The sequence below is a fragment of the Arcicella aquatica genome (genome assembly GCF_034928825.1).
Classification (GTDB): Bacteria; Bacteroidota; Bacteroidia; order Cytophagales; family Spirosomataceae; genus Arcicella; species Arcicella aquatica.
This window is the reverse complement of sequence record NZ_JAYFUL010000042.1, coordinates 1-49,462: the sequence shown is the minus strand read 5'-3', so window position 1 is coordinate 49,462 and position 49,462 is coordinate 1. Positions and strand designations below refer to the sequence as shown.

35 protein-coding genes and 1 pseudogene are annotated in these 49,462 nt (G+C 36.0%); 23 read left to right on the top strand and 13 right to left on the bottom strand.

Annotated elements, in window-relative coordinates; all coding sequences use genetic code 11:
• Positions 1 to 515: 515 nt before the first annotated feature.
• Together VB264_RS19665 and VB264_RS19660 are read left to right on the top strand one after the other, a co-directional pair.
• Positions 516 to 1,460 (top strand): sensor histidine kinase, encoded by a 945-nt coding sequence (locus VB264_RS19665; protein ID WP_323252156.1) that lies wholly within the window; start codon positions 516 to 518, stop codon positions 1,458 to 1,460.
• Positions 1,457 to 2,188, top strand: a complete 732-nt coding sequence (locus VB264_RS19660; protein WP_323252154.1) for a LytR/AlgR family response regulator transcription factor — start codon at positions 1,457 to 1,459, stop codon at positions 2,186 to 2,188. Before VB264_RS19665 ends, VB264_RS19660 begins: the two co-directional genes overlap by 4 nt.
• Positions 2,189 to 2,529: 341 nt before the next feature.
• On the opposite strand, the gene VB264_RS19655 is transcribed toward VB264_RS19660, so the two are convergent.
• From VB264_RS19655 to VB264_RS19630, 6 genes are all read right to left on the bottom strand, one after another.
• Positions 2,530 to 2,961, bottom strand: coding sequence for a hypothetical protein (locus VB264_RS19655; RefSeq protein WP_323252153.1), 432 nt, complete (start codon positions 2,959 to 2,961; stop codon positions 2,530 to 2,532).
• A gap of 47 nt (positions 2,962 to 3,008) precedes the next feature.
• Positions 3,009 to 4,217, bottom strand: coding sequence for a C10 family peptidase (locus tag VB264_RS19650; protein ID WP_323252150.1), 1,209 nt, complete (start codon positions 4,215 to 4,217; stop codon positions 3,009 to 3,011).
• A 172-nt stretch (positions 4,218 to 4,389) separates the two neighbouring features.
• Positions 4,390 to 5,502: an ISAs1 family transposase gene (locus VB264_RS19645; protein WP_323252148.1), complete on the bottom strand. Its 1,113-nt coding sequence runs from the start codon at positions 5,500 to 5,502 to the stop codon at positions 4,390 to 4,392.
• A 647-nt stretch (positions 5,503 to 6,149) separates the two neighbouring features.
• Positions 6,150 to 7,346, bottom strand: a complete 1,197-nt coding sequence (locus tag VB264_RS19640) for a DUF418 domain-containing protein (RefSeq protein ID WP_323252146.1) — start codon at positions 7,344 to 7,346, stop codon at positions 6,150 to 6,152.
• A 362-nt stretch (positions 7,347 to 7,708) separates the two neighbouring features.
• Positions 7,709 to 8,899, bottom strand: coding sequence for a DUF418 domain-containing protein (locus tag VB264_RS19635; protein ID WP_323252144.1), 1,191 nt, complete (start codon positions 8,897 to 8,899; stop codon positions 7,709 to 7,711).
• 539 nt (positions 8,900 to 9,438) lie between these two features.
• A complete protein-coding gene (locus VB264_RS19630; protein WP_323252142.1) occupies positions 9,439 to 10,698 on the bottom strand; it encodes a DUF418 domain-containing protein in 1,260 nt (419 codons plus the stop codon).
• A gap of 405 nt (positions 10,699 to 11,103) precedes the next feature.
• Between VB264_RS19630 and VB264_RS19625 the strand changes: the two genes are divergently transcribed.
• Positions 11,104 to 14,961, top strand: a complete 3,858-nt coding sequence (locus VB264_RS19625; protein ID WP_323252140.1) for a pyruvate carboxylase — start codon at positions 11,104 to 11,106, stop codon at positions 14,959 to 14,961.
• A gap of 274 nt (positions 14,962 to 15,235) precedes the next feature.
• Positions 15,236 to 15,685, top strand: a complete 450-nt coding sequence (locus VB264_RS19620) for a copper resistance protein NlpE N-terminal domain-containing protein (protein ID WP_323252138.1) — start codon at positions 15,236 to 15,238, stop codon at positions 15,683 to 15,685.
• Positions 15,686 to 15,770: 85 nt separating this feature from the next.
• Here VB264_RS19620 and VB264_RS19615 read toward each other — a convergent pair whose 3' ends face one another.
• Positions 15,771 to 16,154: a hypothetical protein gene (locus tag VB264_RS19615; RefSeq protein WP_323252136.1), complete on the bottom strand. Its 384-nt coding sequence runs from the start codon at positions 16,152 to 16,154 to the stop codon at positions 15,771 to 15,773.
• Positions 16,151 to 16,543 carry a HEPN domain-containing protein gene (locus VB264_RS19610; RefSeq protein ID WP_309923518.1) on the bottom strand — a complete coding sequence of 131 codons (393 nt, stop codon included), beginning with the start codon at positions 16,541 to 16,543 and terminating at the stop codon, positions 16,151 to 16,153. The genes VB264_RS19615 and VB264_RS19610 overlap by 4 nt, the downstream gene beginning before the upstream one ends.
• Positions 16,544 to 17,389: 846 nt before the next feature.
• Here VB264_RS19610 and VB264_RS19605 point away from each other — a divergent pair.
• The 3 genes from VB264_RS19605 (at position 17,390) to VB264_RS19595 (ending at position 22,265) form a co-directional block, all read left to right on the top strand.
• Positions 17,390 to 17,779 (top strand): BlaI/MecI/CopY family transcriptional regulator, encoded by a 390-nt coding sequence (locus tag VB264_RS19605; RefSeq protein ID WP_309923508.1) that lies wholly within the window; start codon positions 17,390 to 17,392, stop codon positions 17,777 to 17,779.
• 1 nt (position 17,780) lies between these two features.
• On the top strand, positions 17,781 to 19,421 hold the full coding sequence (locus tag VB264_RS19600) for a M56 family metallopeptidase (RefSeq protein WP_323252132.1): 1,641 nt from the start codon (positions 17,781 to 17,783) through the stop codon (positions 19,419 to 19,421).
• A gap of 429 nt (positions 19,422 to 19,850) precedes the next feature.
• Positions 19,851 to 22,265 (top strand): outer membrane beta-barrel family protein, encoded by a 2,415-nt coding sequence (locus VB264_RS19595; protein ID WP_323252129.1) that lies wholly within the window; start codon positions 19,851 to 19,853, stop codon positions 22,263 to 22,265.
• Between the two features lie 388 nt (positions 22,266 to 22,653).
• Here the strand turns inward: VB264_RS19595 and VB264_RS19590 are convergent, their stop codons facing one another.
• The 3 genes from VB264_RS19590 to VB264_RS19580 all read right to left on the bottom strand — a co-directional run bounded on the left by VB264_RS19590 (position 22,654) and on the right by VB264_RS19580 (position 25,274).
• Entirely contained in the window at positions 22,654 to 23,556 is a 903-nt protein-coding gene (locus VB264_RS19590; protein WP_323252127.1) for a hypothetical protein, read from the bottom strand.
• 421 nt (positions 23,557 to 23,977) lie between these two features.
• Complete coding sequence (locus VB264_RS19585; RefSeq protein WP_323252125.1) at positions 23,978 to 24,313, bottom strand: hypothetical protein; 336 nt, start codon at positions 24,311 to 24,313, stop codon at positions 23,978 to 23,980.
• A gap of 103 nt (positions 24,314 to 24,416) precedes the next feature.
• A complete protein-coding gene (locus VB264_RS19580) occupies positions 24,417 to 25,274 on the bottom strand; it encodes an alpha/beta hydrolase (RefSeq protein ID WP_323252123.1) in 858 nt (285 codons plus the stop codon).
• Positions 25,275 to 25,872: 598 nt separating this feature from the next.
• On the opposite strand from VB264_RS19580, the gene VB264_RS19575 reads away from it, so the two are divergent.
• The 4 genes from VB264_RS19575 (at position 25,873) to VB264_RS19560 (ending at position 28,449) form a co-directional block, all read left to right on the top strand.
• The gene (locus VB264_RS19575; protein ID WP_309923496.1) at positions 25,873 to 26,256 is read left to right on the top strand and encodes a hypothetical protein; all 384 of its coding nucleotides are present in this window, start codon (positions 25,873 to 25,875) and stop codon (positions 26,254 to 26,256) included.
• A gap of 100 nt (positions 26,257 to 26,356) precedes the next feature.
• Complete coding sequence (locus VB264_RS19570) at positions 26,357 to 26,698, top strand: hypothetical protein (protein WP_309923494.1); 342 nt, start codon at positions 26,357 to 26,359, stop codon at positions 26,696 to 26,698.
• A 210-nt stretch (positions 26,699 to 26,908) separates the two neighbouring features.
• Complete coding sequence (locus VB264_RS19565; protein ID WP_323252121.1) at positions 26,909 to 27,919, top strand: threonine aldolase family protein; 1,011 nt, start codon at positions 26,909 to 26,911, stop codon at positions 27,917 to 27,919.
• Between the two features lie 74 nt (positions 27,920 to 27,993).
• Positions 27,994 to 28,449 carry a DUF1801 domain-containing protein gene (locus tag VB264_RS19560; RefSeq protein WP_323252119.1) on the top strand — a complete coding sequence of 152 codons (456 nt, stop codon included), beginning with the start codon at positions 27,994 to 27,996 and terminating at the stop codon, positions 28,447 to 28,449.
• A 124-nt stretch (positions 28,450 to 28,573) separates the two neighbouring features.
• Here the strand turns inward: VB264_RS19560 and VB264_RS19555 are convergent, their stop codons facing one another.
• On the bottom strand, positions 28,574 to 28,999 hold the full coding sequence (locus VB264_RS19555; protein ID WP_323252117.1) for a lipocalin family protein: 426 nt from the start codon (positions 28,997 to 28,999) through the stop codon (positions 28,574 to 28,576).
• An 816-nt stretch (positions 29,000 to 29,815) separates the two neighbouring features.
• Between VB264_RS19555 and VB264_RS19550 the strand changes: the two genes are divergently transcribed.
• The 12 genes and pseudogenes from VB264_RS19550 to VB264_RS19495 all read left to right on the top strand — a co-directional run bounded on the left by VB264_RS19550 (position 29,816) and on the right by VB264_RS19495 (position 48,234).
• Positions 29,816 to 33,898 carry a hybrid sensor histidine kinase/response regulator gene (locus tag VB264_RS19550; RefSeq protein ID WP_323252115.1) on the top strand — a complete coding sequence of 1,361 codons (4,083 nt, stop codon included), beginning with the start codon at positions 29,816 to 29,818 and terminating at the stop codon, positions 33,896 to 33,898.
• Between the two features lie 570 nt (positions 33,899 to 34,468).
• Positions 34,469 to 35,278: a helix-turn-helix domain-containing protein gene (locus VB264_RS19545; protein ID WP_323252113.1), complete on the top strand. Its 810-nt coding sequence runs from the start codon at positions 34,469 to 34,471 to the stop codon at positions 35,276 to 35,278.
• A 74-nt stretch (positions 35,279 to 35,352) separates the two neighbouring features.
• Positions 35,353 to 37,026 carry a serine hydrolase domain-containing protein gene (locus VB264_RS19540; RefSeq protein ID WP_323252111.1) on the top strand — a complete coding sequence of 558 codons (1,674 nt, stop codon included), beginning with the start codon at positions 35,353 to 35,355 and terminating at the stop codon, positions 37,024 to 37,026.
• 208 nt (positions 37,027 to 37,234) lie between these two features.
• Positions 37,235 to 38,638, top strand: a complete 1,404-nt coding sequence (fumC, locus tag VB264_RS19535) for a class II fumarate hydratase (protein WP_323252109.1) — start codon at positions 37,235 to 37,237, stop codon at positions 38,636 to 38,638.
• Positions 38,639 to 39,031: 393 nt separating this feature from the next.
• A pseudogene (locus VB264_RS19530) lies at positions 39,032 to 40,234 on the top strand (IS4 family transposase); the annotation flags it as partial.
• A gap of 390 nt (positions 40,235 to 40,624) precedes the next feature.
• Positions 40,625 to 41,155, top strand: a complete 531-nt coding sequence (locus tag VB264_RS19525; protein ID WP_309923472.1) for a transposase — start codon at positions 40,625 to 40,627, stop codon at positions 41,153 to 41,155.
• A gap of 381 nt (positions 41,156 to 41,536) precedes the next feature.
• Positions 41,537 to 43,306 carry a serine hydrolase domain-containing protein gene (locus VB264_RS19520; RefSeq protein ID WP_323252107.1) on the top strand — a complete coding sequence of 590 codons (1,770 nt, stop codon included), beginning with the start codon at positions 41,537 to 41,539 and terminating at the stop codon, positions 43,304 to 43,306.
• Positions 43,307 to 43,606: 300 nt separating this feature from the next.
• Positions 43,607 to 44,029, top strand: a complete 423-nt coding sequence (locus tag VB264_RS19515; protein ID WP_323252105.1) for a hypothetical protein — start codon at positions 43,607 to 43,609, stop codon at positions 44,027 to 44,029.
• A 424-nt stretch (positions 44,030 to 44,453) separates the two neighbouring features.
• Positions 44,454 to 45,284, top strand: a complete 831-nt coding sequence (locus VB264_RS19510) for a hypothetical protein (protein WP_323252104.1) — start codon at positions 44,454 to 44,456, stop codon at positions 45,282 to 45,284.
• Between the two features lie 456 nt (positions 45,285 to 45,740).
• Positions 45,741 to 46,388 carry a DUF5343 domain-containing protein gene (locus VB264_RS19505; RefSeq protein WP_323252102.1) on the top strand — a complete coding sequence of 216 codons (648 nt, stop codon included), beginning with the start codon at positions 45,741 to 45,743 and terminating at the stop codon, positions 46,386 to 46,388.
• Positions 46,385 to 46,966, top strand: coding sequence for a Swt1 family HEPN domain-containing protein (locus VB264_RS19500; RefSeq protein ID WP_323252100.1), 582 nt, complete (start codon positions 46,385 to 46,387; stop codon positions 46,964 to 46,966). The genes VB264_RS19505 and VB264_RS19500 overlap by 4 nt, the downstream gene beginning before the upstream one ends.
• A gap of 179 nt (positions 46,967 to 47,145) precedes the next feature.
• Positions 47,146 to 48,234, top strand: a complete 1,089-nt coding sequence (locus VB264_RS19495; RefSeq protein ID WP_323252097.1) for a putative phage abortive infection protein — start codon at positions 47,146 to 47,148, stop codon at positions 48,232 to 48,234.
• Positions 48,235 to 48,424: 190 nt separating this feature from the next.
• Here the strand turns inward: VB264_RS19495 and VB264_RS19490 are convergent, their stop codons facing one another.
• Positions 48,425 to 49,186, bottom strand: coding sequence for a LytR/AlgR family response regulator transcription factor (locus VB264_RS19490; RefSeq protein ID WP_323252095.1), 762 nt, complete (start codon positions 49,184 to 49,186; stop codon positions 48,425 to 48,427).
• Positions 49,187 to 49,462: the final 276 nt, after the last annotated feature.

Here is a 49,462-nt window from a genome sequence, read left to right as displayed (position 1 = left end):
TAATCTCCCAAATTGTGAACAGATATTTTTTTTCTATACCTAAAAACATTTCCATGCTACAAGTTCTTAATTTTTTTTATCTTATCTAAAAGATGTGGGTAATCAGTAGGACTTAAGTCACCCGCTAATAGAAATAGGTTTTAACCGCTACATCTTCAAAGTAACGCATCAACCAGTTGATGAATAAACGAGTGTAGAATACTAGATTACTTGTGTAGATAAAAGCCCAAATTGAAGGCATTTTCAATCAAAATATGCACAATGAATGTATTGATAGACACTTGTAACGACCTCAAAACTATATCAGTAAATAAAAGCGTAACTTGACACCAAATTTTTGATAAACTTCACGTTGTATTCATGCTATGAAGTATTTAGAGCGATATTCTTTTTTAATACATATTTTGGGGTGGTTGGTGTTTATTTTAGCCCCCTTTTCTTTCTTCCCATTCTCTATAAAGGAAAGCCTGAAGTTTTACCCCTTTCTGGTCTCCAACCTTATCAACAACTTTTTGTTGATAGGACTATTTTATTTCAACCTACATTGGCTTACACCTAATACCCTCCAAAAAGGCACCTGGGGTACATTCATAGGTTTATTGCTAGGGGCATTCTTGATTACGTTTGTAATTGATAAGGTGATTTTTGACCTTACCTTTGATGATATGCCAAGACCAAGGCATGATGGTCCGCCCACATTACACGGCGAGGGGCGTCCGCGACCATTTTACGCAGGACCACCCATGATGCTCAATTCACCTCATTTTTTGGGAATATCTGTCTCGTTTATATTGGTGGTAGCACTCAGCAGTGTAATTGCCCTCTGGAGGGAACGCACCGAAAATAAGGCTATCCAACAGCAAATTATTTATGAAAAAATAGCCGCAGAATTGGCGGTGTTGAAATTGCAAGTAAGTCCTCATTTTCTGTTTAATACCCTTAATAATATCCGTTGGTTGGCACGACAAAAATCTGAACAAACAGAAGGGTATATCCTTAAGCTTTCAGATTTGCTACGGTATATGATTTACCATGCCAACCATGACAAAGTAGCTTTTTCGCAAGAAATAAAGTACCTCAACGATTATATCGACTTGCAACGCATGAGGCTGATTGACCCTTCAAAGGTAATATTTGAGGTAGAGGGCGATACAGAAACCTTGATGATAGAGCCTATGTTGTTTATTCCATTTGTAGAAAATGCCTTTAAATATGGAGTACATAGCCAGCAAGATACGCCCATTGAATTTCGTTTGTCCATCAAAGACAAAGTATTACACTTTTATAGTAAAAATGATATTTTTACGGGAAACTCTCCTTTGTTGGAAGAAGAGTCTGGTATTGGGATTCCGAATGTAAAGAAGCGATTAGCCTTGCATTATCCCGACAAACACCAGCTTAGTATTAACACTGAATGGGGACAGTTTGAAGTAAACTTATTGATAAACCTGAGCGCATGAAAATCCGTTGTTTGGCTGTAGACGATGAGCCATTTGCCCTGAATATCTTGGTAGATGACTTACAAAAAATACCCTATCTTGATTTAGTAAAGTCAACGACTAATCCTTTAGAGGTATTTGAAATATTGAAAAAGGAAACGATAGACTTACTTTTTATTGATATTCAAATGCCTAGTCTGACGGGCATACAGTTGCTTAAAAGCCTTTCAGAATCGCCTATGGTGATTTTTACGACGGCTTTTGAGCAATACGCCTTACAGAGCTATGACCTGAATGTGGTAGATTATTTATTAAAGCCCATCGCCTTTGAGCGCCTGCTGAAAGCAACTAACAAAGCCAACGAATTATTTATTTTAAGGCAATTGTCTAAAACTGTTCCCTTGCCAGTAAGTGAAGAAAATGAGCCTGATTGTTGTTTTGTCTATTCGGAATACAAGGAAATTAAAATCATGTATGACGAAATTCTATACATAGAAGGACTGAAAGACTATGTGAAGATTTATACCGTAAAAGCCCCACAGAAGCCCATCTTGACGCGATTAAACCTAAAGGCAATGGAGGTGAAATTATCTGAAAAGGTATTTTGCCGAATACACAATTCCTATATCGTCAATTTAAAAAAGATAGACAGTTTTCAGAAAACCAAAATCAATATCGGACCTATAGAAATCCCGATTGGCAGTCGTTTTTTTGATTTTTTTGAAGAAAGGTATCGGGGGAAGCGGTGAGAGATAATGAAAGTAGGGCTGAATTGCATTCAGCCTATATCGGAAACGGCTGAATGCAATTCAGCCCTACTTTTTGTTCCCTTGGCTGGTCTCCCGACCAGCCAAGGAGGTAGTATGTGTACCAAAATATTGTTAACACTACTGCCGTCTAAAACAAAACCGCCTGTATGTTTGGAGTATTCCCCAAAATACAGGCGGTGGTTTTACTTAAAGTAATTTCTACAATTTAAAAAATGTGTTGATTACGTATAAATAATTGATTTTTAATTATGTACCCACTAGCCCAAGGGCTAAACAATCAAATTTATCAATCACAACTTTGTAACCTCGTTACAAAAGCCCTATTTAGTGATTACTATATTTTTTTCAACTTTAGCATCAACATTCCACACTTCTTTGTTATTTATTAAAATGCTTTTAGTTAAATAATTTGAAGAAGACTGATATAAATTTAAATGTACTAAATCAACTGAATTATCAGACCAAACAATTTTGATATTTTGCTTGTCTATAAAACGTGATTTCTGTAAATCAGCCCCAGCAAATATCCTTAGATAATACACTGAACCCTTAACCTCGTATAATAAGGGTGCGGTACTGATAGCCATACTATTGCCTAAATCATCAGTATAAGCCAGTTTAATAGAAGCTAAATCGTAACCTCCCACGGTAGTTGGATTGAGCATATCTTTGCCATTTTTCATGACACTTACATTCACATAAGTATCTACTACAACTGACTCCACAGCAACATCTTTTTTACATTGAAACATTAAAGTAGTTATGAGGAGAGCTACTATTTTTTTCATCTCTAGAAGCATTAATAAAGGTTATAAATCATCTTACGAGAATCATTAAATGTATAACTACCAGGATTAAAGTTATTAAATCCATAATAACCATTGTCTGTTCCACCCCAGCCCCAATTCATATTAAGAAACAAATAAGTTGTACCTGTTTCACAATAAAAGCTCTCTCTGTAGCCATCACACACCCATGCATGACCATTTGTATATGAGCCAAAAATCCACCAACCAGTGTTAGTTCCACCAGATAACATTACTGGATGCCCACTATTTAATTGACTTTGAACTACATTATAGTTGTAATTGGCTAAGGTAGCACTACTATATCCATAATAGTTTACAAAAGCATATTTAGCGTCTTCCATTGTGGCGGAAGAACCAGAACATCCGTAACTCATATTTACTTTGCAACCTATATCTTTCATCAACGCTGCTGTGGTACTGGTGCCATAGCTCAATGGCATATTCGACCAACTAAAACTACTTGGCTTTTGTTTGTTTTTCATAATCTGAGCCATAGCTGTGGCTATACAACCAGTAAAAGGATTGCCACAAGCTCCTCCAGATGAACAGACTTGATTGGTATTATTACATGATAGATTCAGATAATCGTTGTAACCACAGCCTTGATCCCAAGTTGTAGAGGTTAATGGCCCAACCACAGTAACGTAGTCTGAACAACCGCCATCTCCTGGGTCTATGTAACTCATCCTTGAGTTTGATTTAGCGTTGGAATCAAACCCTATTGCTTTTTTGGTTTCTTCTAAATCCCAGGCTTTTGTTCTACTGCTATTATCTTTCCTGATGTTTTTTACAGTTTCTTTAGTAGTTGCTAACCAATAGACTAAACCTGAAGGAATGCTTTTAGTATCTAAACTAAAATCTCCAACCTCTGAAAACGCTAAAACAGGATCCAATTTTTTATCGGCAGACAATATAATAAATCCACCTTCTGAATAGGTAATAATATAATATACCGTTAAACCATTTTCATCTGGTACAGAAACCACTTTTTTTATAGACTTAAGATTATTTATGGTTAGTTCTGAACCTACCCCATTATTTTTTGATGAATTCGGATTCACCAAATCTGTAGCAAACTTTTTGGCAACATCCAAACTTACAAAAGTAGAAGGTGTAAGAATTGTGGAATTTTCTTTTTCTACAGAACAAGATGCCAAGAAAATAGAAAAAACTAGAAGAAATAGGTATTTTTTTTTCATTTCAGTTAATGTTTAAAAATTGTGTAAAAGTTATTTATATATATTTATGATAGATTATTAGTATTTACATGATAAATGTAGAAATATTAATTTGAAAAAAAAATATTTTGAAAAGATAATGAAAAAAAACTTTAAAATATGGAGTAACATTACTCATATAGGTTAAACGCATTTAAATGTTAGAAAGCATCTTAATTAGATATTGGTCATTCCAACCTGCTAATTTTCTTCGACTTTTAATGCTTTCTTTATCGGTTACTTTATTAAGTAATTGCAGGGATAATTTACGAACAATAGCTAAATTCTCAGGAGCATTTCCAGTTTGAGTTCTCTGTAAATCTTCTCGAAAGGTTACATCTAATTGCCAATGCAAACTATTTTCTATACTCCAATGATTACGAATGTATTGATTAAAATCTTTGGGTTTCAGTGCTAAATCACTAAGATAAAAGCGAGTTTCAACACTAATTTTATTGTTCATTTCTCTTTTAGACTCTATGATAATAATACTTTTAAGGTGCTTCCAAGGAGCTAAGTCGTCATAAAGAGTAAGGTCATTTTCAACATAACAGGTTCTGGTTTCGATTCTTCCACTACCAAAGTCAACATTTTCATTCTTAGGTAGTTGAGATTTTACTTGAGTGAATCGTTCACTAACTTGCTGATAGATATGCTTGTTGTTATTGCGGTTCGCCGCCCGCTTTAATGCTAATATATAATGACCCTGTTTAGAAGTAATTATATCAGCATTTTTAACGTCACAAGCAATGGCATCAATGGTCACGATACTGTCCTTTAAATCAAGACTATTAAGTAAATCTGGGACTGCTGTTTTTTCATTGGATTTTGAAGCTACTTTTTGTTGTCCTAAGATTAATTTATGGTCAGAAACCCAAGCACTTAATAAACAAAGTCCAGATTTTTTATGCCCAGATTTAGCCGTTGCACGAAGAGTTTTACCATCAATATTAATTTGAGTATATTCTTCACTGAGTGTTGATAAAATTTCTTTTGACCAGCGATAGAGACTATCGGCAAAAGCATCTTTATCTAAAAATTTTAAGACCCTGTTAAATGTATCATGAGAAGGTACACCATTCGGTAATTCCAAAAATGTCCGCAGGAAAGACTCTTTTTGAGTTCCATATAAGGCTATATCTTCAAAATCGTCTGCTCCACAAATTGAAGCGCACACAGATATTACTAAAATGTCTAATAAATTATGCTTTTTACGTCGATTTATACGAAAATCTGGAACGTCTTGAAAGAATTTTTGCCAGTTCATCTGACAAAGTTCATAATTTTATAAATAATTCACATTTTTAAATGCGTTCAACCTGTTACTCATATCAATCTTAGCATTTCTATCCTCACTCCTCGAAGTCTCTGACTTCGTGGGTTAGATAAATGGCAATCTCTGATTGTCAAGCGGAGAAATATAAAACAAACAGTAGTAGTACGAGTTTTCAACTCGTACATTATTTCACGAGTTGAAAACTCGTGCTACATCCTTGACCTTATTAGATTTCTAATCTTTTCCACGCAGCTTATAAAACTGCTTCCGTGGCTGGTCTCCCGACCAGTCCACATTGCTTTTTAGCTATCACACTAATATATAAATTTACATTTTGTACTGACGAATGTGGACTGGTCAGGAGACCAGCCACGGAGGTAAATGTGGACTGGTCAGGAGACCAGCCACGGAGGTAAATGTGGACTGGTCAGGAGACCAGCCACGGAGGTAAATGTGGACTGGTCGGGAGACCAGCCACGGAGGTAAATGTGGACTGGTCGGGAGACCAGCCACGGAGGTAAATGTGGACTGGTCGGGAGACCAGCCACGGAGGTAAATGTGGACTGGTCAGGAGACCAGCCACGGAGGGATATAATCACTCAATCACCATTCACTCAATCACAACTAAAAACTCACAACTAAACTTGCCACCTCAAATAAGTAGCCGAACGCCAAAGCCATTCCATTGGTCCATATTTAAACTTACTCAGCCACCATTTACTGAACACTATCTGAAGGCTAAAAATCACAATACCTATTACATAGCACCAAGCAGGACTAATCTCGCCAGCCAACCCAAAACCTATTCCATAAAACAACAAGATACCAATAGCACTTTGTAGCAAATAATTGGTCAAGGCCATTTTACCGATAGCAGCAAAATTCAACATTACTTTTTCCATGTAGTTTTTACTAAACCACAGCGATAGTCCTGCAATGTAAAAAATCGTCATGAGTAATGAGTGGAGCGAAAACAAGAAATTGCCAATCATCCCAAACCATTTTGGCATTTTGTCCCAAAGCTGGGCAATATCAATCGTTAAAAAGAAAGCAATAATAAATACGTTCACCCCGATAGACCACCACATGATTTTTTTTATCAACCGTTGACGGTCTGACAAATGTTCAAAAATCTTACGTTTTCCAACCCAAAGTCCCAATAGAAAAAAGCCGAAAGTCACAAAGATTCGTCCTGATTCCCATTGAAATCTAGCTTTAAAGGCAAAGTCTTTAAAATTCTGAACGATTACTTCGGCATACGTACCTTTCTTTAAGGTGTAATAACTTTGGGCTGTTTCTTTTTCAGATTTAGTCTGTTCAGCCTTTTGTTCCTTCTCTGATTTTGGTTTTTCTGGTGGTTGGTTATAGGCAATCACCTCACGAACAAAACTCGGGACATTCAGCGTAAAAAATAGGATGGCTACCAACAGTACCTTTTCACTAGCGTTTCTGAACAGTATCATAAAAAAACCAAGGAAGGCGTAAATGCCTAGAATGTCTCCTCGCCAGTGAATGTGATGAATAAACCCAATAATAAACAAAATGATGAGCCTCCACATAAATCTGGGCAAAAACCGTTGGTCGTCTTCTTTGCGTTGTAACAACTGTAATGCAAAACTTACCCCAAAAAAGAACGAGAAAAAAGTATAGAACTTTCCAGAAATAAAAATAGCATCAATATAATTCACGATTGTGCTGGCTGTATCCGTCTGGTATTTTTGCCAAACTTCACTTGGCATGCTTCCCGCAATAAACCAGCCCCCTATATGGGCCAAGATAATACCTAATAAAGCGAAGCCCCTCAAGGCATCTACAAGCAGAATTCTTTTTTTCATAGTATAATTTTCGGTTGTTAGATAGTATTTTTCTCAGACCATAAGATGATAATATGATGGAAAAGGTTGCAGGAAGGAGACTTTTTTAGGATTTTTTTGGATTTAAGGACTTTGGGGCTTTAGGACTTTGGGACTTGAAGACTTTAGGACTGAAAGACATAAGACGCTAGACATAAGATTTTTTTGTTTCCGTGGCTGGTCTCCCGACCAGCCACGGAGGTAGTGTGGACTGGTCAGGAGACCAGCCACGGAGGTAGGTAGGGCATATAATATATAATCACTAAATCACCATTCACTAAATCACAACTCACTAACTCACTCAATCACTAACTCACAACTCACTAAATCACTCAATCACAACGCTACTGCCACTTAAAGTAAGTACCTGAACGCCAAAGCCATTCGGCGGGGCCGTATTTGAACCTACTCAGCCAAAGTCGGCTACAGATGATTTGTATTAGAAAAATCCCGATACCAATGACATAGCACCACGCTGGACTACATTCACCTGCCAAGCCAAAGCCTATACCGTAAAATAATAATATGCCAAAGGTACTTTGTAGTAGATAATTAGTAAGAGACGTTTTACCAATGGCAGATAGGTTGACTAAGACGATATCCATATACGTTTTTTCTAGCCATAACGAGCATGCCGTTATATAAAAAATAGTCATAGATAGTGCCTGATACGAAAACATAAATTTCTCTACAATAACAAACCAACTAGGCATCTTATGCACTACTTCGGGAGCATTCACGATGGCGATGATACTGAGCAAAAATAAATTGATGGTGATAGAAACCCACATGATATTCCTTATCAAACTTTTATTTTCTTTCAAATGCTCGAATACCTTTTTCTTACCAACCCAAAGACCTAATAAGAAAAACCCAAATGTGATAAATATCCTACCTGAATATAATTGATAATAAGCGGTAAGTTTCAGACTTTTAAAATTCTGGATGATTACTTCAGTATAGGTTCCTGTTTTCAAAGTATTGTAGCTTTGGGTGAGGTGGTCTGAGTTATGGCTTTTTACTTTTTGTTTTAATGCAACCATAGAATTTACGGGTGTACGGTTAAATATCACGATTTCCCTCAATAATACAGGCACATTCAAGATAAAAAACAAAATGACAATCCATAAAACTTTGTCAGAAGCATTTCTAAACAACATCATAAAAAAACCGAGGATGGCATAAATCGCAAGGATGTCTCCTTTCCAATGGATATGATGTACAAAACCAATACAAAGCAAAATAACCAAACGCCACATAAATCGGGGAATAAAGTAAACGTCGGAATCTTTTTTATGCACGAATTGTAAGGCAAAGCCTACCCCAAAAAGGAAAGAGAAAATGGCGTAAAATTTACGAGCAACAAAAAAAGTATCGAAATAAAAAACCATGTTACTAGCAAAATCTGACTGGTATTTTTCTAAAACTTCCGTGGACAACGTGCCTCCATAAAACCAGCCACTAATGTGCGTAAGAATAATCCCCAACAGAGCGAATCCTCTGAGGGCATCAATCAATAAAATTCTTTGTTTCATTCTCTCTTTATTGTGTGTGTGTTAGCAAATATTTAAAAGTATAGCAATTTGTAATTCAGTATATTCAGCATAGCGTAATTACTCCATACATTATCTGGTTGGTATAGTCATGCTATTCGGGATGTTAAAACACACAGAAATACAGCGTTTTAAGTCCTAAAACGAGCAATTATTAAATAAATTGAGAAGAATATCTAAACCTAAACAAAGGATTAATTAAAACCGAAAACTATGTAGGTAGTAGTTCAGCATTAACCTAATACCAACAGCAAGTTATTCAGTATATTTTAAAAGCACGCACAAAGTTTAAACAAAGTTTTTAATAGTTGTGTATTGTTATTGAGTACAAAAATTTCATTTTTTAAAAATATGGCACTTAACCCTTTTTCAATACGGTGAGCCTTTTTTTCTTTCAGAAAAGTATTTTCATAGCAAACCCTTATATCCATACGTTAGAAAACGGACATAAATCAATAGCCTGCAACTTTTTCTGAAACAGAAACAGCTACAGGCTAAATATGGTGTATTAGTGAATATTATTATTTAGCTACTACTGATTTAGTAATATTTTTTGGTGATGAAATTCGTAATGTTTGCCAACTCATATAGGTAGCCGAACGCCATAGCCATTCCATGGGGCCATAATTGTATTTACTTAGCCACCATTTGCTGTACATTACTTGGAAAACAAAAACAAGTATCGCTATCAAGTAGCACCACGCTGGGCTAATGTCACCAGCCCAACCTAAGCCAATACTATAGAAAAGTAAAACGCCTATCAAACTCTGCATCAGATAATTGGTCATCGCCATTTTGCCTACTATTGCCAACGAATCTGCTACAAATTCCATTTGTTTTAAATTCAATAGATAAAATAAAGCAGAAATATAGACAATCGTAGTTAAGAGGGCTTTTAGTAACATCAAAAAGTTGTGGACAATAGTAGGGATAACATTCCATCCTTCTACGCTTTGTTCAAAACTCATTGTTTTCAATAGCCAATAACATACGCCTACCATCAGCATAGCTCCAAACATTATCTTGGTAGCATAAGGTCTAAATGATAAAAGGTTTTTTAAATAGCCTCCTCTACCTACTAAAAAGCCAAATAACATCAAACCGAAAGTGACAAATACCCTACTGGTATTCCATTGATAGTCTAGTTTACTTTTCAGCCCATTAGCATTTTGTAAGATTATTTCGGTATAGCTTCCACGCTTCAAGGTTTCAAAGCTTTTTAGATAATCATCATTGATATGTACATTACCAAGCATCGTGTTGTTGCCCATTATGCTTTTGGGTTCATCCTCAAACAAGGGTGCTAGCTCATGAATAAAGCTTGGCAAAATTAGGCTTAAAAACAACCCTCCTATTATTAGATACCTGTTAGTGGCTTTACGGAACAAAATCAGGAACAAACCCAGAAAGGCATAAACGCCCAGTACATCGCCGTTCCAATGAAGATGATGAATCAAACCAATGATAAATAATAACACTAATCGCCAAACAAACATTGGTATAAATTTATTATCAGCTAACACTTTCTCTGATAACTGAATACCAAAACTTACTCCAAACAAAAACGAGAAGATAGTATAGAATTTTCCGACAATAAAAAAACTGTTAAACATACCCACCAATATACTAGCGGTGTCGTGGTTGTATTTTTGCATGACTGTTTCTGGAATAATACTCAATACAAACCAAGTACGAGTATGCGTTAGTAACATACCCAACAAGGCAAAACCCCTAAGTGTATCAACATACTGAATCCTTTTTTTGGCGGCGTCTAATTTCATCAACAAAAAATTATAGTTTTTCCAAAATATTTAACAAACATAATTATTTTTTTAAAAGGTTAACTATAATTTTATGATAAAGGTATCTGTAGCCAAAAAAGCAGTAGATGGCAACTATTTTATCAGAAAATGACTTTTATCATGTTTATTTTAAAAGAATATTATTGGCGAGTCTTTTTCAAAATAGTACCTAAACGCAACAAAATTGTAACTTTCTAATATACGCCAAATTTTCTTGTGCATATGTAAGAAAATACCCAATTTATTTTTGATTTTTGTATGATTTAATATGTTTTTGTTTCGTAGATTATAATTTCTTAATAATTATCAATAAGTTATGATTTCTACAAGACAGTGACGATTCAATTAAGCAATTACCAGTAACCGACAACCAATCTCTGAAATATGGCTCAGCCTTACGTCCAAAAAATCAACAGTCTCTTGGTAGCCAATCGTGGTGAGATAGCTATCCGTATTATGCGTGCTGCCTCTGAACTAGGTATTCGCACCGTTGCCGTTTATACGTTCGAAGACCGTTATTCTCTTCACCGATACAAAGCCGACGAGGCTTATCAAATCGGGAAAGATGACGAACCATTAAAGCCTTATTTGGATATTGAGGGAATCATTCAGCTTTGTAAGGAAAAGAATGTGGACGCAATTCACCCGGGATATGGCTTTCTTTCTGAAAACGTTACGCTGGCACGTCGTTGCCGTGAAGAAGGTATCAAATTTATTGGTCCCTCGCCCGAAGCCATGGATGCCCTTGGTGACAAAGTAGCTGCTAAAGTGGCTGCCAAGAAAGCGCAGGTGCCGATGATTGAAGATTCGAAGGAGGATTTAATCAATTATGATATCGCCCTTTCGGAAGCACGTAAAATTGGATTCCCCGTAATGGTAAAAGCGGCTGCTGGTGGTGGCGGACGAGGAATGCGTGTAGTACGTGAAGAAGAATCTTTAGAAAAAGCATTCAGCGAAGCAAAAAACGAAGCAAAAAATGCATTTGGTGACGATACTATTTTTATCGAAAAATTTATCGACCAACCAAAACACATTGAAGTACAATTGTTGGGCGACCAACACGGAAACCTTGTTCACCTTTACGAACGTGATTGTTCGGTTCAACGTCGTTTCCAAAAGGTGGTTGAAGTAGCCCCTTCTTTTGGTTTGAAAGAAGAAACTCGTCAGAAATTATACCAATATGCTTTATCGATCGGTAAAGCCGTCAACTATTATAATGCTGGTACCGTAGAATTCTTGGTGGATAAAGACGAAAACATATTCTTTATCGAAGTGAACCCACGTATTCAGGTAGAGCATACTATTACAGAAGAAGTAACGGGGATTGATATCGTAAGAACGCAAATCTTGATTGCCCAAAACTACAAGCTTTCAGATAGCAATATCTTTATCTTGAAACAAGAAGATATTCCGTTGAATGGTTATGCTATTCAATGTCGTATCACTACGGAAGACCCTGCTAATGGTTTCAAACCAGACTTCGGGACGATTATCGCTTACCGTAATGCGGCAGGTTTTGGTATTCGTTTGGATGAAGGGTCGTCGTATCCAGGGGTAAAAATTTCACCTTACTTCGACTCGATGTTGGTGAAAGTATCTGCCCGTGGTAGAACCCTAAAAGGAGCGTCAGAACGTCTTTCTCGTGCTTTGACTGAGTTCCGTATCCGTGGGGTAAAGACCAATATTCCATTCCTTAAAAACGTAATTACGCACCCTGTTTTCCAAAAAGGAAAATGCGTAGTACAGTTTATCGACTCGCATCCTGAATTATTTGACTTTAAGACTTCAAGAGACCGCTCAACGAAAGTATTGCGTTACCTTGGTGATGTAGTAGTAAATGGTAATCCAGATGTAAAAGTTAAAAACGAACGTACTTTCCGTACGCCAGTAGTACCATCGTTCAATCCTTTCTCTGAATACCCAGCAGGCAACAAGCAATTGTTGGATTCGATGGGTGCTGACAAATTCAGCCAGTATATCAAAGAACAAAAGCAGATTTTATATACCGATACTACTTTCAGAGACGGTCACCAATCGTTATTAGCGACCCGTGTACGTACCAAAGATATGGTAGCGGTGGCAGAAAGCTATGCTAAAAGCTTCCCTCAATTGTTTTCAATGGAAGTTTGGGGTGGAGCTACTTTCGATGTTGCGATGCGTTTCTTGAACGAATCTCCTTGGAAACGTCTTGAAGAGTTCCGCGAAGCTATGCCGAATATGCTTTTGCAAATGCTTTTCCGTGGTTCAAATGCAGTAGGGTACTCTGCATATCCAGATAATTTGATTGAGAAATTCGTAGAAAAATCTGCTGCAACGGGTATTGATGTCTTCCGTATTTTCGACTCACTGAACTGGGTAGAGGCCATGAAGGTTTCTATCAAAGCCGTTCGCGAGCGTACTAATGCCATTGCCGAAGCGTCTATCTGTTATACAGGCGATGTATTTACCAACGAAAAATATTCATTACAGTATTACCTAGATATGGCTCGTCAGTTAGAAGACGAAGGTGCGCATATCTTGGCGATTAAAGACATGGCTGGTTTGTTAAGACCTTACCAAGCACAGCTATTGGTAACGGAATTAAAGAAAGCCCTTTCGATTCCAGTTCATTTACACACACACGATACTGCATCAATTCAGGCGGCTACTTATTTAAAAGCCATTGAAGCAGGTGTGGATATTGTTGACTGTTCTTTAGGTTCAATGTCGGGCTTAACGGCACAACCGAACTTCAACTCTATCGTGGCGATGATGCAGGGCAACGAGCGTGAATGCCCAATCAACTTGCCTTTATTGAACCAATATTCTAATTATTGGGAAGATATTCGTCAGCTATACTATCCATTTGAGTCTGAACTAAAAGCAGGTACTGCGGAGGTTTATGACAATGAGATTCCAGGTGGACAGTACACCAACTTGCGTGGTCAGGCCATTGCGCTGGGTGTGGGCGATAAGTTTGAATTGATGAAGAGCAATTATATTGAAGCCAACAAATTGTTTGGTGATATTGTAAAAGTAACGCCTTCATCAAAAGTAGTAGGCGATATGGCTATCTTTATGACAGCCAATTCATTAACTGCTGAAGACGTATATGCTAAAGGTGCAACGCTTTCTTTCCCTGAGTCTGTCAAAGATTTCTTCAAAGGTGGGTTAGGTCAGCCTTATTTAGGCTTCCCGAAACAATTACAGGAGATTATCTTAAAAGGCGAAGTACCATTGACTTCTCGTCCGAATGATACCATCCCTCCTATCGACTTCGGTAAGGATATGGAAGATTTCAAGGCTAAATTCCCTGAAAGCGAGCAAATAGAATTGGATTATCTTTCATACAAAATGTATCCGAAAGTATATGAAGACTACTATAAAGCACAGCAAATTTATGGTGAAGTATCGTTGATACCAACGCCTGCATTCTTGTATGGTTTAAAACCTGACGAAGAGATTTTGATTAACATCGATGAAGGGAAAACCATCATTGTAAAATACTTGTACCAATCTGAACCAGATGAATCTGGACTTCGTGCTGTTACGTTTGAATTGAACGGACAAGCTCGTAGAATTAAGGTGCTAGACAAGAATATCAAAGTAGTACGTCCACAGCACATCAAGGCTACTAGTAAAGGTGATATAGGTGCGCCATTGCAAGGTCGTTTGAGCAGAATATTGGTAAAACCAGGCGACGAAGTGAAGAAAAATGCTCCGTTGTATGTTATCGAGGCCATGAAAATGGAATCTATCGTTTCGTCTCCATTTGAAGGTATCGTTTCAAAAGTAGTATTGAACGAAGGAACTGTAGTAGAACAAGAGGATTTAGTATTGGCAGTTGAAGAAGCTACATTACCAGAGCCTGATAAAGAGGAATTCTTGTTTGTATATGGAACCCTTAGAAAAGACTTCGGTAATGAATTACACAAGCTAATCACGCGTAATTCTGAATTTATCGGCATGGCTACTTATCAAGGAAAAATGTATAATATCGGCGAGTATCCGGGTATTGTACCATCTGAAGATGAAAGTAGCAAAGTAGTGGGTGAATTATACAAACTATCGAATTCGATAAGATTAATCAGAATCTTGGATGAATACGAAGAGTTTTATCCAGAAAACATCGCTGAAAGTGTATTCGTTAGAAAATCTATTTCAGTAAGCATTGATGGTAAAGATTATGAATCTTATTCATACCTATACAATCGCCCGACGGATGGTTTAGCAGAAATTACTAGCGGTAATTTTTTAGCGTAATATCGCTGATAAAATAATATATAAATAGCCTCGGAGCAATCTGAGGCTATTTTTTTAATTAGTTAATTAGCGAGTTAGTGATTGAGTGATTTTATATTTTACCTCTCAGGCAGTCGCTCGTATTTTACGAGTGACGAATATTGTCAGCCCTCTGGGCAAAGTTGGGAATAGTTCAATTTTTTCTACTTTACTCATTGTGGTTTATAAAACTACTGTTACTTCAGTCCAGCATCTTAGATGCGGACTAGCAACAATTCAAAACTATACTTATACAATGAAACTCATCTTTCAAATAATCATTTTACTGGCTTTTAGTCAGTATATACATGCTCAAAAAAACAGTCCATTAATAGGTAATTGGCTTGATTATGACATTGAATGTCCAGACATTATCACATTTCATAACAATGGCAAATACTTTATTTCAAACGAGTGTTATGAAACAGAAACAGAGAAATTTTATGAATCTGGTACTTGGGCTATTGATTTGAAGAAAAAAATACTTGTTCTTAAAAATAGGGTTTTTACTACTAATGTGTATTATTGTCTTGATTCTACTTCAATGTTAACAATTAAAGCCGTTAATATAACCAATGGAACATTAAAAGGTAAATGTAATGGACACCCCTTAACTCAATATAAAATACCTCATAAAAAAGCTTTCCTTAAAAGTCCTATTTGGATAAAACGATTGCCTTTTTATTATTCAAACTCCAAGGATTAATTTATGCGCTTGTTCCCAACTAGCCCAGAGGGCTGATAATAGTCGTCACTCGTAAGATACGAGGACTGCATGAGCTCTAATAATATTACGCTAATTGTTTTTGGCTTGCAGAGGTTATGATAAAAGCATGCTTGATAGATAATCCAAAAAACGTATAATCTTTTATTTCTATAGCACCATGCTCAATATGAAATGTGTTCTGAATCATAGGAAGTTCAGGATTATCTTCATCAATAATTACAATTTTTGAAATATTCACTATCTCTGTTACATCTAAACTTCTCTGAACGTATCCTGCCACATATTGCATAACTTCCCACTTGTTATGCTTAATCCAATCAGCCGCTACCACTATATCCCATTTATCTATTGCATCCTCTCTTAGGAATAAAGCAAAGAATTCAAAGTCTCCTTTTTCTTTAGAGATTTCCTGTTCAATTTTTGAAAATTTTTCAATAAGATTCTTCATAACATTTGTATTAATCTTTTTGTACTATCAATCATCCCTTGTGCTGTTTTAGCATCAATAATGGTGTTGTTATAACGACTTTCTGGATTCCAGTTATTAACAGTAGACCAATCTGCCATGTGACTACTTTTAATTAAGATTTCCTTTCCAGTAAACGCTAGCAAATCATCCAGTGAATGGGTTTTTAAGCTTTTCTTAGACTCAAATTCTTTTCCAGTATTAGGAAAACCAGACCAATTCAAGACATTACATATACTATGTTTTAATGCAATTTCTACTGCATAACCACATAAATAATAAGAACCATTAAATCTGCCACCATCATACAGTACTTGTGCATCCTCAATTCGCTCTGTATAAAGGTTAATCAAATCTTGTTTACTAATCATAATATAAGCTTAATTTTAAAGAATCTAAGTGTATTATGCATACAACGCATATTAAAAATACTATTATCTAATAGTGTTAACTATCTATCACAACGCAAGATTTACAATAAAAATTACTACATATATGTAGAATATGCAAGCAAAATTGTATAAAACGCTAACACTACGCATACTTAACGTAATATTATATTACACGAAACAGAGATAGGCTTTTAAATATCGATAATAATTGAGTTATTGCCCACCAGCCCAGAGGGCTGATAATAGTCGTCACTCGTAAGATACGAGTGACTGCACGAGGGTTAAGTCCCTTTCTATTAGCGGGTGACTTAAGTCCTAATGATTACCCACATCTTTTAAAAAGTTAAAATAAGGATGTGATTATTGATAAAATGGGTTCAAATGGGCTTAAATCGTCCTTCAAACCGAGCTTTGGTCGTCTCTTGTCATAGCCTGACTACGTGAATTTTTATCACTAGCGAGGGACTTAAGTCCCTCGCTAGAGATAAGGGCTTCAACGCTTGGTTTTAAAGACTATTTATGTGCATTTAAGCTAATTTGATCAATAATAACATTTCTATTTCAACTTTTTAAAAGATGTGGGTAATCAGTAGGACTTAAGTCCCTCGCTAGTGATAAAAATATGACTATCAATTACTTATGGATATGTGGGTAATCAGTAGGACTTAAGTCACTCGCTAATAGAAAAAAGGTTACTTTCTACTCCCTCCGAAACGTTACTGATACAGGAATCAGCATGAGATTAAACCTCTCCAAGAAAAAGGTAGAAAAAAAATCCTACCTTTTTCTTGCACGGTAGGAAAAAATTTCTACCTTTGTTTTGTCATGAATAAAAAAGAAGAACATAAGCTGGTAGAGCCTACCAAATCTGAACTAGAAATACTGCAAGTACTCTGGGAAATTGGTCCTGCAACTGTACGGGCAGTTAACGACGAACTGGTAAAACAGAAAGACGTAAACTATGCGACAACCCTAAAATTTATGCAACTGATGGCGGAAAAGGGAATGCTTATCAGAGATGAAAGTCAGATGAAACATATTTACCGAGTGGCCGAGGAGGAACAAAAAACCAAATCGTACTTACTAGAAAAATTTGTGGATTCGATGTATAAAGGTTCGGCAAGTAAACTGGTTTTACAGCTACTTGGTAACAAAAAGAATTCGCAACAAGAGCTACAGGAGATTAAAGACATCATCAAAAAACTAGAGGAGTAACATGGAAAATTTCACTGTCGCTTTAGGGAATACGCTGATAAACTCGCTTTGGGAAGGGGTAATACTAGCAATATTTACAGCCCTCATTATTGTGTTTACACGAAAATACAGCGCTACTGCACGTTATAACTTATTAGTAGCCAATATGTTATTGTTTGTATCGGTTATTCTTATTACTTTTTGTTATGAATTGGGCAGTAATACCCTTAGTCATACACTCAAGCAATTGGCAGTGCCTCTCGCACAAGGAATCAATACAAGTACTCAACAATCAACCACTGGCAGTGATGTATTCCAAACGATTCAGTTTTACATTGGGTCGCATACCCAAACGATAGTACTTATTTGGTTTCTGATTGTACTGATGCGTTGCCTTCAACTAGCGAGTGGATTACATGAGCTTTACCATTTACGCCGTAATAACCTTTTTGCTGTTGATGAAGTTTGGGCAAAACGTGTAGCTACCTTAGCCAATTGCCTAGGCATCAACCAAATGGTGGGCATTGCTGAATCTAGCTTAACCAAAGTACCGATGGTAATTGGTCACCTAAAACCCCTTATCCTAGTGCCTGTGGGGTTGATGGCTACTTTAACACCCGCAGAAATAGAAGCAATATTGGTGCATGAATTGGCACATATTAGGCGTAGAGATTACCTTGTGAATTTGTTACAGAACTTGCTTGAGATTTTCTTTTTTTTCAATCCTGCGGTGCTATGGTTATCTTCGGCAATTCGGGCAGAAAGAGAGAATTGTTGCGATGATATTGCCTTGGCACAAACCAGCAGTAAGGTAGATTATATCCGTGCCTTGGTATCTTGCCAAGAATATCAATTAGAAGCGCCAGCCTATGCAATGGCTTTCCCCGGAAAACGTAGTCAGTTGATGGATCGGGTAAAACGCATGGCATCAGGGAATAATCAATCGCTTAATTTCAGAGAAAAGTCAATCCTATTTGTTGCTTTGTTAACTACGGGGTTATTAACTGCTGCCTTTACCAATGCTAAAGAAATAGCACATTTGGCTGTAGAAACGAAAGTAGCATTCAGTCAGGCTGTAACAGTAACAACTACAACTGAACAAACTACTACCTCATCAAAGCCAGTTGTTCACCAAGCAAAGGAAAAAGTATATAGCACATCGTTAGTGCCGAAAGGGGTAAAAGAGTTAGCAGAAACTACCTTGAGTAAACACAAGCAAATGGCTTTAGCAGACTCGATAAAGCAAAGCAAGATGGTATCTTTAAAACCTTTGTCTGCTAATCAGCAGACTCTTGCTCCGTTGAATAATAAGCTAGGGACTTACAAACCATATAAGGCTGAATATAAGCCATATACCACCCAATATGATAACAAGAAGTCTGATATTGGTGCAGCGGTAACGGATGATTTGATTAAAGATAAATTAATCAATGCTGATGATAAAAACACATCTTTTAAACTCAGTGATTCCGAGCTGATTGTCAATGGGGTTCGTCAGCCAGAAGAGATTTTCAAACGCTATAAAGACAAGTTTGTACCACCCCAAACTGAAGGTAAAAAAGGCACTTGGACGCTCTATAGCAATTATGTTACTACTACCACCACCAGCAATGTTTTAATCGTTTGGAATCAAAATAATCATCATAATGTGTGGGTGATTTAAAGAGAGTGAAGTTTTAAGCGCTTACTTTGTTAACCTTTTTTAAGTAAACATGATACCATCATTTTCTATTAGCGGGTGACTTAAGTCCTAATGATTACCCACAAGTATATAATTAATTGATAATCAAAGTATAACAACCTCATCCCCCAGCCCCTTCTCCTTCAGAGAAGGGGAGCAGACCTTGGCACTTAGAGCTCCCCTCTCTGAAGGAGAGGGGTTGGGGGTGAGGTTTGAAGGACGAATTAAGCCCATTTAAACCAATTTTATCAATAACCACATTTCCATTTCAACTTTTTAAAAGATGTGGGTAATCAATAAGACTTAAGTCACCCGCTAATAGGAAGGGCTTGCGCTTAAAAAGTGCTATAATGCTGTGACGAGCTTTTTTATCTCTTTTACACAAACTAATAATTTTTAACACTAAATCTTATGAAATTAAAATTCGTGACTTTTTTAGTCGCCTGCCTTTTTATTGCCTCTATTTCGCTAACAGCACAAACGATAAGCGGGAAAATAAGCGATGCCACTCAAAAGCCCCTTGAAGGTGCCAGTGTATATTTAATGCAAGATGCTATCTTGGTAAAAACGGCACTCGCGGATGCAGAGGGACGCTTTTTGTTTGATAAACTAAAGGAGGGCAATTACCGCATTAATATTACCATGATTGGTTTTGCTTCATACAAAAGTGAATTATTGAAGCCCGATGCCGTGGTGACGATTGTATTGCAACCTGTTAGCAAAGAATTGAATGAAGTAGTAGTTACTACTAAAAAGCAATTTGTAGAACAAAAAATTGACCGCACAGTAATAAACGTTGATGCCCTAATTAGCAATGCTGGCTCTACGGCACTAGATGTGTTGGAGAAATCTCCGGGGGTGACGGTAGAGCAAAACGGTGTAATTAGCCTAAAAGGGAAAGGCGGTGTAAAGATTTTTATTGACGACAAACCTACTTATTTATCAGGGGCTGATTTAGAAAATTATCTGCGGTCGCTGTCGTCTGCTACCGTCGACCAGATAGAACTTATGAGCAACCCACCTGCCAAATACGATGCAGCAGGGAATGGTGGCGTAATTAATATTCGCCTAAAACGGAACAAGGCTAAAGGTTTTAACGGAGGTATCAACGTTAGCTATATTCAAGGGAAATATAGTAAAACCAACAATGGGCTTAATTTTACGTATCGCAACAATAACATTAACGTATTTGGCAATGTTAGTTTTAATGTTGCCAATGGCTTTAGTGATTTGGATATTAATCGTCATTTCTTTGATGAGGATGGACATCCTACTTCCGATTTCCTTCAAAACTCATTCATTCGCCGAATCTCAACGAGCAATAACGTAAAGCTTGGATTTGACTATTATTTAGGCAAAAAAGACATTTTCGGGATGGTGATTAACGGACTAAGTAACGTAGGCGATGTTAATACCTTAAATAAAAGCCGTTTGTTTAATGTTTCGGGCATCCTGGATTCTACGATTGTGGCAGTGAATAAAGAAAATAGAAACTTCAAAAATGGAGGTATCAATTTTAATTATCGCCACCAATACAATGATAAAGGAAGAGAATTAACCGCTGACCTTGATTACCTCCGCTATCAAACTCGTAGTAAGCAGTCGTTTGATAATACTGGTTACTTGCTTGATAACAGCGTAAGCAGTCACGATTTATTGACGGGTAACTTGCCCTCTAACATCAATATCTGGTCAGCCAAAACAGATTATACTCATCCCCTAAGCAATGGTGTAAAGTTAGAAACAGGATTGAAATCGAGCTTTACGGAAACAGATAATATCGCCGATTATTTTTATACAGTTGATAACGTAACAACGCCAGATTATAACAAAACGAACCATTTTATTTATAAAGAGCAGATTAATGCAGGGTATCTAAACGCTAGTAAAGATTGGAAACGCTTTGCTGTGCAATTAGGGTTACGTTTTGAAAATACGGTTTCTAACGGACATCAACTGGGGAATATTCAAAAGCCTGATTCTACTTTTAAACGTAATTATAATGGACTCTTCCCTACTTTTTATATACAATACAAGCTGGATACAGCAGGCAATCAAACAATAGGATTTGATTATGGACGACGTATAGACCGCCCTTATTATGAAGACCTTAACCCATTTTTGTCGCCCTTAGATAAGTTTACTTATTATACTGGTAATCCGTTTTTAAGACCATCTTATACCGATAATTTAGAACTAACCCATACTTGGAAAAACATCACGACTACCTTAAGCTACAATAAAACCAAAGACGATGTAAACGAGACCATCGAGATTGTCAATGGTATTTATTACAGTCGACCAGGGAACTTAGGCACTGTTACTGTTAAGGGAATTAGTGTAGATGGTAGCTTTGATTTAACCAAATGGCTTAACTTTCACCTATTTGTGCGTGCCACCAATATCCATACTAATAGTACATTTTATACAGGTGCGCTCAATACACAGGGGACGTTCTATTTTATCCGTCCTATATTACAATTTAAACTCCAAAAAGGCTGGACAGCCCAGCTAGATGGAAGCTACCAAAGTAAGGTAACCAATGCACAGTTTATCGCTTCTTCAAGAGGGAGAGTAAACATGGCTGTTACCAAAAAACTTTCGCCGTCTGCCACGTTGAGTTTAGTAGGCAACGATTTATTCTATACCTTTAGAAATGCGGGAGAAATTAATAATTTAGCCAATACCAAAGCCAATTACTTGAATTTAAGTGATACCAGAACGGTTGTATTGTCGTTTAATTATCGTTTTGGTAAAGCCATTTCTAATTTACGCAAACATAACGCCAACGGTGCCGAAAGCGAACAGAATAGGGTTAAGAATTGATAGGATATTGGGGACTTTAGGACTGGTGGATTTTTAGCCTTATGTTGTTGGAAAAAAACACCAATAAAGGCTAAATATTTTCTATTAGCGGGTGACTTAAGTCCTAATGATTACCCACATCTTTTAAAAAAGTTGAAATGGAAATGTGGTTATTGATAAAATTGGTTTAAATAGGCTTAAATCGCCTTTCAAACCGAGCTTTGGTCGCCTCATGTCACAGCCTGACTACATGAAGCTCTTATCCCTAGCGAGGGACTTAAGTCCCTCGCTAGGGATAAATACCTTGATTATCAGTTATTTATATACTTATGGGTAATCAGTAGGACTTAAGTCACCCCCTAATAGAAATATTATTTGGTTATCTATTTTAGTTGACATATTGCTTAGACTATTTACTTATACTCATCATCCAATTAGCACAATCAGGAGCATCAACGATATTCCAACTATGAAAACCCCTCCCACGCGTAGTGATATATTCCACATTTTTATTGCCAATTTTCAACAGAAATTTATACAAGCTTTCTAAATCATAAGCATTAATGTCATCAATCTGTAAGTCTGTACAATAAGTTCTTCTGACAAAGTCTAAATCAGGTTCGGTGTATAATCTTATTGGAATACTTTTTAAATATTTTGCATTTCCTCCTTCACTATCGTTTGCTGAGTAAGAAGAGTGAATTAAATACTGTTCAGGTTTGGAATCAGGCGAGCCTCCTAAAGTATTTTCTAATATCCCTTTAATGGCGTATCCTTCTTTCATGATTAAACCTTTACATTGATAATTTATTCTTCTTAGTGCAGAGGCGTACAACCGTGTTAAATCAAGAGGTGGGTCAATTGTGAAAACACCTTTTAATATGTTTGAAGTATCTGATTTTACTAGGTACTCAGCATATCCAACAGCAACAGCTCCTCCCGATGAAAAGCCACCTATCATAAGGCTTAATACCTTATATTTATCGCACTGAGTTTTGCATATTTTGTCTAATTCCTTAATGGTGCTTTGGTCTGCGAATAATGAATTGTGAAGTTCAGGCGCTAAGATTAAATATCCATTGTTCGCCATAATTTGAGGAAGATTTGTCTTTTCAAAAATGCTTTTGGGGTTTTCTCCAGACCCAGGAAGTAATACAAGAACTCCTACAACTTTTGATTGCGGTTGCAATGCGTAATAAGTAAAAGACAGATTATCTACTTTATCTCTGTACTTTTCTATATTTTGTCCGATTAGGTTATTATAAAAGAGTAGCAGTAAAAAGCTATAAATAGCTGTTAGTTTTTTTTTCATGATAAGTTAGATTTAAAGGTTTATAGTACTTTTTTGTATGATTAAAGAATGCAGTTACAATTCCTCAGCTCGGAGTTGTATTTTTCACTACGTCGAAGTATCATGCCTTCTTTGAAGGCAACGACGAAAGATGATAGTTTATTTGAGTAAGCAATGTAACATTGCCCGACACTGTGACGTAGTGAAAACACTACGCCAAACGAGGTTTTTTTCATTATAGCTATATTTAAAGGTTTATAGTACTTTTTTGTATAATTGAAGAATACATTTACAATTCCTCAGCTCGGCATAGTGTTTTTCACTACGTCGGTGTGTCAGGCCTTCTTAGCAGGGAACGGCGAAAGATAATAATTTATCTGAGGAGGCAATGTAACATTGCACGACACTGTGACGTAGTGAAAACACACGCCAAGCAAGAGCGTTAAAATATATTTCTTAGTTCATCTGCACGTTCAAGAATATCTTTCCATCTTGAAGATGTTTTTACATAATGAATATCCCACTCATTAGACTCCTGTATTTCAAAAATAAAATCCCTTAAAATCATACTTTTTCCCATTTTAAGTTCGCTTATTAATCCCGCTTGAAATAGTCTCTCAACACTTTCTTTCTCAAAAAAAGAATTAACCCCTATGTCAAATTCTTCAAAAAGATGATAGCTGATGCATTCATCATCCTCTTGAAGCAAAAAACTTCCACAATGCTCTAGCGTCTCTAAGTAAAAGTCATTCAATTCGTTTATTGATATTTTGTCCATATTAGTCAAACATATTTATAATTTTTGCTTTATCCCTCGCTCGGCGTAGTGTTTTCTATTAGCGGGTGACTTGAGTCACCCGCTAATAGAAAATATCATTTTGTTATCGCTTCCCATCTCCATGAATCCACTGTAAGCCATTCACCATTGCCTGATGACCAATGGTAGCATGATTTTCCAGTGGTAGATAGTCTAGATAAACCTTTACTGTTTTACTTTTCGTGTTTTTAATTTTCTCGGCTAATAAATTGGCATCTACTTCCATGACACGTGGTGGTACTGTGGGTGTAAGTCCCTCTTTGCCTACACCAATATAAACTTCGGTTTTCTGCAAAAAAGTAGGTTGCAACAATGCGGACGGCACAGTAAGTAACGAACCATTATCCCACCAAATACTCGGACTAACAATAATATACTTATTAAAAAGCGTTGGCTGTTTTAGCAAAATTTCAGTCGCCAATAATCCCCCTAACGATTGTCCAATAATGGTTTTATTGTTATTGGTTTTGTATTTTTTTTGAATAAAGGGTTGTAGCTCTTTTTCAATAAATCCTATAAATTTATCGGAATGCCCAGAGGTAGGATTTTTCTTTTTGTCTGCTTCAATGGTAGTAGGAAACGTAAAATCCCTCCTCCTATCAACCGTGGCGATACCCACTACTATAGATTTAGGAACACGGCTTACCCATTCAAAATTATTGAACTGAAATATTCCAGCTACATGGATAAAATCTTCATCAGCCGAGCCATCTAGCAGGTAAGTAACGGGATAGGTAACTGTGTCATTCTTGCTATAACCTTCTGGTAGGTAAATATTTAAAATCCTTTTCTCTGCTAACTCCTTTGAGTAAACCTCATCAATCACGCCTAATATAAACGGTTTAGCATTATTAGTTTTGTCAGCTTGAGCGAATGCCTGAATGGTAAAGCATGTAAAGAGTATGGTAATAATTAATTTCATGATGGATGTTGTGTATGTAATGAAGTTTTGTAGCAATTTAGTAAGCTTTACGCCTTTTTTCATCAAGTGATGTTAATGAAACTGTTTAAATTTTCCATTTCGGGTTAAACTAAGTCTTTTAGAATAGCTTGTTCCAAAATTTACTCAACGTAGCGATGCTATGCTTCGCAAATTTTGAAAAAATCAATTCAAAAATACAATACTTTCTCCTCAGAAACCGAAAATTTAAACAGCTTCAATAAAAGACTTACTAAATGTAGAAAAATAGTTTAGATATAAATAATGTTTCAATAAGGGTTGGAAACGCTAACCGCAAGTGTTACCACTACTGTTTTATCATAAGATAAAATACGCATAATAAATTTTGTAAAATAAATTAAGATTTGGTTTGGGGATTATATCGGAAAGTAGTAGGTTGTGAAGAAATTTATTTTGTATTCCCTATAGCTTTATAAATACACAAACAACATTAAAAGTAAAACACCAGATAAGTATGATAACACCTTCTTTCTCCAAAAAACCTTTTCTTTTAATTTTTGTGATAATTATCTGTCTTACAACGTTTTCATGCCATTCAAGCGAAAAATCAGAAACTCAGATGGCAAATATCGACAGCTTAGTAATTGGTCCCGAAGTCCACGACACATTGAGTGTTGAGCAAATGACAAAAATCAAGAAAATTTTCACTACGTTTTCAGAAGTAAACCCAAGTACGCTGGAAGAAACGATATCAAATTTCAAAAGAGACTTAAACCCCGACAATGAGATAGAGATTTGGTTGAATATGGCAAGTACCTATGAGAACTTTGTTTCGACAAGACCATCCAAACTTGACCATGACAAAAAAAAAGAGGTCTATAAATTGATTTTAATTCGTTCAATGATGTCGGCTGATGAAGCAATAAGTCAAGCAAAACTAACACTTTTGAATGACAACGAAATAAAAGAAATATTGGATAATTACGATAAGCCCAAACAATAATCTGAGAAGTATACAGTATCAATATCTTATTACGAAATCAAAAAAACTATACGTTTATAATCATTATAACATCTAACTATTATTTACAAAATTAACTGTCATGGAAGGAAATCTACTTGAACAAAAAAAATTAATTTATGATTGTAAGCAAATTGCAATGCAATTGATTATTAATGAAGAAAGGTCTATTTACGAAGTTATTAATATTTTAAAAGAACGTGGTCTTGACGAAGAGACAGCAACCACCATTGTCGATAATATTGAAAAATGGCAAGCAAAACAAAATAGAAAGGTAGGTATAAAAAACATGATATGGGGAGCGATATGGCTTATTTTAGGACTGGGAGGAACATTCGCTAATATTGGCTTCATATTCTATGGAGCAATTATTTCTGGAATAATTCAATGCTATGTTGGTTTTGAAAGATATAACAAAAGCTAATTTATAAATCCCCTCTTTTGGTAAAGGTGATTGTTTTATCAGCTTTTATGCCAATTATGTTGTTAAAAAACCTACAAAATTGGCATAAATAGCTACCGCAGTCACCCGTTTGAAACGAGCGACTGCGGTAATAAAAACCATTAAACCCTTCACTACTAAGTTACGCAATATCTATCTTTGCCCTTATTTCATCAAAAAACTATTTACAACATGACCATTGAATTAAGGAGTGATACTTTTACGAAACCTACACCTGCCATGTTGGAGGCAATGTTTACTGCGGAGGTCGGCGATGATGTTTTTGAAGACGACCCAACGGTTATTGCCCTTGAACAAAAAGCCGCTAATATGTTTGGGTATGAGGCAGCCTTGTTTTGTACTTCGGGTACCATGACCAACCAAATAGCGATTAACGTTCATGTGAAACAAGGCGACGAGGTAATTTGTGATGCCCTTTCGCATATTTACTTATATGAAGGTGGAGGCATCGCGGCCAACTCTTTAGCGTCTGTGAATTTGCTTGAAGGCGACAGGGGGCGGTTGAAGGCTTGGCAAATCAAGGAAGTAATTCAGCCTGATAATATCCATCATCCTATCTCAGCATTGGTTTCTTTGGAAAATACTGTCAACAAAGGTGGAGGGGCTTATTATCAATTGACTGATATTCAAGAGATAAAACAACTTTGTGTTGCCAATAATATTCCTTTACACCTAGATGGTGCAAGGATATTTAATGCTTTGGTAGAGACAGAGGAAAGTCCGCTAGAATATGGCAAAGTATTCGATTCTATGTCGGTTTGCTTATCTAAAGGACTAGGAACACCTATTGGCTCAGTACTTTTGGGAACGAAAGCCTTTATCAAAAAAGCTAAAAGAGTGCGTAAACGCTTGGGTGGTGGTTGGCGACAAGCTGGTTATCTGGCAGCGGCTGGCATTTATGCCCTTGACCATAATATTAATCGATTAAAAGAAGACCACGCTCGTGCCAGCATAATTGGTGAAACAATGGCGAAGTTACCTGAGGTGGAAAACGTTTTACCAGTAGATACTAATATTGTAATTCTGAATTTGAACCATAAAATTTTAGCGGCTGACTATGTTCAACAGCTAAATGCTAAAGGAATTCGTGCTACGACTTTTGGCAAACACCAAGTAAGGTTTGTAACTCATTTAGATTTTACGGACGACCATCTGACGGAGTTTCAGAAGAGAATTTTATAGTAAGATTAAGAGGCTTTTGTTTTCAAATAGCCTCTTTTTTTGTATATTTATGACGACTCAAAACTAGGTTATCTATGCAAAGCAATGCATTAACTCCCGACGAATACGTTGAACAGTTACCAGAAGACAGAAAACTAGCAATCAACGCATTACGAAAAGTAATTCTTGAAAATTTACCAGAGGGTTTTAGCGAAGTAATGAGCTACGGCATGATTGGATATGTAGTCCCCCATTCGCTTTATCCTGATGGCTACCACTGTGACCCATCGTTGCCTCTGCCCTTTCTGAATATTGCTTCACAAAAAAACTTTGTGGCGGTATATCACATGATGGTCTATTCAGACCCTACCTTGCATGAATGGTTTGTAGCTGAATATCCTAAATATACTAAAGCAAAACTAGATATGGGCAAAAGCTGTATACGCTTCAAAAAGGTAGACCAAATTCCCTATCAATTAATAGGCGAATTGGCTACGAAGGTGACTGTGGATGAATGGGTTAGTAGGTATGAAAAGAATTACAAACGATAAATAAAGTATTGAACAACTTATTTTTTCTATTAGTTGGTGACTTAAGTCACCAACTAATAGAAAAAAAAACTATCACTACCTCATCATCCAAGCGACTGACATTCCGTAGTTAGCACGACAGCTTTTATTTTTTGAAGGTAGCCTCAATAGGACTTCCGTTCGAACTAAGACCGCCCACCAATAACTCGCCAGTTAGCATCGAATACTTAAAATAAACACTACTATTGCTTGATGATTGTGTGGTGTTTGTGAAAGTATATGTATCGCCATTCTTAGCAATATCGAATGTCAAGGTACCTGACTTTGTAGTTTGTCCATTAGAATAGCTACTAAGCGTAGCATTTAACTTATTATTAGCCACCCTCGTTATAACCATATAAAGGGCTGGGTCTTTTATACCAACTAAGCTTATGGTATTCCCACTTCCCTTTAAGGTCGTTGCTGTCCATGTTCCTACAAAAATATCCGAAAAGTCGGGTGATACTGGTTCGTCTTTTTTACAACTTACAATAGTTAGTAGAACGATTAAAAATAAAGCAATTTTTCTCATGATATATGTGTTTTAAGTGTTTTCGTAAAACTATAATTTAGATAATCTTCAATATAAAATAGGATAATTACTATAAATAGGGCGTACTCAACCAAAGGATTGTACGTATTACTTTGCTGAATATTTCCAGTAATATTATTGTTAATTCGTTGCTGATAATTAGCATTTTATAAAGTTTAAAGAATTAAACTTTAACATGATTTAATGCCTTGAATTGTTTGTCCAATTTAACCTGACGATGCCTCTTTTATGATAAGAATTTGTAAAGAGAATGTTATAAAATACAAGATTTATATTGCCTATGTGTAGAACACCTATTTTATTAGGTGGCTTTATAAAAATTATATTTACAAGTAAATTACGAAAAAAACCTTAGGACAATAATATTTAGTCATCAATAATTCATTATTAAATAAATACACCTTTCGATGTAGTATATCGAACACATAATTCTTCTTTCAACCTACATATAGCGCTATTAATAAATCTCTAGTTATAGTTTTTTAGCAATATTCATCTACCTATTATACATCAGGCTGCTAATACTGTATAACATTTTTATTATATTTGACCCAAATCCTTATTCCTAATAATAATCGTATGTATAACATTTTACCATTATTATTACCAGACATTCTAAAACCTTTACTTCTTTAATTAATGAAAATGATGTGTCTTCTCACGTTTTCCAATACATATAATGCAAGCCGATTTTTAAAAAACCTGTTAGTAGTGTGCTTATTTTCCTTTTTAGGTTTTAAAGGGTTTGCACAAATATCTAGTTCACGTTTTAGGCATATCAGCAATGATCAAGGGTTGAGCAATACCTCTGTAAATTGTATTTTTCAAGGAAGTAGAGGGTTCTTGTGGTTTGGTACACGTGACGGCTTAAATAAATACGACGGTGTAAAAATTACTGTCTTTAAAAATGATGAAAACAATCCAACCTCTATTAGCGACAATTTTATCAGATGTATCTATGAGAGTTCAGACCAAAAAGTGTGGATAGGGACATCGGGAGGACTCAATTGTTTTGACCCTGTAACCAATAAATTTACTCATTTCAAACACGCTGACAACAATCACAAATCCTTGTCTTCTAATGTTATCACGGGTATCACTGAGGATGCTACAGGAAAAAACCTTTGGATTAGTACAATAGATAACGGCTTAGAATTATTTAATATTAAAACCCAAGAGGTACAACATTTTAAACAAGCCAGTAGTGATGTTGAGCTAAATAAGATTAACTGTATTTTAAAAGATAAGAATAGTCGATTGTGGTTAGGTACACAACGTGGACTAGTGGAATTTGACACCAAATCGTACAAATTCAATGCACTCCTTTCTACTAAAAACAATGCGATTAATGCCATAGAGGAAGATAATAGCGGCAATATTTTGTTGGGAACTGATAATGCGGGGATGATAAGTTATAACCCTGCTAAAAACAATTTACAAGGCTACAATCACCTACCCGACCTTCCATATATTCCTAATAATTATATGGTATTGAGCTTGTTAGCTGATGACAAAGGAAATATTTGGATAGGGACTATCAACAATGGATTGATTTTGTATAAACCATCGACCCAAAAGTTTTATAATTATTACCCAAAACCAGAGTCTCCATCGAGCCTTTCAAACAGTACGGTATCGGCAATGTTTGAGGATAAACAAGGGAATTTATGGATTGGTATGCACCGCGGAGGGGTAGATTTATATGCTCCTGGTGTTGATAAATTCAAACTATTTAGAAAAACCAACGAAGCAACTTCTATAAGTTTTAATGATGTAAAGGCTTTTTATCAGGATAAAGATAATGATATTTGGGTAGGTACGGATGGCGGTGGGCTGAACTTGTTTAATCCTAAAACAGAGAAATTCAAACATTATGTATATGACAAAAACAACCCTAAAAGCTTGTCATCCAATGCGGTACAGACCATCGCAGAAGATGCTCAGGGGAATTTGTGGATAGGTACATGGGGTAGTGGCATAAGTGTGCTTAATAAAACTAAGGGCATTTTTACACATTTCAAAAATGACCCTAAAGTGCAAGGTTCGCTCAGTTCAAATTTCCTGCAAGATATGCACCTAGACAGCAAAGGGAATTTTTGGATTGCTACTTATTATGGAGGGATTAATTTATGGGATGCTAAAACACGTACGTTTAAGCGAATAATCGCTGGGAAAAACAATACTTCTTCGTTTTCGGGCAATAATGTCGTTTCAATTGGGGAAGACCACGACGGTAATATATGGTTTGGGACAGACGACGGTGGACTAAATCGCTATAACCTAGCAAGTGGGGTATTCTCACATTATTTCAATGAACCCAATACAAAGACTGACGCTAGGGTAATTTTTGTTGATAAAAAAGGCACAGTGTGGGTCGGGATGAAGGGGCTGTACAAATTCGATAAGGCGAGGAATAAGTTCAGCTTTATCAATACTAGAACGGATATAGACCACAATTTTGTGAAGGGAATCTTGGAAGACAACCTTCATAATTTATGGATTTCTACGTCTAATGGTTTGATTGAACTCAACCCCAAATCTTTATCAAGTAGATCATTCAATACGCGCGATGGGCTACAAAACATGGAATTTGAAGCCAATGCCTACCTACAAACCAAAGAAGGACAAATGATTTTTGGGGGTATTAAAGGTATGAATATGTTTTATCCTGCTGAGATAAAAGTAAACAAATATGTTCCGCCTGTATTCATCACCAGCTTCTTGTTGTCAAACCAACCGATGCTTAGTTCTGATACTTCGTCTATTGGCTTAACGAAGGATATTGGCTATACAGACAAAATAAAGTTGAACCACAAACAATCGTCTATTAGTTTTAATTTTGCAGCCCTCAATTATGTATATCCTGATAGAAATCAGTACTCGTATATCCTAGAGGGACTAGACGAACAATGGTCTCCGCCAAGTACTGAACGGCGGGCTGTTTATAACAACTTATCGCCTGGTCATTATACTTTCAAAGTAATTGGTTCTAACAACAATGGTGTCTGGAATCATCATGCCCAATCTATTGATATTATCATTAGCCCGCCATTCTGGGATAATCTTTGGCTGAGGGTTGTTGCCATTATTCTTATTTTGTTGGGGGTACACAAGTTCTATACTCACCGCCTCAACAAGTCTAACAAACAGAAATTAGAGCTTGAAAAGCTTGTAAAAGAGCGTACTACACAGCTTAGTGAGCTGAACGATGAGCTATTTGTTAAGTCGGAAGAGCTAGCCCTTCAAGCTGAAAATTTGCTGGAACTCAACACAGAACTTACAGCACAAAAAGAGCAAGAACAACAAGCCAGAGAGGAAGCCGAAAAAGCTAATCAAGCCAAAAGTGTGTTTTTGGCAACGATGAGCCACGAAATCAGAACGCCGCTGAATGGCGTAATTGGGATGGCGTCATTACTCACCCAAACCAAACTAGACAACGAGCAACAGGAATATACCGATAATATCATCACCTGTGGCGAAAGCCTGTTAAGTGTTATCAACGATATTTTAGATTTTTCTAAGATAGAATCTGGTAAGATGGACATAGAGAAGGAAAGCTACGACCTCCGCAGTACGATAGAGGATGTGATGGATATATTTGCCCACCGAACGGCACAAATGGGCATTGACCTTATTTATGAAATCAATCAGGATGTACCATTGCATATCATTGGCGATTCGCCGAAGTTAAAGCAAATCTTGATTAACCTGATTAATAACGCTGTTAAGTTTACCACTAAAGGTGAAATATTTGTGAAGGTGTACCTCCTCGAAAAACCTACCAACAATGAAGATGTTACCATTGGTTTTAGTGTAAAAGACACGGGTATAGGTATTCCGAAAGAAAAAATAGGGAAGCTATTCAAGGCATTTTCGCAGGTAGATTCCTCTACTACCCGTAAATATGGTGGTACGGGCTTGGGGCTTGCAATTTGTACTCGCTTAATAGAATTAATGGGTGGTAAAGTTTCTGTAAAAAGTGAATATGGCAAAGGGTCTGTATTTAGTTTTAGTATCGTCACGCAGGTGAGCAATATTATTCCAATGATTACTAATCAATGCGACCTCAATACAATGAGTGGGGCTGTCGTATTGGTGATAGATGATAACCAGACGAACCTAACGATTCTGAAGAAACAACTACAAAACTGGAACCTGATACCAGTGCTAGCATCGTCTGGAAAAGAAGGACTGGAGATATTTAATACCAACAAGCGTATTCAGCTAGTGATTACTGACATGGAAATGCCTGAGATGGATGGTATTGCTTTGGCTAAAGCTATCAAGGCGATTGATGCTAATATTCCGATTGTGATGCTTAGTTCTATTGGTGACGAAAGCAAGAAGAAATATCCAAACTTGTTTACTTCTATCCTTGTCAAGCCCGTAAAATTACAACATTTGTGTAGTGGTATTCAGTTTTCATTAAATGGACATATCAAAATGCCTCAAACAGAAAAACCATTCGGTGACCTAAACACCGATTTTGCCGAATCGTATCCTTTGTCAATCCTCGTTGCTGAGGATAATGCTGTAAACCAGAAACTAATAGCCAGAGTCTTAAACAAACTGGGCTATGCTTGTGATATTGTTGAGAACGGATTGTTAGTGCTGGAAAAGATAAAAGAAAAATCTTATGATGTAATATTAATGGATGTGCAAATGCCAGAAATGGATGGTTTTGAGGCCACTAGTATTATTAAAAGTCAGCCCGACCCACATCCCACCATCGTTGCCATGACGGCCAATGCCATGAGCGAAGACAGAGATATTTGTCTGCAAAAAGGCATGGACGATTACATAGCAAAGCCTATGAAGATAGAAGAGTTGATGAATGTATTGAAGAATGTCTTTTTGATTGCGACTAATAAGGAGTAGGATAGTTAGTGAATTGTGAGTTAGTGATTGAGTGATTGTTTAACGAATTGAGGCACACGCAGTCACTCGTATTTTACGAGTGACGCCTAGACCAACAAATTGAGCCTAAGCGACCCAGTAAAAACGCCAACAGGGCGAAAAATTCCTATTAGCAGGTGACTTAAGTCCTATCAATCACCCATAAGTGTATAAATGTCTGATAATCAAGACATTTATCCCTAGCGAGGGACTTAAGTCCCTCGCTAGGGATAAGAAATGGCTATGACAAGAGACGACCAAAGCTCGGTTTGAAAGACGATTTAAGCCCATTTTAACCAATTTTATCAATAATCACACTTTCATTTTAACTTTTTAAAAGATATGGGTAATCGATACGATTTAAGTCACCCGCTAATAGAAAGGTTAAATAAAAAACACCTCAAAGCTTATTACTCATCGCTCATAGCTCACAACTCATTCCCCCATCCCACCAATCAGCCTATTCATCCCAAATGAAAGCTAGTTCATTCATATTTACTGTATATTGCCATCGAAATTTAGTCAATGAGTACTGTTAGCTAATATATTACGATGAATCATTTAAAGAAGGGAGAATTTTACGGGCAAACGAATCAAACCATTCATCTGGATGGACTTACGCTAACGGATACCGTTTATACGCAACCTAAAGTAGATTGGCACTACCATGAACATGCCTATTTTACCTTTATCCTTGAGGGCAATGTAATTGAAGGTAACAAAAAAGAAGTTTATCATTGCCCTGCTGGTACGTTGCTATTTCATCATTGGCAGGATGCACATTACAACATCAAACCCGAAGGTTTTACCCGAGGTTTTCATGTAGAAATAGAAAAAAGTTGGGTTGATGGATTGTTTTTGAAGGCTGATAACATACAAGGCAATATGAACCTATCAGACCCCGCCCTGAAGCTTTTGATGTATAAAATATTTACAGAAACAAAAATACAAGACCCTACCTCTCCCCTATCTATCCAAGGATTGTTGCTAGATGTGTTGTCTCAAATGGCGGAGGGACGTCAATCGTTGTTACACAAGAATCCTTCATGGGTTGCCACAATCAATGAAATCTTGAACGACCAGTTTGCTGATAACCTAACCTTAGGTTTCTTATCCGAAACCCTCAGTATTCATCCCGTACATCTTTCGAGAGACTTTTCTAAATACTTTCATTGCACCTTTGGCGAATACATCCGAAAATTAAAAGTGCAGAAATCGCTCTCCCTGTTATCCGACAAAAGAAAACAACTGACCGACATCGCCTTTGAATGTGGTTTTGCCGACCAGAGCCATTTTATACGTTGTTTTAAACAAATCAATGGCATGAATCCTTCTGCCTATCGAAAAATACTTTTTGGTTAAGGCTTCCATGTTAATCCTGTTCTATTTTGGGGAAATCCATCCGCTTAAATTTGTCTCTTAAATAACGTATTATCATGAAACAGGTATTAATCATTCTTTTCAGCGTGTTAATCTCGCTGAAAACCTCTGGGCAAATAAAAGATCTTGTACCAGATTTTGTCCCAGCCGAATTCCTTACCAATCCACTTCAAGAAGCCAATATAGGTAGGATTACTTTTATGGCTAGCAATATTCCTCTGAATGTTTATAAGGAGGAGGATTTTCTCAGCACTTTTGAATTATCTCGCAAAAACAGCCTAAATATTAGGGTATTTATGGCAAATTCGGTGACTAATTATCTTCATCCGTTGGCACCAGAATTACCGCTTGAAAAACTTGTACAAAGTGGCAATCTTCAATTTACATTTTTTGTTGATGGCAAACTTATCTATCAAGAAAATATTCATCATGGCTGTAATTTTGGGTCGAGTGTGAATAAAAATTCGGCAACAAGCTTTAGAGTTCCGCTAACAAGTACGACAGGCGAAGACTGGTGGTCGATGTATATGTGGGACAGGTTCAAACTAAATGGAGGCGACAAAGCACTGACAGAAGGGAAACATCAACTAAAAATTGTACTCAAGCCTTATGTAAGACTAAGTGATTATGACCTAAGAGTAGGAGAAATTATTGCACAAGGACGGATAGAATTGGTCATTAAAACGCCTGTGATTACGAAGGAAGAAATAGCCATACAACCCATAGCCCCAAACAGTGATTGGGAAATATCAAAGGCTAAATACGACACCAAGAAGATAGAAGCCTTGAATACGGCTATTGCTAAATACGAGCTAAAGGAAATTACGAGCATTGTGGTAATTAAAGACCATAAATTATTGTTGGAAGAATATTTTAACGATGCCAACAGAAGTACACTTCATGACCCACGGTCGGCAGGAAAATCATTTACTTCCACCATGATGGGCATTGCGATAAAGGATGGGTACATCAACAACGAAGACCAGCCCTTGAAGGCATTTTATGATTTAAAAAAGTTTGCTAATTACGCTGAAAGCAAAGAACAAATAACCTTAAAAAATTTACTTACCATGAGCTCCGCCTTTGAGGGTTCAGATGCAGATGGCGATTCACCCGGGAATGAGGAGAATATGTATCCTAGCGATAATTGGGTAAAATTCACACTTGACCTACCATTGGATGCTCGTAAAAAAAATGGTGTTCAATGGGACTATTTTACTGCTGGTGTGGTATTGATGGGTGATATTTTAAATAAGACTGTGCCAGAAGGCTTAGAAAAATATACTGACAAAAAGCTGTTTAAGCCTTTAAATATCACGAAATATCAATGGCAATATACTCCACAAAACGTAGCAAATACGGCTGGAAGCTTACAGATGAGGACCATAGATTATGCCAAGTATGCACAGTTATATAAAAACAACGGGCAATGGCACGGCAAGCAAATTATTCCTGCCGACTGGGTTGCTAAAACATTGACCAAGCAAATACAGATTCCTGAAAGGGATAATGAATATTATAGTTATTTGTTTTGGAATAAGACCTTTCAGGTAGCGGGCAAGAATTATGAGGCCTTTTATTGTGCAGGCAATGGCGGTAATCAATTTATCATTTTCAAAGATTTGCCCATCGTCATCATCATTACAGCCAAGGCTTATAACAAACCTTATGCACATCCGCAGTCGGAAACTATCGTGAGAGAATATATTTTACCTGCTGTGTTGAAATAGGAGAAGTATAGCGGGCAAAAAATAGCACTCTTGGATAAGCAATACGCGACAGTCGAGAGTTATTATCTATCATTTTACCACAAAAAAATCAAAAAAACATCCTACGTTTCCTTTTCATTTCTACCTTTGCAGTCAAGTTTAATCAGGAGTAACCTTGTTGGAAACAAGCAGGGGTATTCGCTAATTCTCATATTTTCAAAAGGTAGAAATGGAATACAGAATAGAAAAAGACACGATGGGTAAGGTACAAGTGCCTGCCAATGTTTACTGGGGAGCTCAAACGCAACGTTCAATCATGAACTTTCCTATTGCTCAAGACATCAACAAGATGCCTAAAGAAATTATCCGTGCGTTTGCCTATTTGAAAAAAGCGGCAGCTATCACCAATTTCGAGGCTGGTGTATTGGCAGAAGATAAGAAAAACCTTATCGGACAAGTATGTGATGAAATCTTGGAAGGCAAGTTGGACGACCAATTTCCTTTGGTAGTTTGGCAAACTGGTTCGGGAACGCAGTCGAACATGAACTGTAACGAAGTGGTTGCTTACAGAGCTCACGTAATTAACGGTGGAGATTTGTTAGATGAAACAAAGTATATTCACCCGAACGATGATGTAAACAAATCGCAGTCGTCTAACGATACTTTCCCAACAGCGATGCACATTGCGGCATACAAGATTTTGGTAGAAGTAACTATTCCGGGCATTACCAAATTGCGCAATACGCTAGATGCTAAAGCAAAAGAATTTAAAGATGTAGTAAAGATTGGTCGTACACACTTTATGGATGCTACGCCTTTGACTTTAGGACAAGAATTCTCGGGTTATGTTTCTCAGCTTGACCACGGTTTACGTGCTATCAACAATACGTTGGCTCACCTTTCTGAGTTAGCCTTGGGTGGTACTGCCGTAGGGACGGGTATCAATACGCCAGTAGGATATTCTGAAAACGTAGCAAAACATATTGCTGATTTAACAGGACTACCTTTTATTACGGCTGAAAATAAATTTGAAGCCTTGGCTGCACACGATGCTATCGTGGAGGCTCACGGTGCATTGAAAACTGTAGCAGTTAGCTTAATGAAAATCGGTAACGATGTTCGTATGCTTTCTTCGGGACCACGTTCTGGTATTGGTGAAATCTATATTCCAGACAACGAACCAGGTTCATCTATCATGCCAGGGAAAGTTAACCCAACACAGTGTGAAGCGATGACAATGGTGTCGGCACAAGTAATGGGTAACGATGTAACGATTGGTATCGGTGGCTCGATGGGTCATTTTGAATTGAACGTTTTCAAGCCTGTCATGATTTTCAACTTCCTACACTCTGCTCGTTTGATTGGCGATGTGTGTGTGGCGTTTAATGATAAATGTGCGGAAGGTATCCAACCATTACACGAAAACATCAAGAAACACGTAAACAACTCGTTGATGTTGGTAACGGCCTTGAACACTAAGATTGGTTATTATAAATCGGCTGAGATTGCTCAAACGGCTCATAAAAATGGCTCAACGTTAAAAGAAACTGCTATTGCTTTAGGTTACGTAACAGCAGAAGAATTTGACGCTTGGGTGAAACCAGAAGAAATGGTTGGTGATATTAATGTGTAGTTTTTTTGGCTGTAGGCTGTAAGCAATAAGCTTTACTATTTTTTAACAAAGTCCGTCTTAATGATGGACTTTGTTAGTTTTCGGAGGTGTAAACCTGTAGCGGTAACCCTTGCGGTTACCGTTTGCTGTATTTGAGTTCTTCCAAACGGTAACCGCAAGGGTTACCACTACAGATACTATACAAACAATAGAAAGTAATAAACTTTAGTAATATCCCTTTTACAAAAAATATTTAGATAAGCCTGAGGCTGTCCAAAAAGTTTTTACGACCAAATATTATTCTGCGAAAGACCTCATCCCCAACCCCTTCTCCTTCAGAGCTACGGTTTATACACAAGAATGAGGTATTTTTGTTTTTTAAAAGTTTAAAATTTATATGTTAAAAAAAATGTTTTTGGTTTTGATTTCGGGGACAAACGCCTGAATGTACGAGGTAATGAGTTATTATCTTTAATCACTCAGCAATCTCAAACAACTATTCATAAGTTATCAAATCGCTGGGCTGACCAGATGGCTTATTACCGTTTCTTTAATAATTCAAAGGTGACAACATCATCCATCATATCGACGATTACCCAAGATACTGCTCAGAGAATAGAAGCGGAACATTATTTGATTTTCCAAGATACTACTCAAGTGAATTTAGAGAAGAATCGTTCTCAGATTGAAGATAATTCTGGTCTTGGTGTAATCGGGGATAATCGTAGTTTGGGTTTTTATTTGCATCCGAGTTTGGTAGTAAAAGCCTCTAATGAAAGCTGTGTGGGCTTTTCTTTCATCAAACCCTATATTCATTCTGAAGATAGACCAGACCGCCATGAGAGAAAATATAAGACCTTACCTATTGAGGAGAAAGAGTCTTATCGTTGGATAGAAAGTGTTCAAAACACTGCTAAGGTCTTATCAAAAGCTAGTTTACGGACTTCGGTACAAGATAGAGAAGGTGATATTTTTGAGCTATTAGCCACAGCCACAGAGCAAGACCATCTTATTGTTCGTTCGAGGGATAACCGTAAAATTATTTACCAAGATAAAGTTTGTGACTTGTATCAAACCCTTGAGGAATCTGATTTACAAGGAAGCTATTTGCTTGATATTCGAGGAGATATTCGGCATTCTTCAAAGAATAAAATAAAACGACAAGCTCTGATGGAGCTACGATTCGTAGAAGTCAATATCATTGCTCCTGCTAGAAAGGGTAAAGGAGCTTTACCTGTTAAAGTTTGGGCAATAGAAAGTAAAGAATCTCCAACGACAGTCCCTGATGGAGAACAACCTGTTCACTGGAGAATACTAACGACTCACTTGGTTGACAACTTTTCTGATGCTTGTCAAATAGTGTATTGGTATTCCTTACGATGGCACATTGAAACACTCTTTAGGCTTATCAAAACACAGGGATTTGCCATTGAATCCATCGAGCTTGAAAATGGAGAGTCAATCATTAAAATGACGCTCTTTGCCTTACAGGCAGCACTCAGGGTGATGGCATTACTCTTAGCAAGTAAAGCCACCGAGCCTAATCAAAACCAACAAGCCAAAGAACTTTTTGTGAAAATGAAATCAAATGTCTTGAAATCCTTGAAACACAATTAAGTGGAAATACATTAAAACAGCAAAACCCATATCCAAAATACGCTTTAAAATGGGCATTTTGGATAATTGCCCGATTAGGAGGTTGGAAAGGATATGCTTCCCAAAGACCTCCTGGTATAATTACCCTCAACGACGGAATTAAACGATTTAATAATATCTATATAGGCTTTAATATAGCATTTAAAAGATATGTATAAACCGTAGCTCTGAAGGAGAGGGGTTAGGGGTGAGGTTACAAACCAAATAATATTTTGCTATATTTTCCTTTTTAGACAGCCTCAATGTATGAAACTTTAGCATTAAATTTATACTTTGTAATCCAACATCTATCTCGCCGTTGTTCGTGTCTCCACGAACAACTCTAAGAAAATTTATAAAACTCAATTAGTTATGCAATATTCGAGTATGCAAATAGGTGTCCCATATTTTTACACCGCCACCATTTTAAATTGGCAAAAATTATTAAAGCCTGATAAGTATAAGGATATTATTATCAGCAGCTTACAGTATTTAGTAGCTCAACAAAAAATTAAAGTATTTGCATTTGTTATTATGCCAAATCACATCCATCTAATTTGGACAATGTTAGCTAAAAATGGGAAAGAGATGCCAAATGCTAGTTTTATGAAATATACAGGACACAGGTTTTTAGAAGATTTATCATTAAATCATCCGAAAGTCTTATCCTATTTTGAAGTAGAATCTGCCAATCGTAAATATCATTTTTGGCAAAGAAATAGTCTTCCAATTGCTTTGTATTCACCAACTGTTTGGCAACAAAAAATTGACTATATCCACAATAACCCTATCGTTGAAAAATGGAGTTTAGCTGATTTACCTGAAAACTATAGATATTCCTCAGCCAAATTTTATGAACATACGATAGATGAATTTGGAATATTAAGCCATTGGCAAGAGTAATTCAGATTAGTAACTTAATGAGAAAATTGTTCGTGGTGACATGAATAATGGCGAAGATGAATTTGGAATATTAAGCCATTGGCAAGAGCAATTCAGATTAGTAACTTAACGAGAAAATTGTTCGTGGTGACACGAACAATGGTGAAGCTCTATACTCATGGCATGAATGACAGATGATTTGTTTATTACCAAATTAATGTAAAGTCATGCCATGAGTTTGAATTAATTTATGGGTAAGAATATAAAAAACCTCAAAATCCGAACGCTATGCTGAATAAATATTACAACATATTCCTTTCAGGACTCCTTGTGTTAATTTTCTCCTTTAATAGTTTCAGCAATTCCTCAAACCCATCTGGTCAGGAACCTAGATTCAATCAATTGAAAAAAGACATTGAGAAGGTTGTCAAAAACTATAATGGACTATGTGTTGGATTAGCATTTATTCGCAAAGAAAACCCCGACATGATTTTCACCATGGGTGAAGATAAATCTGTTAGTAACCATAACATATCTGAAAACACCATCTTCAGGACTGCTTCTATTTCAAAAATGTTTGTAGCATTGGCCGTTCTTAAACTACAAGAAGAAGGTAAATTATCGCTTGAAAATCCAATTAAAGATATAATACCAGAGGTTAAATTTGAAAATCCTTGGGAAAAAACTCATCCAGTTCGAATAGTTCATTTGCTTGAACATACTACTGGTTGGGATGAAATGCATTTAGTAGAAATGGTTCATAATGAAGCTAGACCTATCGCTTTAAAAACTGCCTTGGCGTTTCATCCACATTCGAGAAAATCAAGATGGGCACCTGGTTCTAGAATGTCTTATTGTAATTCAGGATATGCAGTAATGGCCTATATCGTTGAAAAAATCAGTGGAATGCCTTATGAAAAATATGTCGCTGAAGCTATTTTGAAACCACTGAGCATGGAGCATACCACTTTTTTCAATGATTCATTATATAAACAATGGAGTGCTAAAACGTATAATTGGGCTATGAAAAGCGTAAATTATAAGAATGAGCTGTATCGTCCAGCTGGCGCATTAAATGCCTCGCCAAAAGATATGGCAACTTTGCTTAAGTTGTTATTAAATCGAGGAAAAGTTGATTCTCTGATGCTATTTAAAAAAGAGTCTATCAATAGGATGGAACTGCCACAAAGTACTCCTGCGGCTAAAGCAGGACTAGCTTTAGGGTATGGTCTTGGCAATTTTACGAGTATCCATAATGGGTTGACTTATCATGGGCATGATGGGGCAATAGATGGTGGACTTTCACAACTAGCTTATCTACCCGAACATGGTATTGGTCATGTAATATTATTGAATGCCAATAATGCACAGGCTATGCAACAAATTATCGCTTTAATCCGTGATTATGAAGTAGAAAGCCTTTCGATTTCTGAACAACACCCGCCCACTTACACTGGTCAGATAGCTATCAATGAAGGTTATTATCTTGCCATCAATCCACGAAATCAAAAATTATTTTATCAGGACGCCCTTTTTGCTGGCATTGCAAAAATAGCAATCCATGACAATACGGTGGAAAGGTCATGGTTGATTCCTGGAGCAATAACGACTTACCATCCTATCTCCCCTACTCAATTTACCCATAGTTCAACTAGAAAAATTGGTTTAGTAAAAGCAGTAGATTTCAATGAAGGCGAAGTATTGTACTCGGAGGATTCCGTTCTAAAGCCAATTTCAACTTTCCGAGTATTCGGTCAGTTAGCTTTATTGGGGCTTTGGGTATTCATGATTATTACCACATTCAGTATTTTTTTCATCCTAGTTATTTTATACGCAATTAACAAAGAAAAATACAAAGCATCAATGCGAATAAGTTTGTTGCCTATCATCTCAAGTTTACTGATAATACTAACTTTTGCATTACCTTTTTGGAGGATTGATAATATCGATTTACTATTTTCCAAACCTACATTTCTTTCGATTGTACTAATGAGTTGTTCAATCCTTTTTGTGGTGGGTACTGTAGTTTCAGGTTTTATCATTTACAAATCAAGAAAGCTGAGGCTTTACAAAATGATTTATTACCCAATCTGTTTGCTTACTTTTTTGCATATCCTTGCGTCAGTTTATCTATTATCTTTCGGATTTATTCCATTGATTACTTGGGCATGATAAAAGTGAGATTTCGCTGATAAACCCTACCGCTTCTATACTCATGGCATGACTGATAGATAAGTTGATTATTATCAAGATACTTTAAAGTCATGCCATGAGTTTGAATTCAACAAATTTCCAAACTCCATTCACAATAAAATTTAAAATAGATGACGACCTCTAAGCTTATAGCCCACCTATTACCAAATGTCAATTAATAATCAAAAAAAAAGTTTTTAATCATTTAAAAGTGTCTATTGGGTAATCTCAACGGCATAATATACTATGTTTGTGGAAACTTAAACAAGAATATACATCATGAAACAAATTGCTTTATTATTAATCGTAGTTCTATTTACAATGTCTGGATGTAAAAAAGATGAACCTGTTAATCCAGATTACGTTGACATTTTTGTAGGAACTTGGGTAGGTACAAGCTATACCAATGCAGGAACTACTTATGACCTAACCAAAATGAAGGATGTATATTTCCATTTTATTTTTAGAAGTGTGGGCGTTAATACGGTAGAACTGAAATTAACTGCCCTAGAAGATGGTCAAACGTATAGTCAAGTTTTAGGGAATTTAACAATCTCAAAAAGTGGTGATGTATATAATTTAAAACCTAGTGGCACAACCGCATCAACAGGGTCTTTAAAATATACAAGTACGACAGGTGAAATGACATTTTCTACCGTTGATGATAATGGCTTGCCTTTAATTATAATTTTCAAAAAGTAAATAAACTATCTACTTTGCTGTTACTCAAGTAGCCACCAGCAATTTTAAAATATACATTACCACAAAGTCCGTCATATCAATGATGGACTTTGTGGGTTTTAGGGGTAAGGCTGTATGAAGCTCGGTTACCGTTTTTGTATTCTTGCAAACGGTAACCGCAAGGGTTTACCGCTACAGGTATTACCATAAGACAACATACCGTATAATAAGTTTTGGGAAATTTTTTAGAGTTTGGTTTGGGAATTATGGAGGTAAATGGTAGATTATGAAGGATTATTGGTTTTTGATATTAGCTGTTGTAAAATGGATAATAGAAACGAAAAATAGGAATAACACAAAATAATATAAAAAGTACGACATAAGTTTTACACATTAGCGAGTTATACTGCATATTAAAAGGACTACCAACTCTAAACATTATGATATGAAACGGACAATTGCGATTTTATTAATTACCTTATCTCTGACTTCTTGCTTGACAAGAAAACATGAAGAAATAAGAACACAGGCTATTGCTGATGTGAGCAATCTTGAATCTAATAATGACGGGAATCCATCAACTCTTTTAACGGAAGCATTAAATGACAGTTTAAACGAAGTAAGAAAGATAGCGGATGAAAAACTAACCATTCAATCAACTCTTTCAACAATTGCATTAAATGAAAATGACAGCGAAGTAAGGAAGATAGCGGTTGAGAAACTAACCATTCAATCGACTCTTTCTACAGTAGCTTTAAACGACGATGACGATGAAATAAGAAAATTAGCAGTTAGTAAACTGACAATTCAATCGACTCTTTCAACAGTAGCATTAAATGACAATGACAGCGAAGTAAGAAAATTAGCGGTTGAAAAACTAACCATTCAATCGACTCTTTCTACAGTAGCGTTAAACGATAATGACGGCAAAGTAAGAAAGATAGCGGTTGAAAAACTAACCATTCAATCGACTCTTTCTACAGTAGCGTTAAACGACGATGACGCTGAAATAAGAAAATTAGCAGTTAGTAAACTGACAATTCAATCGGCTCTTTCTACAGTAGCATTAAATGACAATGACAGCGAAGTAAGAAAGATAGCGGTTGAGAAACTAACCATTCAATCGACTCTTTCTACAGTAGCTTTAAACGACGATGACGCTGAAATAAGAAAGTTAGCGGTTAGTAAACTAACCATTCAATCGACTCTTTCAACGGTAGCATTAAATGACAATGACAGCGAAGTAAGAAAATTAGCATTAAAGCTTTTAAAATAGTTTTGGTAAAAACTTGAGAATAGGAAATCGCCAATTTGGCGTTGTAAATACTACTCCAAATTGGTACTGTAGCGGTAACCCTTGCGGTTACCGTTTTTGTATTTTTGTAATGTAACATTACAATACACTCTGACGTAGTAAATATACGCCAAGCGGGGAAAATTTAGCGGTAACCGTAAAGGTTATCGTTTTTTATTTGTACTCTTTCCTGCGGTAACCGCTAAATCTTTTACCATAAGATACCATATAATAAATTTCTATGGGATTAATTAGTTGTTGGCTCGGTAATTGTGGAGTAAAATGATAGATTATGAAGGTATTTATAGCTATATTTTTCAAGATTGTCAATTTTGGGTACAGATTAGAAAAAATGGACAACCTCATTGATATTAGCCTCTTAGATCCAGTTTTATGACGTAATTATAAAAAAAATACTTGTAAACAAGAAATAACAAAATGATAGCAGATTTTTACTTAATGACAAATAAGAATTTGAATAGCTATTTTCAAGCTATTTCAAATGCAAAAGCCCCCTCAAAATTTACGACAAACTTCTTAATTCAGTTGGGTTTTAAAAGCACAGGGGACAGATTATTTATTCAAATACTGAAAGGACTTGCTTTTTTAGATAGTAATGGTGTTCCCACTGAAAGGTATTTCCAATTTTTAGACAATTCTCAGTCTAAATATATATTGACTGAAGCGATTAAAGAAGCATATGCTGACTTATTTCAAATTAATATTAGAGCAAATGAAATGTCAGAAAGTGAGGTGAAAAATAAACTCAAAACAATTTTTCAAGGTAAGAAATCTGACGACGTTATGAGATTTATGGCAAAAACATTTAAAGGCTTATGTGAACTTGGAGACTTTAATCATTCAAATAATTTAGTAAAACAAGACCCTAAAATTGAAATACAAGAAGATAAACATAGTGAAAGAAATTATGATGTACCTAACTATGATAATCAAAACCTATCCTCCCTTGTAAACAAGTCAATAAGCACAGAATTACATTACAACATTCAAATTCATTTACCCGAAACAAAGGATATTGCTGTTTACGATGCAATTTTTGAAAGCCTCAAAAAGCACCTACTATGAACTTAGACCCAATTTATAATTTTGCATTCAGAGGCTTATTAACAATTAATGCCCTTGAAAAAACGTCATGTACTAAAAAACAAAGATTTACGGAACAGGAAGGATTAGGACTTATAGAAAGTTTGGGGATAAATGAATTAGATGAAGAATTAGTGAAAACAGCCCGAAAAATGGCAATAGTGTACACTGGAATCTGTGCATTTGAAAATACAGTTAGAAAATTTATTTCAAATGTACTCATTGAGGCTTATGGCGAAAACTGGTGGAACACCAAAGTAACTGAAAGAATTAGGAGTAAGGCTGAAACGAGAAGAGCAGAAGAAAACAAAATCCGGTGGCATCAACCTAGAGGAGATACTTCAATGAATTATACAGAATTTGGAGATTTGCTTACAATAATGCGAAATAACTGGACTGATTTTGAGCCTTTTATAGTTTCCCTAGAATGGGCTGAGCAAATCATCAAAACTATTGAACGCTCTCGTAATGTAATTATGCACAGTGGTGAGTTAGTAAATCAGGATATTGAACGGATTGGAATGTATATTAGAGATTGGATAAAACAAGTTGGAGCATAGTTTGATATATTTTAAAATATCATATGATATTAATATTAAACATATTAGTACTGCTCTCAATCTATTCCAAATTACCTACTCTAAACTACAATTATAAATCAATTTGACACTGATTTATAATTATATCACAAAGTTTTATGCTTTAAGAAACGTGAAAATAATTAACCAGATAACCATAAATGGACACAAAGGAAAAAAGTAATTATACTAAATTTATTGATGGAGAAAGTCCAAACTTTGCCATATGGATTTTAGGTATTTCTGGAATAATAATTTTAGGTATTTTACCATTTTTATTGACAAGAAAAAGTTTTTGTGAAAAATTAGACTTTTCAAAAACTGGTGATATAGGAGATACTATTGGCGGAATAACTGCACCATTTATTGGACTAATTGGAGTTCTACTAACTTTTCTTGCTTTTTGGATACAATTTAAAGCAAATAAACAACAAACGCGACAGTTCGAACAGCAAGATATAAGTTACAAACGTGAAAGGTTTGAAACTAAGTTTTATGACTTACTCAAACTACATAGAGAAAATATAAATGAATTCAATATTCAAGACAACGTACTTGGACGAAAGTGTTTTATATATATGTACAGCGAATTACGTTTCTGCTATTGCTTATTGTTTAAATTATATGAATCTAATTATAAGTCTGGGAAAACTAAGCAAGAAATGAATAAAGAACAAATTTTCAACATTGCATACTTGACATTTTTTTTTGGAATTGGTAATTTTTCAAATAAAGCATATAATGAACTAATGAAATACTTTGACGATGATTTAATAAATGAATTTCATAATCTGCTTAAAGGCTGGCAAAAAGCTTACAATAAAAAACAAAAATTAGTAATACATCACGAAAATAATGGAATTTGCGAATTGAGAATAAAATATCAGCCATTTGAAGGCCATGTATCAAGGTTAGGCCATTATTTTAGACACCTATTTCAAACAATAAAATTCGTTATAGAACAAGATGATAAAATTATAAGCAATAAATATGAATACATTAAAACTTTAAGAGCTCAACTTTCAACTCACGAACAACTTTTAATATATTATAATTCTTTAACTATTTTAGGCAAACCTTGGAATGACAAAAATATATTAAAAGATTATAAATTTATTAAAAATATTCCTCTTCCTTACGCAGACTTTTACAAACTTCCTAAAGAAGTATTTGGAGAAGTAGCTCAGGAAGAAGAAAGATTTTTTGAATGGGATGAAATAATGGAAAGATTAATAAAAATTAAAGGATAATCAAAAATGTTTTATCCAAATAAAGGCAAGCGAAATAATTTGAAAGATGTTATACTTTAATTTATAAATCCAAGCTTGTCGTAATGTTAGATTATGCCAAACGGAGAATTTTCAGCTTTGACAACTTTTTTAAAGCTGTCAAAGCTCTCTACCGAAATCCGAAACCCGACGACCGAAACCCGACGACCCCCTATATCTCCATCAACCTTTTCAAATTATCATGAAACGAAATGCCTGTTTCTAATTTACTTCGTTTTTGGTCTTGCATTACTACCAAGTATTTTCCGTTGAAATGCTTTTCTAGTTCTTTGATTCTGGTAGCATTTACGATACACGAACGACTGATTCTGATAAAGCTATCAGGTAGTTTTTCGGTTAGGTTTACAATCGTGTGATTGGTAATGTACTGTTTGCCCTCAACAGTATTCAAAAACACATATTTTTCATCTGCCTGAAAATGGGATATTTCATGAAAGGCGATGATTAAAATCTTATCGCCATTTCTTACCGAGATAGAATGTATTTCCTTTTTAGGCTTTATCAATTCTGAGATTGTCTGGAGACTCTCAGACGATAACTTTACCGATTGGTTTGCTGTTAGCTTTTGTAATTTCAAGACTGTTCTATCAAGCCTTGATTTTTCGATGGGTTTCAATAGATAGTCAACCGAATTTTCTTCAAAGGCTTTAATCGCAAATTGGTCGAAGGCAGTTACAAAAACCACTATCGGCATATAGGTCAATTTTGCTAGCATCTCGAACCCTGAAAGGATGGGCATTTCAATGTCTAGGAAAATCAAATCTGGTTTCAACTCTTCAATGATTTCCAAGCCCTCTTGTCCATTGAGGGCTTCGCCAATGATGTCAAAAGTATCGTTATAATCATTCAATAGTCGTCGCATACGACTGATTGAAATGGGTTCGTCGTCTATGAGTATGGTTTTGAATTGCATATTCTTTTTGAGTAATTAGAGATTAGTAATTGGTGATTAGTTTTAGAGTAATGTAGCTTTTCAGCTTTCATAAATATAATTAATAATTAAAATTTATGTCCGTCTTTTAGGCAAGTGTGCTTGCCTAAAATAGGTTGACAGATTTATTATCTTGTTTAATGTACTTAAAATTGTAATATAGTTTGATTTGGGTCTGTTTTTTTTGTTCCATCGGATGTCCAAATGTTTAATTTAGGTCTTTTATGGACCTCAAGTTCTTTGATGTATTGTTCAAAC

Coding starts and splice junctions, on each gene's coding strand:
- VB264_RS19580 (WP_323252123.1), bottom strand. CDS start 25,274: ATGAAATTAATTATTACCATACTCTTTACATGCTTTACCATTCAGGCA.
- VB264_RS19615 (WP_323252136.1), bottom strand. CDS start 16,154: ATGAAGAATCTTATTGAAAAATTTTCAAAAATTGAACAGGAAATCTCT.
- VB264_RS19495 (WP_323252097.1), top strand. CDS start 47,146: ATGGACACAAAGGAAAAAAGTAATTATACTAAATTTATTGATGGAGAA.
- fumC (WP_323252109.1), top strand. CDS start 37,235: ATGGAATACAGAATAGAAAAAGACACGATGGGTAAGGTACAAGTGCCT.
- VB264_RS19620 (WP_323252138.1), top strand. CDS start 15,236: ATGAAACTCATCTTTCAAATAATCATTTTACTGGCTTTTAGTCAGTAT.
- VB264_RS19600 (WP_323252132.1), top strand. CDS start 17,781: ATGGAAAATTTCACTGTCGCTTTAGGGAATACGCTGATAAACTCGCTT.
- VB264_RS19595 (WP_323252129.1), top strand. CDS start 19,851: ATGAAATTAAAATTCGTGACTTTTTTAGTCGCCTGCCTTTTTATTGCC.
- VB264_RS19560 (WP_323252119.1), top strand. CDS start 27,994: ATGCAAAGCAATGCATTAACTCCCGACGAATACGTTGAACAGTTACCA.
- VB264_RS19590 (WP_323252127.1), bottom strand. CDS start 23,556: ATGAAAAAAAAACTAACAGCTATTTATAGCTTTTTACTGCTACTCTTT.
- VB264_RS19540 (WP_323252111.1), top strand. CDS start 35,353: ATGAAACAGGTATTAATCATTCTTTTCAGCGTGTTAATCTCGCTGAAA.
- VB264_RS19575 (WP_309923496.1), top strand. CDS start 25,873: ATGGCAAATATCGACAGCTTAGTAATTGGTCCCGAAGTCCACGACACA.
- VB264_RS19505 (WP_323252102.1), top strand. CDS start 45,741: ATGATAGCAGATTTTTACTTAATGACAAATAAGAATTTGAATAGCTAT.
- VB264_RS19570 (WP_309923494.1), top strand. CDS start 26,357: ATGGAAGGAAATCTACTTGAACAAAAAAAATTAATTTATGATTGTAAG.
- VB264_RS19660 (WP_323252154.1), top strand. CDS start 1,457: ATGAAAATCCGTTGTTTGGCTGTAGACGATGAGCCATTTGCCCTGAAT.
- VB264_RS19545 (WP_323252113.1), top strand. CDS start 34,469: ATGAATCATTTAAAGAAGGGAGAATTTTACGGGCAAACGAATCAAACC.
- VB264_RS19610 (WP_309923518.1), bottom strand. CDS start 16,543: ATGATTAGTAAACAAGATTTGATTAACCTTTATACAGAGCGAATTGAG.
- VB264_RS19655 (WP_323252153.1), bottom strand. CDS start 2,961: ATGTTTCAATGTAAAAAAGATGTTGCTGTGGAGTCAGTTGTAGTAGAT.
- VB264_RS19585 (WP_323252125.1), bottom strand. CDS start 24,313: ATGGACAAAATATCAATAAACGAATTGAATGACTTTTACTTAGAGACG.
- VB264_RS19525 (WP_309923472.1), top strand. CDS start 40,625: ATGCAATATTCGAGTATGCAAATAGGTGTCCCATATTTTTACACCGCC.
- VB264_RS19500 (WP_323252100.1), top strand. CDS start 46,385: ATGAACTTAGACCCAATTTATAATTTTGCATTCAGAGGCTTATTAACA.
- VB264_RS19510 (WP_323252104.1), top strand. CDS start 44,454: ATGAAACGGACAATTGCGATTTTATTAATTACCTTATCTCTGACTTCT.
- VB264_RS19605 (WP_309923508.1), top strand. CDS start 17,390: ATGAATAAAAAAGAAGAACATAAGCTGGTAGAGCCTACCAAATCTGAA.
- VB264_RS19650 (WP_323252150.1), bottom strand. CDS start 4,217: ATGAAAAAAAAATACCTATTTCTTCTAGTTTTTTCTATTTTCTTGGCA.
- VB264_RS19625 (WP_323252140.1), top strand. CDS start 11,104: ATGGCTCAGCCTTACGTCCAAAAAATCAACAGTCTCTTGGTAGCCAAT.
- VB264_RS19630 (WP_323252142.1), bottom strand. CDS start 10,698: ATGAAATTAGACGCCGCCAAAAAAAGGATTCAGTATGTTGATACACTT.
- VB264_RS19640 (WP_323252146.1), bottom strand. CDS start 7,346: ATGAAAAAAAGAATTCTGCTTGTAGATGCCTTGAGGGGCTTCGCTTTA.
- VB264_RS19635 (WP_323252144.1), bottom strand. CDS start 8,899: ATGAAACAAAGAATTTTATTGATTGATGCCCTCAGAGGATTCGCTCTG.
- VB264_RS19645 (WP_323252148.1), bottom strand. CDS start 5,502: ATGAACTGGCAAAAATTCTTTCAAGACGTTCCAGATTTTCGTATAAAT.
- VB264_RS19490 (WP_323252095.1), bottom strand. CDS start 49,186: ATGCAATTCAAAACCATACTCATAGACGACGAACCCATTTCAATCAGT.
- VB264_RS19555 (WP_323252117.1), bottom strand. CDS start 28,999: ATGAGAAAAATTGCTTTATTTTTAATCGTTCTACTAACTATTGTAAGT.
- VB264_RS19565 (WP_323252121.1), top strand. CDS start 26,909: ATGACCATTGAATTAAGGAGTGATACTTTTACGAAACCTACACCTGCC.
- VB264_RS19515 (WP_323252105.1), top strand. CDS start 43,607: ATGAAACAAATTGCTTTATTATTAATCGTAGTTCTATTTACAATGTCT.